The 48,103-nt window shown below is 40.1% G+C and carries 43 protein-coding genes and 2 pseudogenes; 38 read left to right on the forward strand and 7 right to left on the reverse strand.

Going from position 1 to position 48,103, the window contains the following annotated elements; translation table 11 throughout:
• The 11 genes from HWQ38_RS16295 to HWQ38_RS16345 all read left to right on the forward strand — a co-directional run.
• Positions 1 to 1,180: hypothetical protein (locus HWQ38_RS16295; RefSeq protein ID WP_292795203.1), on the forward strand; the 1,180-nt coding region annotated here is incomplete at its 5' end.
• A 40-nt stretch (positions 1,181 to 1,220) separates the two neighbouring features.
• Positions 1,221 to 2,081, forward strand: a complete 861-nt coding sequence (locus HWQ38_RS16300; protein WP_292795204.1) for a hypothetical protein — start codon at positions 1,221 to 1,223, stop codon at positions 2,079 to 2,081.
• Positions 2,082 to 2,353: 272 nt separating this feature from the next.
• The gene (locus tag HWQ38_RS16305; RefSeq protein ID WP_292795205.1) at positions 2,354 to 4,264 is read left to right on the forward strand and encodes a VgrG-related protein; all 1,911 of its coding nucleotides are present in this window, start codon (positions 2,354 to 2,356) and stop codon (positions 4,262 to 4,264) included.
• Positions 4,265 to 4,639: 375 nt separating this feature from the next.
• Positions 4,640 to 5,050: a GPW/gp25 family protein gene (locus HWQ38_RS16310; protein ID WP_292795206.1), complete on the forward strand. Its 411-nt coding sequence runs from the start codon at positions 4,640 to 4,642 to the stop codon at positions 5,048 to 5,050.
• A gap of 340 nt (positions 5,051 to 5,390) precedes the next feature.
• Entirely contained in the window at positions 5,391 to 7,592 is a 2,202-nt protein-coding gene (locus HWQ38_RS16315) for a putative baseplate assembly protein (protein ID WP_292795208.1), read from the forward strand.
• 66 nt (positions 7,593 to 7,658) lie between these two features.
• Complete coding sequence (locus tag HWQ38_RS16320; RefSeq protein WP_292795210.1) at positions 7,659 to 8,687, forward strand: phage tail protein; 1,029 nt, start codon at positions 7,659 to 7,661, stop codon at positions 8,685 to 8,687.
• A gap of 77 nt (positions 8,688 to 8,764) precedes the next feature.
• Entirely contained in the window at positions 8,765 to 9,964 is a 1,200-nt protein-coding gene (locus HWQ38_RS16325; RefSeq protein ID WP_292795212.1) for a DUF4159 domain-containing protein, read from the forward strand.
• 18 nt (positions 9,965 to 9,982) lie between these two features.
• Positions 9,983 to 10,147, forward strand: a complete 165-nt coding sequence (locus tag HWQ38_RS16330; RefSeq protein ID WP_292795214.1) for a hypothetical protein — start codon at positions 9,983 to 9,985, stop codon at positions 10,145 to 10,147.
• A 92-nt stretch (positions 10,148 to 10,239) separates the two neighbouring features.
• Entirely contained in the window at positions 10,240 to 11,865 is a 1,626-nt protein-coding gene (locus HWQ38_RS16335) for a protein kinase (RefSeq protein WP_292795215.1), read from the forward strand.
• Positions 11,866 to 12,205: 340 nt separating this feature from the next.
• Positions 12,206 to 13,573, forward strand: coding sequence for a hypothetical protein (locus HWQ38_RS40470; protein WP_366933303.1), 1,368 nt, complete (start codon positions 12,206 to 12,208; stop codon positions 13,571 to 13,573).
• Between the two features lie 603 nt (positions 13,574 to 14,176).
• On the forward strand, positions 14,177 to 16,105 hold the full coding sequence (locus tag HWQ38_RS16345) for an ATP-binding protein (RefSeq protein ID WP_292795217.1): 1,929 nt from the start codon (positions 14,177 to 14,179) through the stop codon (positions 16,103 to 16,105).
• A gap of 37 nt (positions 16,106 to 16,142) precedes the next feature.
• Here HWQ38_RS16345 and HWQ38_RS16350 read toward each other — a convergent pair whose 3' ends face one another.
• Together HWQ38_RS16350 and HWQ38_RS16355 are read right to left on the reverse strand one after the other, a co-directional pair.
• Positions 16,143 to 16,604, reverse strand: a complete 462-nt coding sequence (locus tag HWQ38_RS16350) for a type II toxin-antitoxin system VapC family toxin (protein ID WP_292795219.1) — start codon at positions 16,602 to 16,604, stop codon at positions 16,143 to 16,145.
• Positions 16,605 to 16,868, reverse strand: a complete 264-nt coding sequence (locus HWQ38_RS16355) for a hypothetical protein (RefSeq protein ID WP_292795220.1) — start codon at positions 16,866 to 16,868, stop codon at positions 16,605 to 16,607.
• 114 nt (positions 16,869 to 16,982) lie between these two features.
• Between HWQ38_RS16355 and HWQ38_RS16360 the strand changes: the two are divergent.
• The 8 genes and pseudogenes from HWQ38_RS16360 to HWQ38_RS16395 form a co-directional block, all read left to right on the forward strand.
• Positions 16,983 to 17,297, forward strand: a pseudogene (locus HWQ38_RS16360) (ATP-binding protein); the annotation flags it as partial.
• A 167-nt stretch (positions 17,298 to 17,464) separates the two neighbouring features.
• The gene (locus tag HWQ38_RS16365) at positions 17,465 to 17,764 is read left to right on the forward strand and encodes a hypothetical protein (protein WP_292795222.1); all 300 of its coding nucleotides are present in this window, start codon (positions 17,465 to 17,467) and stop codon (positions 17,762 to 17,764) included.
• A gap of 110 nt (positions 17,765 to 17,874) precedes the next feature.
• Positions 17,875 to 18,192, forward strand: a complete 318-nt coding sequence (locus HWQ38_RS16370; RefSeq protein WP_292795224.1) for a type II toxin-antitoxin system VapC family toxin — start codon at positions 17,875 to 17,877, stop codon at positions 18,190 to 18,192.
• Positions 18,189 to 18,365: a hypothetical protein gene (locus HWQ38_RS16375; protein ID WP_292795226.1), complete on the forward strand. Its 177-nt coding sequence runs from the start codon at positions 18,189 to 18,191 to the stop codon at positions 18,363 to 18,365. Before HWQ38_RS16370 ends, HWQ38_RS16375 begins: the two co-directional genes overlap by 4 nt.
• Positions 18,366 to 18,667: 302 nt before the next feature.
• On the forward strand, positions 18,668 to 19,135 hold the full coding sequence (locus tag HWQ38_RS16380) for a DUF29 domain-containing protein (protein ID WP_292795265.1): 468 nt from the start codon (positions 18,668 to 18,670) through the stop codon (positions 19,133 to 19,135).
• A complete protein-coding gene (locus HWQ38_RS16385) occupies positions 19,136 to 19,309 on the forward strand; it encodes a hypothetical protein (protein ID WP_292795228.1) in 174 nt (57 codons plus the stop codon).
• Between the two features lie 101 nt (positions 19,310 to 19,410).
• Positions 19,411 to 20,172, forward strand: a complete 762-nt coding sequence (locus tag HWQ38_RS16390) for a hypothetical protein (protein WP_292795230.1) — start codon at positions 19,411 to 19,413, stop codon at positions 20,170 to 20,172.
• 78 nt (positions 20,173 to 20,250) lie between these two features.
• Positions 20,251 to 20,499 carry a hypothetical protein gene (locus HWQ38_RS16395; protein WP_292795231.1) on the forward strand — a complete coding sequence of 83 codons (249 nt, stop codon included), beginning with the start codon at positions 20,251 to 20,253 and terminating at the stop codon, positions 20,497 to 20,499.
• A gap of 111 nt (positions 20,500 to 20,610) precedes the next feature.
• On the opposite strand, the gene HWQ38_RS16400 is transcribed toward HWQ38_RS16395, so the two are convergent.
• Positions 20,611 to 21,606, reverse strand: coding sequence for a hypothetical protein (locus HWQ38_RS16400; RefSeq protein WP_292795233.1), 996 nt, complete (start codon positions 21,604 to 21,606; stop codon positions 20,611 to 20,613).
• Positions 21,607 to 22,035: 429 nt separating this feature from the next.
• Here HWQ38_RS16400 and HWQ38_RS16405 point away from each other — a divergent pair, with 429 nt between their 5' ends.
• From HWQ38_RS16405 to HWQ38_RS16420, 4 genes are all read left to right on the forward strand, one after another.
• A complete protein-coding gene (locus HWQ38_RS16405; protein WP_292795234.1) occupies positions 22,036 to 23,640 on the forward strand; it encodes a hypothetical protein in 1,605 nt (534 codons plus the stop codon).
• Positions 23,641 to 23,777: 137 nt separating this feature from the next.
• The gene (locus HWQ38_RS16410; RefSeq protein WP_292795236.1) at positions 23,778 to 24,641 is read left to right on the forward strand and encodes a DUF4157 domain-containing protein; all 864 of its coding nucleotides are present in this window, start codon (positions 23,778 to 23,780) and stop codon (positions 24,639 to 24,641) included.
• A gap of 188 nt (positions 24,642 to 24,829) precedes the next feature.
• Positions 24,830 to 25,558: a hypothetical protein gene (locus tag HWQ38_RS16415; RefSeq protein ID WP_292795237.1), complete on the forward strand. Its 729-nt coding sequence runs from the start codon at positions 24,830 to 24,832 to the stop codon at positions 25,556 to 25,558.
• 112 nt (positions 25,559 to 25,670) lie between these two features.
• Complete coding sequence (locus HWQ38_RS16420) at positions 25,671 to 26,132, forward strand: YbjN domain-containing protein (RefSeq protein WP_292795238.1); 462 nt, start codon at positions 25,671 to 25,673, stop codon at positions 26,130 to 26,132.
• Between the two features lie 105 nt (positions 26,133 to 26,237).
• On the opposite strand, the gene HWQ38_RS16425 is transcribed toward HWQ38_RS16420, so the two are convergent.
• The gene (locus HWQ38_RS16425) at positions 26,238 to 27,506 is read right to left on the reverse strand and encodes a DUF4255 domain-containing protein (protein WP_292795239.1); all 1,269 of its coding nucleotides are present in this window, start codon (positions 27,504 to 27,506) and stop codon (positions 26,238 to 26,240) included.
• A gap of 374 nt (positions 27,507 to 27,880) precedes the next feature.
• Between HWQ38_RS16425 and HWQ38_RS16430 the strand changes: the two genes are divergently transcribed.
• Complete coding sequence (locus HWQ38_RS16430; protein WP_292795240.1) at positions 27,881 to 29,596, forward strand: serine/threonine protein kinase; 1,716 nt, start codon at positions 27,881 to 27,883, stop codon at positions 29,594 to 29,596.
• 93 nt (positions 29,597 to 29,689) lie between these two features.
• Here HWQ38_RS16430 and HWQ38_RS16435 read toward each other — a convergent pair whose 3' ends face one another.
• Positions 29,690 to 30,178: a TIGR00725 family protein gene (locus HWQ38_RS16435; protein ID WP_292795242.1), complete on the reverse strand. Its 489-nt coding sequence runs from the start codon at positions 30,176 to 30,178 to the stop codon at positions 29,690 to 29,692.
• 128 nt (positions 30,179 to 30,306) lie between these two features.
• Here HWQ38_RS16435 and HWQ38_RS16440 point away from each other — a divergent pair, with 128 nt between their 5' ends.
• On the forward strand, positions 30,307 to 30,543 hold the full coding sequence (locus HWQ38_RS16440) for a hypothetical protein (protein WP_292795244.1): 237 nt from the start codon (positions 30,307 to 30,309) through the stop codon (positions 30,541 to 30,543).
• Between the two features lie 17 nt (positions 30,544 to 30,560).
• A complete protein-coding gene (locus tag HWQ38_RS16445) occupies positions 30,561 to 30,872 on the forward strand; it encodes an urease subunit beta (protein ID WP_292795245.1) in 312 nt (103 codons plus the stop codon).
• A 44-nt stretch (positions 30,873 to 30,916) separates the two neighbouring features.
• On the opposite strand, the gene HWQ38_RS16450 is transcribed toward HWQ38_RS16445, so the two are convergent.
• Both HWQ38_RS16450 and HWQ38_RS16455 read right to left on the reverse strand, forming a co-directional pair.
• A complete protein-coding gene (locus HWQ38_RS16450) occupies positions 30,917 to 31,666 on the reverse strand; it encodes a hypothetical protein (protein WP_292795247.1) in 750 nt (249 codons plus the stop codon).
• Entirely contained in the window at positions 31,663 to 32,790 is a 1,128-nt protein-coding gene (locus HWQ38_RS16455; RefSeq protein ID WP_292795249.1) for an AAA family ATPase, read from the reverse strand. Before HWQ38_RS16455 ends, HWQ38_RS16450 begins: the two co-directional genes overlap by 4 nt.
• A gap of 200 nt (positions 32,791 to 32,990) precedes the next feature.
• Between HWQ38_RS16455 and ureC the strand changes: the two genes are divergently transcribed.
• The 12 genes and pseudogenes from ureC to HWQ38_RS16515 all read left to right on the forward strand — a co-directional run bounded on the left by ureC (position 32,991) and on the right by HWQ38_RS16515 (position 47,982).
• Complete coding sequence (gene ureC, locus HWQ38_RS16460) at positions 32,991 to 34,706, forward strand: urease subunit alpha (protein ID WP_292795251.1); 1,716 nt, start codon at positions 32,991 to 32,993, stop codon at positions 34,704 to 34,706.
• A gap of 421 nt (positions 34,707 to 35,127) precedes the next feature.
• Positions 35,128 to 35,859 (forward strand): ABC transporter ATP-binding protein, encoded by a 732-nt coding sequence (locus HWQ38_RS16465; protein ID WP_292795266.1) that lies wholly within the window; start codon positions 35,128 to 35,130, stop codon positions 35,857 to 35,859.
• Between the two features lie 33 nt (positions 35,860 to 35,892).
• Positions 35,893 to 36,456: pseudogene (locus tag HWQ38_RS16470) on the forward strand (Uma2 family endonuclease).
• 329 nt (positions 36,457 to 36,785) lie between these two features.
• Positions 36,786 to 37,433 (forward strand): histidine phosphatase family protein, encoded by a 648-nt coding sequence (locus HWQ38_RS16475; RefSeq protein WP_292795253.1) that lies wholly within the window; start codon positions 36,786 to 36,788, stop codon positions 37,431 to 37,433.
• Between the two features lie 84 nt (positions 37,434 to 37,517).
• Positions 37,518 to 38,543: a glucokinase gene (locus HWQ38_RS16480; RefSeq protein ID WP_292795254.1), complete on the forward strand. Its 1,026-nt coding sequence runs from the start codon at positions 37,518 to 37,520 to the stop codon at positions 38,541 to 38,543.
• A gap of 44 nt (positions 38,544 to 38,587) precedes the next feature.
• Positions 38,588 to 39,190 (forward strand): hypothetical protein, encoded by a 603-nt coding sequence (locus HWQ38_RS16485; protein WP_292795255.1) that lies wholly within the window; start codon positions 38,588 to 38,590, stop codon positions 39,188 to 39,190.
• A 939-nt stretch (positions 39,191 to 40,129) separates the two neighbouring features.
• Entirely contained in the window at positions 40,130 to 40,378 is a 249-nt protein-coding gene (locus HWQ38_RS16490; protein WP_292795256.1) for a DUF1816 domain-containing protein, read from the forward strand.
• A gap of 345 nt (positions 40,379 to 40,723) precedes the next feature.
• Positions 40,724 to 43,036: an NACHT domain-containing NTPase gene (locus HWQ38_RS16495; protein ID WP_292795257.1), complete on the forward strand. Its 2,313-nt coding sequence runs from the start codon at positions 40,724 to 40,726 to the stop codon at positions 43,034 to 43,036.
• A 301-nt stretch (positions 43,037 to 43,337) separates the two neighbouring features.
• Positions 43,338 to 43,793: a response regulator gene (locus HWQ38_RS16500; protein ID WP_292795259.1), complete on the forward strand. Its 456-nt coding sequence runs from the start codon at positions 43,338 to 43,340 to the stop codon at positions 43,791 to 43,793.
• A gap of 213 nt (positions 43,794 to 44,006) precedes the next feature.
• Positions 44,007 to 44,648, forward strand: coding sequence for a Uma2 family endonuclease (locus HWQ38_RS16505; RefSeq protein ID WP_292795261.1), 642 nt, complete (start codon positions 44,007 to 44,009; stop codon positions 44,646 to 44,648).
• A gap of 557 nt (positions 44,649 to 45,205) precedes the next feature.
• Positions 45,206 to 46,672, forward strand: coding sequence for an efflux RND transporter periplasmic adaptor subunit (locus HWQ38_RS16510; RefSeq protein ID WP_292795263.1), 1,467 nt, complete (start codon positions 45,206 to 45,208; stop codon positions 46,670 to 46,672).
• Between the two features lie 92 nt (positions 46,673 to 46,764).
• Entirely contained in the window at positions 46,765 to 47,982 is a 1,218-nt protein-coding gene (locus HWQ38_RS16515) for an ABC transporter permease (protein ID WP_292795264.1), read from the forward strand.
• Positions 47,983 to 48,103 lie beyond the last annotated feature (121 nt).

The raw sequence follows: 48,103 nt of genomic DNA on the forward strand, positions 1-48,103 counted from the left end.
AGCATTAACTCCAACTTCGGAAGTTGAACCATTACAGCAAGCTGCAAACCAAACAATACCAAATATTGAAACAACGGCAAATGTTTCTGAGCATACAGCGTTAACTCCAACTTCGGAACTTGAACCATTACAGCAAGCTACAAACCAGACAATACCAAATATCGAAACAACGGCAAATGTTTCTAAACAAACAGCATTAACTCCAACTTCGGAAGTTGAACCATTACAGCAAGCTGCAAACCAAACATTTAACCCGACAGTACCAAATATCGAAACAACGACACCTGTTTCTGAACAAACAGCGTTAAGTCCAACTTCGGAAGTTGAACCATTACAGCAAGCTACAAACCAAAACAGTAACACGACAACACCAAACATCGAAACAACAGCGCCAGTTCCAGTTCAACCAACATCACCAAAAACTATTGACGTTGAACCATTACAGCCCGCAAAGAGAGACTTTGATCGTATAGCCACGCCTTTCAATGTGTCCCAAGATGATGCCACCAAGGGACAAGTAACGCAGTTAAAAGTTGACAATAATCAGCCAAAAGCAGCTTCAGACACAGTACCTGCTATGCTCAGACCTGAGAAGTTTGCAATTAATAAAGCTGATACACAAAAAAATCTTAATTTACTAGAACATCTTAACAAAGGTGGTACAGAAGAAAATATTGTACAAAGAAAAACTACTACTCAAAATAATTATTCATCGCCACCCTTAATTTTTAAAAAATCAAATTCTACTAATAAATTGTCTGATAATAATTCAGATACTCCTTCACAATGGTCAAGTATTGAAAATTTACTAAATATAAGTAATGATGACTCTAGTTTTACTAACTTTAGCAGTGAAACTGAAAGTGTGTATAATTCTCAAAAAAGCAACAAATATTTCCCTATTCAACAAAAAACTGCATATTCCCATAAAGCAATTGATGATAATCAAGATAAAACTTTACCCAGCGATATATCTACTGATATAAAACTATTCACGGAAACTATAAAAAACTCGTTTGATGATTCAGCTAATTCAAATAATTCAAATTTAGCTAATTCAAAAGAAGATGATGAAATTGCTCTCGAAGCGCTTGCTCGTGAAGTTTATACTAGATTACGACAACAGCTAGAAATTGAGAAAGAACGTCAAGGTACTTTTACAGGCCGTTTACCCTGGTAATACGATTTTCGTATTTTAGATTTTAGGAGATAATATTCATATGCCAAGTCCTTCTGTAATCAGTCCTAAAAAACTCAAGCCTCAACTCGAGAAAGCTAAACTCGAAGCTTATAACGGAGAGGCAGAGGATATTGAGTTAATGTTTAACCCTAGTGAAATCAGCTTTTCTCGAACTGTTAACTGGCAAAAACATCCTGGCAATAGAGGAAAAAGTTTACTGCCTAAGATTAACTTCTCAGGTGTTGAGCCTTATCAATTTACACTTAAACAATTAATCTTCGATACCTATGAAACAAAAGAGTCAGTCATGAAATATATAGATATTATTAAAATGGGTGTTGAATCTATTGGAAAAGAAGCAGACAAACGTCCTCCAGTTTATACATTTAAATGGAAGGATGAATATTTTTACTGTGTAATGAATAGTCTAACCTATACCCTAAATATGTTTCTCACTGATGGGACACCAGTCAGAGCAATGGTAGATATTTCATTGCAAGAAGTAGATAAACATAACCTCCCAGGAGGACCTGAATCTGCTTCTCAGGGAGAGGCGCGACAAAATAGCCCTCAAGCTGCACCTCTTTTCAACGACACCCCGAATCAACCAGGTGGAAATCAGAATCAAGGAGGCGGAAATCAGAATCAACCAGGTGGAAATCAGAATCAAGGAGGCGGAAATCAGAATCAACCAGGTGGAAATCAGAATCAAGGAGGCGGAAATCAGAATCAACCAGGTGGAAATCAGAATCAAGGAGGCGGAAATCAGAATCAACCAGGTGGAAATCAGAATCAAGGAGGCGGAAATCAGAATCAAGGAGGCAAAGGGAACCAGAATCAAGGAGGTGGAAATCAGAATTCAGGAGGCAAAGGAGGCAAAGGAGGCAAAGGAGGCAAATAAGTACCTGCACACAATTAAATATAAAATGTCCCCCGCAAGGAGGAACGACGTACTATAAGCAGAACCCGTTCCCCGTTCCCCGAAGAGGTTGCCGCAGGCTAGGGGTGAAGGAAGGCTAGGGTAGTAACCGCCGGGACTTAAGATTGCTTCATTCCTCGCAATGACAAAATGTATATTTATTTATGCCTGTCTACTTAAAGTATAAATAACATCACGTTGGAGTTATCTAACCTTCGCTTTTTTCAACATTCTTTAGAATTTTAAAGTTAATTATGGCAGAACAAAGTCTTTATTTATCTCAACCTCTAGTCGAAATAGGAGGAGATCCAGCAGATCCTAAATTAATCAAGGATTTATTGCAAATTACCATTGAAGAAAGTTTGCACTTGCCAGCAATGTTTACATTGGTAGTTCACAATAGCTATCTGCCTACCAATAATAATCAATCGGAATACCAACCCTGGCGTCACGAAAAGGTGTTTGAAATCGGTAAAAAAGTCAAATTAGGGTTTAGTTCCAGTACTACTCAAGACGATCCTTTTAAAAATCCTAAAAAAGGCCATTTAATTGAAGGTGAAATTACAGCAATTGAAGTTCATTTTAATGATAAATCTGAGGCGCCTATAATTGTTCGTGGTTACGATATCTCGCATCGACTGCATAGAGGGCGTCAAAATCGCTCTTTTTTGAATAATACCGATAGCGATATAGTACGCAAAATTGCTCAAGAAGTAGGTATACAGTTTGGAAAAATAGACGAGAGTGGCGAAGCTCATGAGTATATTTTTCAAGAAAATCAAACTAATATGGAGTTTTTGCGAGAAAGAGCTGCTCGTATTGGTTTTGAACTTTTTATTGAAGAAGGTAAAATAAACTTTCGTAAACCAGAAGCTCAAGAAGCTGTAATACTGAAATGGCTAGACCAAATTAGTAGTTTCAGTACTCGCGTTACCAGTGCAGAACAAGTGAGTGCAGTTGAAGTGCGTAGTTGGGACTACACTCAGAAAAAGTTAATTGCCTTCAAGGCTCAATCAGAGAAAGTAATAACTGATACTGGAAATAAAAAAGGAAGTAATAGTAGTAACAAGTTCAACATTAGTAAACCTCCGCTAATGACTGTTGTAGATAAACCTGTTTTTAGTGCCAAAGAAGCTGAGGTAATGGCTCAAGCTTTATGTGATGAATTAGGGGGAGAATTTGTCTATGCAGATGCAAAAGCAGAAGGTAATCCTTATATTCGACCGGGTAGGTTTGTAAATCTAGAAAAAATGGGCGATCGCTTTAGTGGTAAGTATTATATTACGGAAACACGTCACTTTTATAGCCAGCGAGTTTATACTACAGAATTTAGCGTTCGAGGTTTGCGTTCTGGTAATTTATACAACTCAATATCGCCACAAACACGTTTACAACCAGGCCAAACATTTTTAGTCGGAATTGTTACCAATAATCAAGATCCCAAAGGATTGAGTCGAGTTAAAGTTAAGTTTCCTACCCTTACCGAAGAACATGAAAGTTACTGGGCAAGAGTCGTATCAACAGGTGCGGGTTCTGGTCGTGGAACTGACTGGTTACCAGAAATTAACGATGAAGTGCTAGTTGGTTTTGAACATGGTGATATTCATCGACCTTATATTATTGGTGCAGTTTGGAACGGGAAAGATGCACCACCAACTTCTATAAATGACAGTGTAGTTGGTGGTCGAGTTCGTTTACGAACCTTTAAAACCCGTGTTGGACATCAATTACAGTTTGTAGATGAAGATAAAGCCATTAGTAACACAGGTGTATATATTGAGACAAAAGGTAGGCATAAAATTAGTGTTAACGACACTAAAAAGTTTATAGAAATAGAAACATCAGGAGGACAGAAAATACTTATTAATGACCTGACTGGTACTATCAGTATCAAAGCAAACGCCACTATTAGTAATACTGCTACAGCTTCTATTTCCTCCACAGCCTCATCCATTAGTTCAACAGCAGGCGTCAGTATGAGCATGAATTCACTTGGCCCGATGAGTATGACAGCAGGTGCCGCTATAAATATGACCGCAGGTGGTGCTATCACAATTACTACACCCGGCCTTTTGGCGATTACTGCTGGAACTATGACACTAACTAGTACTTTGGGGCCAATTACAATGACTACACCAATAACAGGCCCTAAACCAATTCTATAAACAAGGGGAAAGGTATTTCCTTTAGGGACTTCCAAGAAATAAATTACCCAAATAAACGTAGATGCGGAGCGGCTTGCCGCAGGCTACCACTCCAGACACAGCGAAAAGTCGGAGCGGAAAATGCGGTCTTGGGGTCTCCCCAAGAGGAGCAATTTTCCAAGAGAGCGCCGGCTTCCGGCGATCTGAACTTTTCAAGACAGAGAACACAGAGGAATAAGGAGGAGAGAGTTTTTTCGCCAGTTTTTTGGGTATTTTTTTATTTGGAAGTCCCTTATCCTTTACCCTTTAGTTGAAACTCGACCTTTGGCGAATAGGTTTATATCTTCTGCCCCAATATTTTGGATATATATGGTATCTACTGCGGAGGGTGTCCAAATGCGAGACCCATATGGTCAGCAGCGAGAATATTTAGGGAGGGGTTGGGCTTTTCCACTGCAATTAAATTTGCAGGGCGGAGTCAAGTTTAGCAGTGAGGATGAGAAAGTCAAAGAGTCTATATGGATTATTCTTCGTACCAGCTTAGGTGAACGGGTGTATCGACCGAACTTTGGGTGTCGGTTGTCAGAATTGGCGTTTGCTCCCTTGAATAGTGATACCTTACTGCAAATTCGTATATATGTAACAGAGGCTTTGGAAGTTTGGGAACCACGTATCATTCTTAATGATGTTCGCGCTGACCCTGACCCAATACACGGCAGAGTAGATATTATTATCAAATACAAACTCAAAGATTATCCTGACGTTTACAGCTTTGTTTATCCTTTTTATTTGGTTTCGGGGGAGTAGGGGCGGGTTAACTAGATTTGAAATTCAGTTTTAAGATATCAGTGAAACCGCCCCTACGGTAATCCCAAATTATGTAGGGGCGGGCAAGGATGCCATGCGTGTCAACTTAAGCCTTGGCGAATAGAATTCGCGGCTACACAAACGAAGTCCACCTCCGTGGACTAATACAAAATCAAGGATTCTTAACCCACGTTCGCCCTTGGCGTTCCGCAGGAAAGGTGGGTAAAGCCTCGTTTAGACGCGGTTTCTAACCGCCCTTTTAACGTTAAGTTGACACCAATGGCAAGGATGCCCACGCCACAAGATTAATAATCCAAAATCCAAAATCTAAAATAAAACTGTGGAATTTGACTTTTTACCAAAATTACCTTCTTCAAATTTGGATGACCGCACCTTCGACGATTTGGTGGAAGAGTGCATTATGCGTATTCCTCGCTACTGTCCTGAATGGACAGATCATAATCTAAGTGACCCTGGAATTACGCTGGTTGAATTGTTTGCTTGGTTAACCGACCAAATGCTACTTAGGTTTAATCAAGTCCCGCGTAAAAATTATGTTGCTTTCTTAGAATTATTAGGTATCAGACTCCAACCACCTGCTCCAGCCCGCACGGAGTTAACTTTTTATTTAAGTTCTGATTTGCCGGAAACTTATACAATTCCAGAAGGAATTGAGGTTTCAACGGTACGAACTGAAACAACAGAAGCTATTACTTTTAGTACTGATTGTCCTTTAGTTATTGCAAAACCCCGTTTACAACATGTTTTAACAGCGTTGACTGTAGAAGAAATTCCCCAATCTTTAAGAGAAAGAGTAACTAATACCTGGAACCGTCAATCTGATGCTTTCTGGGAAGGTAGCGAACAACCGATATTTGAAGAGGAACCATCACCAGGGAACTGTTTTTACTTAGTTATTAATTCGGTTGACCCTCTCGATGGCAATGTTTTAGAAATTACTATTCAAGCAGCATCTGCAACACCTACTGGTATCAATCCTAACCAACCACCGCGTCGTTGGGAAGCTTGGGATGGGGATAAGTGGCAAAGTGTTCTTATGAAAGAAGTAGACGATAAAACACGGGGTTTTAGTTTTTACGAAATTGCCCAACAAGGTAGCAATCCAGAGCAAGGAACAGAAATACGGTTGCATTTACCGCAAAACTGGCCTGTAACTAACTTTATATCTTATCGAGGTCGCTGGATTCGCTGCGTGCTTACTCAATTGGGCACAAATGATTCTGGTTATAATCGTCCTCCACGAATTGCTGGTTTGGGAGTCCGTGCAGTTGGTGGTACAGTCCGTGCGAGTCAAAATAATTTAATTGAAGATGAACGTTTGGGCCTTAGTAATGGCAAACCAGGACAAATTTTTCAACTTCAGCAACCACCAATATTGGAACGCCGAGAGAATGAGTATATTATAGTTATCCCTCCAGGGAGTTTACCTCAAAAATGGCAAGAAGTTCGAGATTTTGCCGATTCCACTTCAGAAAGTTTTCACTACACAATAGATTCGATTAACGGTACAGTTCAGTTTGGCCCATTAATTCGGGAACCGAGTCAACTTAAAAGTCAAACAGAAGTTCGCTCGCGCATCCAGCAACCAAGACCTGAAGATGCATTTGTTGAAGTCAGCGATCTAGACAACAGTACTCTCGAACATCAGTACGGAGCAATCCCTGGACGTGGCGCCGAAATTAGAATGGTAAGTTACCGTACAGGAGGAGGTAGACAAGGCAATGTTCAAGTTAATTCGCTACAATTTTTAAAATCTGCTGTTCCTTATGTTGCTTCTGTGATCAACCATAAAGGTGCCATTAATGGAGCAGATGCAGAGTCACTCGAACAAGCAGTAATTAAGGCACCGCAAATTTTACGTTCCCGTGACCGTGCAGTTACAGTTGAAGATTTTGAAGTATTAGCCCAACAAGCGGGTCGAGGAGCAATTGCTCGCGTTCGCTGTTTACCAGCCGATGCAAATCGACAAGCCGGTACAGTCAGCTTATTGATAGTACCCAATTACAACACAGATGCGATCGCGCAAGGACAAGGTTTATCTCCCGATCAATTCGACCTTAGTCCAGCACTTCAAGAACAAGTTTTGCGCTATTTAGATGAAAGAAGATTATTAGGAGTGCAAGTTCAACTACAACAACCGGAATATATCGGTGTTTGTGTCCAAAGTGAAATCGGTTTAGAACCAGCTTATGATAACCCTCTAGCCCGTGAAGAAATTCTGCGTTCTATCCGAATATCGCTGTATAAATTTTTAAATCCCTTAACTGGAGGTACTGAAGGAAAAGGCTGGGTATTCGGGCGCCCACTTTACGAATCAGATATTGTGGCATTGCTGCAACAAGCTAGCGGTGTCCGTTATCTCGGACCGGTTCTACTATTTCCTATACGCAAACAAGGTGACACATGGAGGCGCCAGCCATCACCGGAGCGCGTAATTGACCCAGGAGTACAAGGTTTAATTTGTTCTTGGGCTGATAATAACTTGCGCTCCAATCACGTAGTTAATATTCTTAATCGTTAGTAAAGACGCGATATATCAAAAATATATCAAAACGCAATATATTGCGTCTCCACATTTAGTATTACTATGATTCAAAGTCGTTCTACTTCTAAAGTCAAAATAGACTTAATCCCAATGCAGATTCCCGAAGCACTACCGGGAGTAGCTTTGGCCTTTACAGGGGCAGAAAGTTTTGATTTCACTGCTGGGCACAGTTTGTTACTACATCCTGGACAACCCAGCGAAATGATTGTGCAAGTGCAAAACTTGACGGCAAATCCTTTACGGTTGGACTTGAAAGTAAAAGGTGACTTTCCTCAAGAGTGGTGTCAAATTGGTACAGAAGGTTCTGAAATTGCACCTAGAGATACTATGCAAGCTGTGCTTTATTTTCAAGTTCCTGCCACCTTTTTTGAAGATCGCTCTGCAATCATCCCAGGAAAAAAAGATAGATTAGACCTTAACTTTGGGTGTTCAGTTCATTTATATCTAGACCCTGGTACAGAACAACAAAAAATCGAGACAAGCGACGAATTTAATATATGTATACGACCTTGGTCTAAGTATATGGAATTTTTGCCGTTTTTATATCGTGAAGTAGACTTTATTGGTCGCTTCATAAATATATTTGAACAAGCTTATCAACCAGCTATTGATAGCTTTAATACGATGTGGGCGAACCTTGATCCTTTGACGGCACCGCAAGCATTGTTACCATTTTTGGCTCACTGGGTTGGTTGGAAATTTGATTCAGCATGGGATCTCCAACAGGAGCGTCGGTTAATTCGTAGAGCAGTTGAGTTATATCGATGGCGAGGAACTCGTAAAGGGTTGCGTCTTTATTTACATTTGTATACAGGGCTACCATTAGATGAAAATATACCAAACGAAAATGATAAACACATTAGTATTACAGAACCTTTTGGTAATAGTTTTACTCTCAATGAAGCAGTACTTGGAAATGCTGTGTTAGGAGGAGGAAGATCATATCATTTTGTAGTGTGTTTGCGACCAAAAGAATCAAATACTATACACGAAGCACTTGTAAGAAGAATTATCGAACAAGAAAAACCCGCTTTCTGTACATATGAATTATCTATAGAAGGGACAGGTTGACATTGTTAGCAGTATCTCTATTGTCATTCTGATCCTATTAAATACTCCTCTACGATAATCCCAGCTCTTAACTAATTATGTCTCACCCTTTTCCACCTCCACCAATTCAACCTTTTGAGCGTTTACAAGCTTCCGACGGTTTACTTATAAATGCTGAACGCTGGCGGAAAGCACATAATTACCACCGCACGCGACAAAATACTCATTATCAATGTTTAAACCAACCGGGAATTGTTTGCGGTTTAGGTGTGCGAGATATTGAGACACCGAGTAAAGTCGAAGCTAAATATCGAGATGGACGCTGGTTACAAATTCAACCTGGTATTGCTATAGATTTGGCTGGTAATTTAATTGTTGTGCCGACATCTTACGACTTTCCAATTGATTTGGAAGTGGCAAGTAGTGAGCCGCTTATGGTCTACTTAACAGTTAGTTATATTGACCCGGAAGAACTGCGATCGCGCGAATCGAGAGATACTGTCCGCGAAACTTATCGGTTTGACCAAAGAAATTCAACACTAGATATTTCCGAAATAGAAATTTGTCGTATTCTTTTGCAGCCAGGACAAAAAGATATTACTCAACCTGCTGATGTATTTTTTCCTGGTTATAATAATGTCAATTTACGTTACCGACGTCAGGCGCAAGCGCGACCTCAAGCAATTGTACGCCTGGCGCAAGTAACCCATAGTGACCCTGGATGCGATCGCAATTTTTTTAATTTATCTTACTTGTTACAATCTATTGAGCCTTTGTACTCTTATTTACAAGGAACTGAAGAAGCAGGACAGGTTACTTTATCAGAGAATATTCGAGAATACGACTTACTTTATCTCACTGGACAACAAGCTTTATCCTTCAATAATGTCGAGTTAGAATCTCTGAAAAAATATCTCAATTCAGGTGGAGTACTTTTAGTTGATGCACCTAGAGATGCAACTCCTTTAATAGAAAGTACTTATTCTCTAGCTGAACAGTTAAAAAATCCTTTAAAACCTTTAGCAGAATTACGAAGCGACCACCCCTTGAGAGCGCAACCTTTTTTGTTTGCGGCTTTACCAATAGTAAATCAACGACCAGTTGAAATATCAACTGCGGGAGGAATTATTTTAATCATTGGTGATTTAGCATCCGCTTGGGGATTAGATAAAAACCTTACCCTACCTAGACTTGCTATTCGCACCGCGCAAGAATTAGGTATTAATATTCTTGCTTTTGCTTGGAGGCGCCGCCAGTTAATCGGTTTGCAGCAAGAAGACGACACTGGAAAGTGGTAGCTGTTTACATCTTGTGGAATGGGCAGGAAAGCCCATCCCATAATATCAGGACTTACTCGCTGGGTACAAATTGCCAAAATCAGCAGACTGAAAACTTTTGCGATGCCTTCTCTACGAGAGGCTTCTCTTTCAGAGATGCTAACGCGAACGCCAACAACAGGCGTAGCCATCGTCAAAAAATAGTAGTGTATGATATAGTTTTTTCGGAAGCCTAAAAAGTTGATTTTTTTTGGCAAAATCAAAATATCATCTCTCTTTACTTATGGTTAAATCCAATGTTTCCCAGTCATATTCTCCGCAATCGCTATAAAATAATCAAGCTATTGGGAAGCGGTAGCTTCGGAATCACCTATTTAGCTGAAGATTTAGATTTACCTGACCATCCTCTGTGTGTTGTCAAAAATCTTCGGCAAAGGCAAAGCCCAGAAGAGTTACAAATCTTTATTAATTTTTTTAACAAGGAAGCGAAAGCTTTATACCGCTTAGGTCGTGAGTACAGTCAAATTCCACAACTTTTTGCCCACTTTGAAGAAGAGGGTGAATTTTATCTAGTACAAGAATATATTGATGGACATGATTTGAGCCAGGAAATTTTCTCTGGTAATAAGTTAAGTGAAGCTAAGGTAAAACAGCTTTTAAAAGAAATATTAGAAGTATTAACAATTATTCATAATCAAAATATCATTCATCGAGACATAAAAGCACAAAACTTAATGCGCCGTAATAGTGATGGCAAAATAGTATTAATAGACTTTGGATCTGTCAAGGAAATTAGCAAATTAACAGTTAATCCTCAAGAAGTAACCAACATCTCTATTGTTATTGGCACATCTGGCTATATGCCTAACGAACAGTTAAATGGGTATCCCAAGTTATCCAGTGATGTTTATGCAGTGGGAATGTTGGGAATTTACGCTTTAACTGGGATTAGACCCCAAGAACTACCGAAAAATCCAGACAGTTTTGAGGTAATTTGGCGAGATCGGGTTTCGGTTAGCCCCTTTCTAGCAAATGTGTTAGATAAAATGGTACGTTCTAACTTTAAGGAACGCTATCAAACAGCAGGTGAGGCGTTGCAAGCCCTAACGGCATTATCATCTGAACCCAGACAACTGACACTACCGCCTTTATCAATTTCACCACCATCACATTTTTTTGTAGGAAACCAGAGACTTTTGATTGGCGTCGGAGTCGTAGTGAGTCTACTTTTTGGGATAGGATTATTATTTATAAATTTTTTAAGACAACCCACACCTAATTCGGAACAAGCCACACTCGTTCCAAAACAATCATTACCTGATGCGGGACAACTTATACCCCAGCCAAGGTTGACAACGCCAAAAATACCAAATTCGGGACAACCTACACCTAATTCGGAACAACCCCCACTCGATCCAAAACAACCATTACCTGATGCGGGACAACTTACACCCCAACCAGGGTTGACAAAGCCAAAAATACCAGTTACAAAACAACCTAGAACTGATGCGGAAAAATGCCCAGAACCTGTACCTATAGTCCCAAATACTCGACCCAATTGGGTAGATCAGAAAAATCATATTAAATATTATGGAGAACTAGAAAATGGACAGCCCAACGGTTGTGGAACTTACATTTTTGCAAATGGTAATAAATATGAAGGAAAAATCAAAGAAGGTAAATATAATGGGATAGGAACCTTCATATTTCAAAATGGAAATCGCTATGTAGGTCAGTTCAATAATAATTCTTACGAAGGTGCAGGTAAATTGATTTACAAAAATGGTTGTCAGTATATAGGTGAATTCAAGCAAAGTAGATTTGATGGTCAAGGAACCTGCATATCTCAGAATGGCGTCCATGAAAGTGGAATTTGGCATCAGGGAAAATTGGAAGCAAAAAATCAGACTTGCTGCAACTAGTGTGTGGCTTCAGAAGTCGATTTTATAGCTAATTACCACTAATTATTTATCATAAAATCCGAGCCAAGTTGATGTTATTTTTAACTTTTTGTTCTGCCTAGTAGCGTGGGCAATGCCCAGCCTAATTAAAATTTCTCATGATTTAGGATTCCTATATTTTTGAAGAAGTTGTTATTAATAATATCAATTAAAGATTGTAAATTGACTTAATTATGAGCATATAGAACTACTGCCATTTGCGTTCTAGCTGTTTCTCGTGCTTTTCTTCTGCCTTCAATTAAGAACCGATAATCAGCATATTACATCTATGCTAGGTATTGATATTTTAGAGGAGTGGACAATGAATCAAAAATCATTTATCAAACTGATATTGCTAGTTTCTAAAGCTTATTTAGTTGCTATTAGCAGCTTCGTTATTGCTTTAGAACCATATTTACAGGTGTCTTTAGCCCAACCTCAGCCAGATGCACCACCAACATCAAAACCAACCCCAACTGTCCCACCAGATACAACACCAACACCAACACCAACACCAACACCAACACCCGATATAAGTCCAACTACCCCACTAGATACAACACCAACACCAACACCAACACCCGATATAAGTCCAACTACCCCACCAGATACAACACCAACACCCGATATAAGTCCAACTACCCCACCAGATATAAGTCCAACTGTCCCACCAGATACAACACCAACACCAACACCCGATATAAGTCCAACTACCCCACCAGATACAACACCAACACCAGATATAAGCCCAACTACCCCACAAGATATAAGCCCAACTACCCCACCAGATACAACACCAACACCAACACCAGTTATCCCGCGAGATATAACACCAACACCAACCCCAGTTATCCCACGAGATACAACACCAACACCAACCCCAGTTATCCCACGAGATACAACACCAACACCAACCCCAGTTATCCCACGAGATACAACACCAACACCAACCCCAGTTATCCCACGAGATACAACACCAACACCAACCCCAGTTATCCCACGAGATACAACACCAACACCAACCCCAGTTATCCCACGAGATACAACACCAACACCAACACCAACACCAGTTATCCCACGAGATATAACACCAACACCAACCCCAGTTATCCCGCGAGATACAACACCAACACTAACCCCAGTTATCCCGCGAGATACAACACCAACACTAACCCCAGTTATTCCGCGAGATACAACACCAACACTAACCCCAGTTATCCCACGAGATATAACACCAACACCAACCCCAGTTATCCCGCGAGATACAACACAGGATGAGACAATGCCTACTCGTAACTATATCGGGGTCGGTGGTAATTTTGGATTGAGTGGAGATACTGCTTTAGGTGAAAATGCTTTTACTATCTATAGTAAAATTGGTTTAACAAATAACTTCTCTTTTCGTCCTGCTGCTGCGATTAGTGACAAAGCTGTATTTCTTATACCTGTAACAATTGACTTTCCAGTGGAATCAATCACGGATTTGGGAGAATCCCAAATAATTGCAGTTCCTTATATAGGAGGGGGAGCAGCAATTTCCACAAGTGAAGGTAGTTCCGTAGGATTTCTTCTTACGGGTGGTGTGGATGTGCCTGTATCACCTAAATTTACCGCAACTGCTGGAGTAAATGTTGACTTTATTGATAAAACTGATGTTGGGCTACTGTTAGGAATTGGTTACAACTTTTAAAATTTAGAGTTGATTTATAAAGTAAACATTAAGCCTGTGCAGGTTGGCTTCCTCTGTATGGAACCCAATATGTGAATGTGTTGGGTTCCTAGAACACCAATTCAGTAAGGAAAGGAAGAACCTCTCCCCCAACCCCTCTCCGAAACGGCTACGGTGTATACACAAGTCTCTCTTGATGCAATTTACGGTTTATCGAATAGCCCAAAGAAACCTCAAAGATTGGTTCTGCTACGCAAAACCTGTCCCTCTCCGTGAGTTCGGAGAGGGATTCAAGTCAGGACTTTTTGAGGTTTTGTTTTGGCTAAAATCCGATCAAAATAATAATCATAGACTAAAGTCGAATAAGCCAGGAATGTATTTTCTCTTATGCTTATCTTAAGATCCTAGGATAATAATCCATCAAAACTAGTGATCTGTGCAATTAATTTCCCGTTTACGCAGAGACGTTATATGTGGCGTTCTCTACAACGGTTTCTAGGTTGCTATCAGTATATTTTTATACTTAAATGGTAGATAAGGATGAGCGCAACGACTACCACCAATCAGAACGTTGATAATCATGCGTATATGACGGTAGTCTTAAGCCAGCTTAGGGAGACTTTGGTGAAGCATGCTGATCCAAGTTTGCTGGAGGAAGATATCATACATGAGAAAAGTCCGATCGCTTCATATTTAATAGATTCGATTACATCCCCTGAACCTTCTGCGTTAAATAGACTCTGTGTCACTTTTGGTTTAAGTGATTTTGAACGGAATTTACTGTTGTTATGTGCTGGTGTAGAACTTGATGCCAGTTTTCCAATACTTTGCGCTGCTGCTTGTGGAAATGCACAGCGTACTTATCCCACTTTTGCTTTGGCGATGACTGTGTTAGAAGGTATGCACTGGGATGCTTTTACTCCCGCAGGTGCGCTACGCAGGTGGAAATTAATCGAAGTGGGTTCTGGAAGTGAGCTGATGAGTAGTCCTTTGCGGATTGATGAGCGGATACTGCATTATTTAATGGGTGTACAGCATTTAGATGACCGTTTGTTGGGGATAGTCGAACCTGTAACAGTGATTCCAGATTTAGTACCCTCTCATACGCAAATCTCAGAAAAAATGGTAGCTGCTTGGTGGGTAGAGATTCATGATTTTCTCAAGCTGCCAATATTACAGTTATGTGGAAATGAGGTAGCTAGTAAACGTCCAATTGCGGCTCTAGCTTGTCACTATTTGGAATTAAACTTATACGCAATTGCTGCTCATGCTTTGCCAACAACTCCTAGTGATCTCAAGCAATTTAAATTACTTTGGGAGCGGGAAGTGTCACTAGCTAATTGCGCGTTGTTAATTGACTGCGATGATTTAGAAGGTGGAGATACAGGAAAAGAAGGAACAATTACGTATTTATGCGAATGGATGCGTTCTCCGGTAATTATTACTACTACCGAACGCAAGCGATCGCGATTAAGGCCGTTACTAGTTTTCGACATCGAACGTCCGACAACAAAGGAACAGTACACTATTTGGGAGCAAGCATTGGATCATACATCTGAATTGATTAATGTTCAAGTAGATAATTTAGTGTCTCAATTCAATCTCAGTGTTCCGGTAATTCAAGCAGCTTGTTCTCAAGCTAGCGTTCAGTGGCGTCAAATAGAGGAGTCAGAAGTTACAGAATTAACAGAAGATTTTAATCATCTTCTTTGGAATACTTGCCGCGCGCAAGCTCGTCCGAAATTAGATGATTTAGCACAGCGAATTGATTGTGCAGCGAACTGGGAGGATTTGGTATTGCCAGAATCTCAGTTACAAGTTCTTAGAGATGTTGCCATGCAAGTTAAGCAACGAGCAAAAGTCTACGATCGCTGGGGTTTTGGAGGCAAAAGCAAGCGAGGATTGGGAATAAGCGCTTTGTTTGCTGGTGTCAGTGGTACAGGTAAAACAATGGCAGCAGAAGTACTCGCGCGGGAATTGCAATTAGATTTATACCGGATTGATTTAAGTGCAGTAATTAGTAAGTATATTGGGGAGACAGAGAAAAATCTTGGTAGAGTATTTGATGCGGCAGAGTTGGGAGGTGTAGTATTACTATTTGATGAAGCCGATGCTTTATTTGGTAAACGCAGTGAAGTTAAAGATTCCCACGATCGCCACGCCAATGTCGAGGTAAGCTATTTACTACAGCGTATGGAAAGTTACCGAGGACTTTCTGTATTAACAACTAACTTAAAAAGTTCATTAGACCAAGCATTTCTTCGTCGTATTCGCTTTATTACTCAGTTTCCTTTCCCAGATTCAACTCAAAGGGCAGAGATTTGGCGGCGGATTTTCCCAAAGTCTACACCTACAGAAGGTTTAGATTATCAAAAGTTAGGACAGTTGAATGTTGCAGGAGGTAATATTCGCAGCATTGCATTGAATGCAGCATTCTTAGCAGCAGATGCTAACGACGCAGTAACAATGTATTATATGTTGCAGGCAGCTAAAAGCGAGTATATCAAATTAGAGCGATCGCTTACAGATACTGAGGTTAAAGGATGGGTTTAATCATTGATTAATTCTGAATATTAAGGTAATTACTATTTTACTGGTAATTATTTGGATTCTCAACTAGAAAGTTTTCTTCTAATGCCGCTATATTCAACTCTTTATCAGCTGACACAAACGTTAAAGATATATTATTAGTTAAACATAGTGCATTGATTGCACAAGCTGCCGCAAGTTGAACTGCATCATAGCCTCGTAAACTATAAGTTTCAGCCAGTATCATTCCTGACGCAATAATATTGTTTGTGATTTCAACAATTTGATAATCAACCTGATAATCATTACGGAATTGGTTGCACAATATTGTTGTATTTGCGGGACTTATACTTCCACCTCTTGACCTTCGTGCAATTGCTGCAATTATTTCAACACCTGTAATGGCTGCAATAAATATTTTGTTGTTTGACTTAGAATTAAATAGTCCCAAAACCCAAGCAGAGCCAACTTCATTCACATAACGTTTGACAATGACACTGCTATCGATGAAATAAACCGTCATCTAACGTCGTTCCTCGATAATTGTTTCAGAGAGCGGCTTTCCCTGCACCTCTATTAACTCCTCCCTGTTAACATGGCGGTAAGTAGGTTGCTTTATTTGTTTGACCAGTCCAGATTCTAACAATGCCTGCTCGAATGCAGTTTGTTCAGCAGTTTGCGTTTTCACAACAAGGCGGTGCTTAACTGCTCGATCGAGTTGATGTAATTCTTCTGTTTCAAGCTCTTGAAGTTGGCTGATAATTTTCTGAAGGATTGCTTGAGTCATAAACTTTTATTTTTACAATTGTGAATTTTTTAATTCTAATCATTTCTAATCATTATAATATAGCATTTCGCTCCAGAGCGATGGTATTCTCTTTGGTGGGAAGGCAAGTTTTCAAGTTCATTAGACCAAGCATTTCTTCGTCGTATTCGCTTTATTACCCAGTTTCCTTTCCCAGATTCGACTCAAAGGGCAGAAATTTGGCGGCGGATTTTCCCAAAGTCTACACCTACAGAAGGTTTACATTATCAAAAGTTAGGACAGTTGAATGTCGCAGGAGGTAATATTCGCAGCATTGCATTGAATGCAGCATTCTTAGCAGCAGATGCTAACGACGCAGTAACAATGTATTATATGTTGCAGGCAGCTAAAAGCGAGTATATCAAATTAGAGCGATCGCTCACGGATACTGAGGTCAAAGGTTGGGTTTGAGCTTCTAGTTTGGGTATTGTTTTATTTGCAAGTCCCTTATGCAGGAGTACTATCCCGAATCCACAGGTAAAATCCCTTAGCATCTGCCCAACCTAGTTTTTATGAAAATCCAAATATAATTAAAATAAACTGAAAATGCAAATAAAACATTAGTAAAGGTAAATACTGTGGATAATTGGAACATTTTATTAGAAAGTACAGCCGATGGCTCTACTGTAGCTACTGTCCTAGAAATTCCTGATTGCCAAACTACAGATGAAACTAAACAAGGCGCAGTTGAGAAAGTTCAGCAGCTATTACAGAAACGTCTAGCCAAAGCGGAAATTATTAAAATTCTGATGCCAGTTCAAGCATCTACCTCAGATCACCCTTTGATGAAATTTGCTGGAATTTTTAAAGATGATCCAGATTTTATGGAAATCATCAAAGAAATAAGAGCAGAACGCGAACAAGACAGCGATATATGAGCTTCTGGATTCTCGATACTGACCACACCTGATTGTTTCTAGCTGGAAATAAGCCAATAATTTCCTCTGTTGCAAAACATCCTAATGATGTAGCAATCACCGTAATTACCGTGCAAGAGCTATTTAATGGTTGGGTTGGGAGATTAAATGACCCTGCACAAACGTCGAAGCTTATTTACCTTTACACCAAGCTGTGGGAAACCACAGAGTTTTTCAAAGTGATAACCGTTTTCAACTTTGGTAAAAATGCCGAAAACTGCTACCAAATCTTACGGCAAAACTCCAAGGCTCTAGCAAAAAAGAAAATTGAAAAAGACTTACGTATTGCGTCTATAGCTCTGGCTCTTGACGCAATACGTAAGTCACACGCAATGTACAAAGACTTTTCCCAAATTCCAAACCTCAAGATAAAAAATTGGGAAGAGTGAAAGTTAGTTTGTTGAATGTCGCAGGAGGTAATATTCGCAGTATTGCCATGAATGCTGCATTTTTAGCAGCAGATGCTAACAATGCAGTAACAATGTATTATATGTTGCAGGCAGCTAAGAGCGAGTATATCAAATTAGAGCGATCGCTCACTGATACTGAGGTTAAGGGATAGGTTTGACCTCCGTATCGGTGAGTGGAGGCTCAAATTTTTCCGACTCGCTGCTTTGGCAATCTTTTCTATACTGATAATTATCGACTGAAGGGAGCGATCGCACTGCATTAAGCCAATCGACGATGCTCTTAGCTTCAGCGCTATTTGGCAGAACGCACTGTACACCAAAACCTTAGACTGGCCGTAATGGTCACTCCTGTTTTCCCCTAGCCCAATCAATAAGCGATCGCTCTACAAATAAGAATACACTAATATAAGCTATGCTTAGCCTAATCAAGTCAGATTTAAGTCAAGGAGGTTTTATGCAAAGAGTTAACTCTAATTTGAGTTTAAAAAATCTTTATGAAATTGATGAGCATCTCTGGTTAGAGGAAACAATCAAGCTATTGAAAACTAACCATTTAGAAGAATTAGATTTAGAAAATTTAATTGAGGAACTAGAAAATTTGGGTCGTCGAGACAAAGCTAAGGTGGCGAGTTTACTAGAACAAGTTATTAGACATCTTTTGCTTCTGCAATATTGGCAAGAAGAATATCAATTGAATTCGGGACATTGGAAAGCAGAAGTTAGAAGTTTTAGAAATCAATTAAAACGAAATTTGACAACGAATTTATATCAATATTTAGAAAAGGAATTAGCATCTATTTATGATGATGCCTTAGGATATGTCATAGAAAAAACAGAGGGCAAACTAGATAACTTACCTCAAAATTGCATATATACATTAGACCAGTTACTTGATATTAATTATCTACCTAAAAACCTGTAGGTGGGTGGGAAAATTTATAAATATGTCATTGCGAGTGAAACGGAGTGTAACGAAGCAATCACAACAGATGCTAACGACGCAGTAACAATGTATTATATGTTGCAGGCAGCTAAAAGCGAGTATATCAAATTAGAGCGATCGCTCACAGATACCGAGGTTAAGGGATGGGTTTGATCTTGATTGTGGATTTTTAATTAATATTTTCTAATTTATTTATCTATTCAATTAAATGTAGAGATAAATAATTAACTTTTGACTTCAATTTGGGTACTGCTATGACTATTCAATTCAGCATTTCTAACAATAAAACTAGCAAGAAAACATTAGCTTTCTCAGACACTCCAGCACAGAGAATGTTTGAGTCGCATCCGTTTGTAGTGCAGTCTAAAAACGACAATTCAGAAAAACCTGATTTGAAGGCATCTTTAATACAAGCAGAAAAATACGGACATCACCTGAGTAAGAAAAATTTAGCCAATCAATCAGTCTCAACAGCAGTACAACCAAAGCTAGATAACCAGCCCGTTCAGTTTACGGATAAACGAAAAGATCCACCAACCTCATCAGATGGGGGGAATCCGTCTAAAAAATCCAAGTCTGATAGTCAACTAGTGGATCTTCTAGCAAGCTCATCAGCAGTTACAAGTCAACCACCGAATCTTCTAGCAAGCTCATCAGCAGTTACAAGTCAACCACCGAATCTTCCAGCAAGCTCATCAGCAGTCGGAAATACTACTAGGGTACTACCGTTTACGGAGCTAAAGGTATATAATACGAAAAAAGGGAAACTAGACAGACCGGCGAAACCCTCAGCTATGAGCGGCTTGAAAGATGTGGATGATAAGCCTTTATCAGCACACCACAAGTTCCCTTTCAATAAAATTAGAGAGGCTGTTAGGAAAGCATCAAGTTCACCCCAACTGAGTCAGATTATCTATGATTGGGTAGATCCCGAAGGGATAATAGATAGAGATAATATCCAAAAATCTGACGTTGCCTGGCCTGCGCATAATATACATATGGGTCCGGCACCTTAGAAGAGGTCAGACGATCCAGCAGGAGATGATGTTGATCCGCACTTTACAGCTAGTGGTACTGTAACCCCAAAGAGTCACGTGGCACTCGAAATTGATCAAGCAGGAGGACTAACTGAGATTAACCACGAAGATTTAGTAAAGAGCCTCCAGAAATTAGAAAATCCCTCTAAGCATACCCCATATGACCAAAAGGAGTGGAAGAAATCGGAATTGAAGCCAGGTAAGTACGAACAAGTGGGAAGACCAGAAGGGTGGGAAACATGGGATATTGATAAGCGCGTTAATTATTCAAATGAGAAAAGGAAAGCCAAAGAAAACCAAACTTAACAATAAACACGAATCTGACAAATCCGGCTGGCAAGCCACATAGTAGACGAAATGCAGCAGGGTACAAAAACCCGTCTCATCAGCGTAAAAATATGATTGCTTCTAAATTTTTCATTGCATCTTTTGCAAAATCAATTGTTCACCACCCTCTTTAGCAACAATTGCTGGGTCTAAATTTAGCGTTCCTCGAAGGTGTTCCTTTACTTGTCTATCTTCGTTTACTACTTGGTCTCGAACTAGTTCTGCGGCATCTTTTAATCTTACTTGCTGCTGACTATCTTCAGCTTTACTAGTTTCAGATTTATGATTATTGGTTAAAGGAATATTAACCGCACGCTGTATACTAGCAAATCCTTTGTTATTACCCAACATATCCATCGCTTCTCTTTTAGCTAAATAATGAGTGCGTGACCCTACTTTTTTTGAGCCAGTGTTTTTATCCTCGTTGTATGTAGAAGGAGGCGGCATAAATTTTTCTTGATTGTTATGTTGGGCGTCACCAGAACCTGCTAAATTAGTCTGAGTTGGTTTATTTAGCAATCTCGTAACTTCCGGGTCATCATGAGGCGAGCTTTCTTCTGTTGCTTCCTTCTCAGAAATCTTATTTGTTGTGGGTGATGTTAAATGCTCATCCGAATTTTGCTTTTTGTCTTTATCTTTTGATTTGGAAGTTTCCGTTGCGCTTTCAGTTCTTTCAGCAAAGTATTTTTTTTGTTCAATATTATCTTTTTGATTATTAAGAGTTTTTAACCCACTAGCAACACTCAGCACATTCTCTAGTACTTTTTTATTGTTAGTCAACTTATTTGTCTCTAAATCCATACCCGATGTTAGCTTTTTTTCCTCCTCTTCATCTGTCGATAGCATTTGTATTGGTGCCGTAGTAGAAAGCGCACATTGAATTTTATCAAGGTGATGACCGTAACGTTCTGCCTGACTTAGAGATTTTTTTAAGTCTGGTTCCTGCGATCGCGTCTTTAATTGCATAATAAACGGGCGACCTTGAAGCATTCCTGAATCTATATTACTTAAGGAATGCGGTGTTTTTTTCTTCTTTTCTTCCTGACGCTGGTATAGTCGGCTACCCATACGTATGTTCTCACTCAACTATAAATATAAAAATGAATACCTTACTTTCAGGTTAAAACCATTATCATTATATTATTATGTAAGTCAACAGAAAATATTAGACTAAAGTCTAATATTTGACTCGGTTTTTACTAAATAAATTAAGCTACAATCTTAAACAAATAATATGATTTCAGAGATAGCAGTGCTATTTAATTTATAAATATTCTAAATATAGAGACGCAATATATATATGTAGTAATTATATGTAAGTTTATCAAAATTGTAAAAAGTAATTCATTCCTGGTACAAATAGATAATTTTAAATCCGATTGGTGTAGTAATTTAATTATTGACATGGACGAAAAAATAAAGTTTGCTGTTAGTCTCTCATCCCAATTCTATTAAAAGTTGAAAAATATTCCAACAAATATTTTTCAACTTTTAAATATTTAAATAAGGTTCCCTATGTTAAGCCTATTCAATACTATTCAGAAAAAAAATAATCAACAAATATCTATTTTCTCAGATGCAAAATCACAGAGCATATTTCAGTCTGAGATACCTGGCAAATTACACCAGTCTGACCTGAATAAATCTTTGAAGCAGGCTGATAAGTATGGGCATAAACTCAGTAAAAAACATCTTCCCAATGTTGCGGATACAACAGTAGCGCAGTCAAAGATGGGGCTAAATAATTCGGCGCAATCAGATAATAGTTCTTCTTCACAGGCGATTCAAGCAACCTTGAAATTGCCTTGGAAAAAAAACAAAAACATAGAGCAACCCACTTCAAACTTAAGCACCCCAACTCCTACCACAGAAAGACCTCCAATTCTACAAGCTCCAATACCTCTAATGGATTTAAGCGGTGAAATAGCGAGCGAAAGGCCAGACTTATTACACTTATTACCGCCAACTCCACAGACCACAGCAGCACCAACGACACCACCACCAACGCCAACTCCACAGACTACAGCAGGATCAACGACACCACCACCAACGCCAACGACACCACCTCAACAAGTCTCACCCACTCCAAACTTAAACAAGCCATTACCAACTATACCACCTCAACAAGTTACACCTAGTAAAGGTTTTCTCAAGAAAAATGCAGGCAAGGCTTCCGAAACAGGCGACTTCGGGGCTAATATTTCTAGCACGCTTTCTGATAGCGTGGAACATATCAGTCAAGTTGCATCAGGCGGAATGGGGGGAGTATTAAAGTTAGGGACACTAGCATCCGATGCACGTGGTATTTACACTTCAATTCAAGAAGGGAATAAGGTTAATGCTGGTGCAAGTGGTACAAAATTTCTAGCTGGAGGCGTTGAAACCGGTGCTAACATTGCAAAGTTTGGAGGTCATTCAGTAAATAGCTTAGGTGTTGGTTTAGCAGGAGGTATAGGGAGTACAGTAACGGGTTTAGTAGAGACATCAGAAGGCGCACACAATATCCACCAATCGAGAAAGGGTTATCACAATATTAAGAATGTTGCACGAGATGCTGCTGAGAGAATACAACCATCCGAACCTAATAGCAAACCACGTACTACAAAAGAACTGGCTCAGGTGCAGAAAACAGTAGCCAATGAGTTACAAAAACAGCGAGATATTTTGCAGGTTGCCCAATATGCTGCAAATATACAAAGTAAAACAACAAAACGTGAGGGGATAAATATGGCTTCAGGTGTGGGACAAACCATTGGTGGAAGTCTTGCAATTGCTGGGACGGCTGGTGCAGGTATTGGTGCTGTTCCTGGTGCTGTAACTGCGATGACTGCGGCAAGTATCAAGCCTGGTGCATGGGGGGTTCGCGCGGGTAAGCAGTGGGGACGAGATAAAGGGCTTCCAGGGTTTAATCCAGAAAAGACATCTGAAAAAAAGAACCATGAACGTGCAGGAATTGCAGGTAAGTTAGCTGAACAAAGAGAAGACCCACAAATGCAAACAATATTTGAAAATTTGCCCAGTGTGAGTCAGGATCAGATAGCTAGTTTCAAAGATACAAATAAGGATAATCAGATGTCACAAAGTCAAATCAGTGAAATTCTTAAACGACGCCATTACTAAATCTCACAATGTAAAGTAAAGTTTGGTGCAATACTCTTAATTAAGACTATTTATCGCAGTTCTATGTGATTTGTTTAAAATCATACTTCCCAACCATACTTCTTAAAAAAATCAAGTTTCTACTGAGGTATTGAACAATGAACACTCAACAACGCATTCAAAAAAAATCTAACTCAGCGACATCTACCTTAGACTCACACAGTCAATTTGAAAATCGTGACTTCACAGTACAAACTAAGTCTGAATCCCCACAACCTGACCTAAATACTCAACTCAAACAGGCAAAACGTTTTGGCCACAGTATTAGCCAAATGAAGTCAGAATCTGCTCAACCTTCAAAACAAAATCAAACTAGTCAAAATTCGTCCTCTGGTTCTCGTGGTTCCATGCCTGCACCAGTAAGATCAAAAATGGAAAATTCTTTTGGAGCAAATTTTGGCGATGTCAGTATCCATACAGATAGCCCTCAAGCTAAATCGATGGGCGCCTTAGCTTTCACTCAGGGCAGTAATGTTCACTTTGCCCCTGGACAATATAACCCGCAAAGCTCTTCAGGACAAGCACTGTTAGGGCATGAACTTACCCATGTTGTACAACAAAGAGCCGGAAGAGTAGCTGTACCACACCAAAGTAAAGGTGCCCCGATTAATGCAGACCCCAGCTTAGAAACAGAAGCTGACCAAATTGGAGCAAAAGCTGCCAAGGGCGAGCAGGTGCAAGTTCCTGGTGCAACTAGTAGCTTCAAGACTATTCCACCAATCCAGAACAGCACCAAACCCGTTCAGTGTGGCGGGTTACTCGGGTTAGCGGAAGGAGCCTTGGGAGGAATTATGGGCGGCGGCGGCGGTCAACAACACGGTGGTGGAGGAATGATGTCTGGTCTGGGTGGAATGCTTGGCGGAATGCTTGGTCCGCTTGGAGGAATCGCAGGCAGTATGTTAGGTGGTGTTGCTGATAGTTTCATGGGCGGTGGTGGCGGTGGCCAACAACAAGAGCAATAGATGTAATTACAAATTTGTTTTTGGTGCGTGACGCTGTAAATCGTCAAGTTGAACGCAATGTTTAGGCCGATGGTGAGAACTTTACAGATGAAAATGGCAATCCTGTAACTTTTAAGGACACAAGCAACTTATTAGATCGGCGCCGGAGCGATCGCGATGGACAGAAAGACCCAATTTCTCTCTATGATGTGACTACATATGAAGACGCTAAAAAGCGTGAAATAACAGACGATAAAATGGAACACGATCATATTCCTGCTGGTGAATCCATGAGATATCGAGTAGAGAAAGAACAGGATAATGATAATTTTAAGATCCCAGACTCAGAACGCAAAGCTTCTTTTCGAGGAGATGGAAAGATAAAGGGTGATGAATGGGCTTATCAGAATGCCCCAACCATTGAGATTAGAGGTGCAGGTAAAAAGAAAACTTCGACAACTCCGGGAACTCCTGATCATTCTGAAGGTAATGATCACAACAAGTACAGTGCAACTTGGGGCAGCAGACAGAAAAATAAAGATACTGCGATTTTTCATGGAAAGCAAGAACAACTGTCGCGTCCCGAGATGGATGCAGAGCTTCCCGGAGTAGCTTTTCATCGTGATACAGACACAATGCTTAACGAAACTGATAATCTAAACAGAGGGACGGATGACTCCTTAAAACAGTTGGGAGCCTATAGATACCTTTATAAACAACAAATCAAACAGCATAATATAAGTCCTGCTTCTCCAGGTTATAAAATGACAGGAGATCCACTAAACAAAAACAAGAAGCGCAAGGGTGGTGCTGTGACGTATGAACATGAGCCTAATAAGACACAAGGACAGCTTTTGGATTCAATGTTTTTCCAACATTCATTAAAGAGATTCAATACCCCAGAAGGAGTGGAAGATATGATGGATCTTAGTGATTAACAAGTTATTACTATTTGGTCTTCAGTAGTTTTTATACCGGAATATTCAATCAAACATCAAAACTTGATTTTAAAATCAACGTTAGAAGCCCAAATCACTTATATAAGCGTAAATGTCTAAAAAAAATTTTGATATTCTCGTAACTTTCTTCAAACAAGAAAATTGGCAGCATTCGCAGCAAGATAACGAACCTATTTTGCACATGGGTTATGAAGGCAACAACGGACGATGGTCTTGCTATGCAAAAGTCCGAGAATTAGAGCAACAATGTGCTTTTTACTCAATTTGCCCAGTTACTGTTCCTAATAATAGGTATCTTGCTATGGCTGAATTTCTAACCAGAGCTAACTACGGTCTAATTGTTGGTAACTTTGAAATGAATATGGATGATGGAAAAATTTATTATAAAACAAGCCTGGATTTTGAAGGAGATAACTTAAGCTTAATGCTGATTAAACAACTGGTTTACAGCAATGTGGAAATTATGGATACCTATTTGCGAGGAATTGAAGTTGTAGCATCTTCTGAGATATTACCTCGTGAAGCAATCGCAAAGCTAGAAGCGGTTGCCTGAATTACCGGACAGCACCTTAGTTAGAAACACGGTTTCTTGAGAACGGTATGCTAGAAAACCTTGATTTATCGTAAATAAACCCGATTTATTAAGAACTGATGAATATTATTTAATTGTAATTCGTGGCGAGTCGTACTCCCCGCTTTGATTTTTATATAATGGACTCTCTGCCCCATCTACTTTTACCCGCACTAAGTAGTCTCCTAGCTTAATGTTTTTGAGAGAAATTATAATAGTGTCAGTATCTTCTGTTTGTGTTGATGCCAAACAAGAGTACGCGACTGCCTCGTTTTTTGATATTTGATTTAGTAGTAAAATAACTCTTTGGTCTTTACCAACTTTTGGGCTAAATTTAACGCTGATGTCTATTGAGCGTAAATCCCCATCATTACCCTGTAGAGATGTTACATGTAATGTCTCTACGGTAATTTTTGGATGTAGCACAAATGCCATAACGTTTGATTCGACGAGACTATGTTCCTCTTTACGGACTAAGCTTTCATGTATAATTTGTACCGATTGCACCCCTACGCGTAATGGAGGTACTTGTAGACTTACTTGTGTATTTTGAACATCAAAAGGTGTGAATAATTTATCTATATTACTTAGTCTGACTTTGGTGATATCACCGCGTAATTGTTTACCCTGAATCAATAGCGTACTGCCTACAGTAATATAAGCTTCGGCTTGTGCGGGCATCGTTACTTTTTCGATAACTGGTTCAGACAACATCAAGTCAAGAACCTCTGATTTATCGGCACTATCACTCTCTATCAAAACCATTGACACTTGATAAGTAGCCGAAGGTCGATAATTTGTTTGTAGCGCAGACCAGATTCTGGAAATTTCTTCCATGCTTAAAAATGCTGCGCTAACTTTAATTCGCCCAACTCTAAGAGCTAAATTAGATACAGATAAACCTGAAATCGCCTGTGAAAATACGCTCGATGTACTTGTTTGGGCAGCATTTTTTAAAGCATTTTCGATAGTCTCATGCGTAATAATAGGTAATTTATGCAACATCTGCATTGCATAACCTAGTAAAATCTCCGCTTGAAAATCTTTGGTCCCGTAAGCCGTTAATACATAGTGTAGGTCAAGAGCTAACGGGGGATTGGTCGAATTTGTGTTATTGGTGGTGTAACGAGTGCGGTATTCTTGAGATATCCAATCAACGTTACGATTTTGCGTGACGTGATATAAAAAAAGGTTGATTTGCGCGCGCTCGTCACTTCCCACTTGAATTTTATCTGGTGGCAACGCTGTTACAACTACATCACCAACACTCGCTACTATGGCATCACTTACTAAACCATTTTCCAGCAAGTTTTTGATTACTGCCGTGACGGTGGCTATAGAGAGGACATTACTCATCCTGCTTCCTCATCGCAATCCCTGAAATAATAATACCTGACAATAATACTTATGTAGCTTGAGTTCCGTTTAGCGAAGCCAACTTACGCATTTTTGACATATTTTGTGATGTAGACGAAAGTATAATGTAAAACATATATATAATATACTAATATCGCATTAAGCAGGAAGGCACAATTAAATATAAGATAAAAGCTCACCCTCAATCCCTCTCCTTGGTAAGGAGAGGGAAGCCGGAGGCAGAGTGAGGTTTTATATTTAATTTGACCCACTTACTTAACCGAAAAATAAATCATTATTAGTATAGTTATCAATTAATTAGTACATCAGGTTTCTCAAAAAAGTTTATTAAAGAATAGGATGGGTTTGCCCAGATGAACTCCCCACCATCAAATAATTCTTGGATAGGTCGCTTGATTGGTGATAGCCAGCGTTATCGGTTGGAGAAACGTCTAGGTGGAGGTGGTATGGGAGAAGTTTTCCTAGCCACAGATATGCGCGTTGGGAAAGATGTAGCACTCAAACTGCTCAAGGACAAATTGATCGCATCTGGTGAGATGAGAAAACGCTTTGAGCGGGAAATTGCAATTTGCGCTGCTTTGCAAAGCGACCATATTATCGAAATTAGTGACTGTGGTGTTACTAAAGAAGGTTATCCATTTTATGTTATGGAGTACCTGCGCGGGCAAACGCTGCGTCAATTATTAATGCGCGAAAGACAGCTACCACCGGAACGTGTGGTAAAAATTATGACGCAAGTGTGCAACGGTTTGCAGGTTGCCCACCGAGGGGTAGTCATGCAACGCGATGGGAAAAACACAGAGCGCATTAAGGTTATTCATCGCGATTTGAAACCAGATAATATTTTTTTAGTTCCTACAGACTTTGGTGAGTGGGTAAAGATTTTAGATTTTGGGATTGCCAAAATTTACAATGAGTCTTCCGAGCAAACAAATCTTACTAAAACATTTATTGGCACGCTTCGCTACTCGTCACCCGAACAAATTCAAAACGATAAAAATATAGGTGTATCTGCTGATATCTACAGTTTGGGAATCATTATTTATGAAATGCTTAGTGCCGCAGACCCTTTTGGTTTAAGGATTCAAGGTAATAATATCAGTGAAGCTTCATGGTTACTTGCTCATAGTTATGAACCACCTAGACCGTTACGCGAGCAACCTGGGTGCGAGCAATTGTCGCCAGAGTTAGAAATTGTAGTAATAAAATGTCTCCAAAAGAACCCAAGCAACCGCTTTGCATCGGTGGAACAATTGAGTCAAGCGTTGCAAGTTGCCATTACCACAACCGAAGCTACTAGTTTTAAGCCAAGTCAAACTATCGTTCAAGTAAGACCACTGCAACAGCAAACGCAAAAGACACCTCAACCAAATTCCAACGACGAAACCGTTATTAGACCCTTACAACCGTCACCCCAAAACACACTTCAACCAGATTCTAACGATGTAACAATTAATAAGCCATTGCGACCGTTATCACAAACACCTCAGCCCGGTTCCAATGACGAAACAATTAACAAACCATTGCAACCGCCAGCGCAGCAACCTGCATCTAATCTACCTCGACAACAGGCACCCGAAGGTACTATTATGCAGAAGCGACCTTCTAATACTCCACAGCAGACACCCGAAAGTATTATTTTGCAACCGGGCGCTGGTAGTGGTGACAAACAACCACCAGATAAAACGCTATTTCAACCGCGACCCACTAGCAATCGTGGTGGACAAGAGGTTGTCGATAACACGATTATGCAACAGCAGCCAGGTGGTGCGAATAGTCAACATCCAGGAAATCCACCCCTAAATAGACCTGATAACACAATATTCCAACAACGATCTGCTTCTAATCAAAGGCAACAGCAGATACTAGAACAAACAATCTTTCAGCCAAGGAAAGATATAGCAACACCTCAAAAAAAATCTCTTAACACCTTAGTGATTGCAGGTATTATTTTAGCGATCGCACTGGCACTAGGTATTGTTTTTTACCTTCTTTTTATGAGAATTAGTAATAATAATGATAGAAGGATGCCAACATCTCATTATTATATTGAAGGTAAACCCGTTTAACTGTAATTTAAAGGAAAAAGAGGCCGCTTTAGCTTGTCCTATATTAAAGTAAAGTGCTGATGCATTCTGTCGGAAAATAAGAGAGAATACGCATTAGTATAAAATTGTTTTGGCGGTAGCGATCGCCTGATCCACACTCTCTACAATATAAACATTTTCTGGTGACAGCTTTTTGAAGAGAAGTTTACTTTCTCCATGATTATTTAACAAAATTACTTGCTTATTTGCTTTCAAAGCTAGGGCAATTTCTGAAACAGTTCCTGCACCGATCCCGCAGGCAATTACCACATCACTCGTGAGAACATTAATATTGTTTCTGGCATTACCCATGTCTGTGAAAATAGCAATATCCACCCAAGAGGAAATACCAGCCTGATTATCACCCGGAAGAATACCAATAGTTAAACCGTCAGCAGATTTTGCACCTTTACTTGCTGCATCCATTACCCCTATATTTCTACCACCAGTGAGTAAAGCCCATCCTTGTTTGGCAATAAGTTCACCTAGTGCATAAGCATTTTGTAAATCATTTGCTGTCGCATTTTCTCCCCTGCCCATAACCCCAATAATAATTTTTCTCATAGAATTTCAGATGATAGCGGTTTTCACGGGCAAAGGAGCAGAATGTTCTAAAGCACTTATCAATAATAAAAAAATGCTCACATCTAGTCTATAATTTAGAAGCATTAATTTTAGCTGCTGAATCGCAATTGATCAGCGTACTTGGTGTTAATTGTCTGACTGTAACATGGACAAGACCAGTTGAAGAACAAAATCATAATGTTCCACCTAAAAACATTGTAGAGGAAATTTTTATAAAATGTGCCAAGAAATATAAAGGTACTGTAGATGCACCAAGAATATTAGGAAGTGCTAGATATCAAGACATTGCAGAACAATGTCCTCAAGCTTTCGGGCTTTTTGTCGATTTATTAGAAAATATTTAAATTGGGAAAAATAAATTATGATTCCTGGAGAAATCATTACACCAGAAGGTGAAATTGAACTGAATGTTGGTCGTCCAACTATAAAATTACAAGTGTCAAATACAGGCGATCGCCCCATACAAGTCGGTTCCCACTATCACTTTTATGAAGTTAACACCGCCTTAAACTTTGACAGAGAACAAGCGCGAGGAATGCGCCTCGATATCCCCGCAGGAACCGCAGTTCGCTTTGAACCAGGCGACGAAAAAGAAGTGACTTTAGTCCCCTTAGTTGGTAGTCGTCAAGTCTATGGCTTCAACAGCAAAATTAACGGACATTTAGATACTTAGAATCATTAGATGCTATTCTAATTAAACTAGGTAGGGAATAAATGCTACGTATTTGCGATTGAGTTAGCAACTACCGTTGTAGCCGCAATTAAATGTTGTGAAAAAGTAGCATATCCATTCGAACAACGATTTTTGATAATTGCTAAATCAATCTCAAAAGCAAGTTTCCATCGAAGTTGTAGAGGGCGTTGATTGCTACTATTTTCAGAGAGATATGTTGATTGTGTGATCGCATTTTCTAAAATACCTTTTCCACCATCTAATTCTTCTAAATTTTCCAGAGGTTCAAGCTCTACACCTAAAATACTTGATACAGTTTGAGTATCTGCCAACAACCATATTTCAAAATTTTTAATCGCTAAACCTCCTGCACTACGATCGCTAATTTTTTGCTCATTAAGATCCAGGTGATTATCACGGATTTTATTTAAAGCCCGTTCCAAGTCAATTTGCCTTTGCTGAAGCTTATCATCTGCATCAACCACAATTAGGATCATATCAACTTCTTCAGGTTTCCACGCGATAATCACCTGTGCTAAATATTTTGGATCTAAAATTGAGTGTCCTACACGCCGTTTAAAGACTCGATTCTCGCTGATGGATGGATGTCTTTGTACAAAATCACAATCAGGCAATCCCAAATTATTAATTTCTCGTCTGATTATGGTATGAAGTGCCCCTTCTCTATCTCTTTCAATAACTTTTCCACCATCTTCTGGTTTAATATAGGGAATACTTGCTCCGAGTTCTGCTTCTCCCTCAGCAATTAGCCCAATACGAATCGCCCGATTCATACCGGATTACCTCCAAACACATTCGTAAACCAAAGTTCACCTAATGCTCCATCATAAGCTTCTAGGGCTTTTTGGAAGCGTTCTGAATCAATGGGTAAAGCATGAATTTGAGTTTTACCTTCGGTGTCTAACTCAACAGCACGCACTTGGTGAGGTTCGACATAATTTAGCAACACGGGAGAATGAGTTGTGATTAATACTTGAACAGGTTTACCTGTAATTCCCTCTGTAGAAATTATTTGCAATAATTCCATCATTTTGTGTAACAACCAAGGATGAACTCCGTTTTCTATCTCTTCAAAACAAATAATACTGGGGGTATTTTCTTGATACAGTGCGGTTAGAAATGCCAAAATTCTAAGTGTACCATCTGATATATCCGAAGCAGGGATATGATGTTCAGAATATCTGTCGATTAATTCTAGTAAAAAAGTTCTATCTTCTCTACGCAATAAAGAAATTCTCTGTATATTAGGAACAAGCCGTGTCAAACGTTCCTCCAACTCATCAAAACTTTTACGATTAGTGAGCAAAATATCAGCTAGAGCATCAACAATTCCCTGTCCTGTTTTATCCATTCCACCAATTGATGGAATATTATTAGAGAGACTAATTGGGGCAAAATCATAAATACTAACTTTTCTGATTGCCTTGGCTAGAGGAGAATCCAAATAATTATTAGAAACTAAAAAATTTCTTAGTTCCGGTGTATACTGATTTTTTCCAGTACGAGTATTGCCAGAAGATTCTTGATTATTAATAGTCACTATTCGCTGAGGATATTCAATATGAATTGATATAGATGAAATGGATTCCTGACTTTCTATATTTGGAAGACAACCAACCTCAAAGAAAAGATAATCTTGCTTACCCTGCCATAATTTTGATTCAATTTTATGCTGATTTGTATTTACAGCTATTAAAGATTGAGCAAAAAAAGGTATTATTTCCTGGCCAGTCATATTAATTATTAATCTTTCCAAAAAATTAGATAATACAAATAAAGCTTCACAAATATTCGACTTTCCAGAACCATTCGGTCCAATAAATACAGTTAATGGTTCTAAATCAACTTCGATATCAAAGAGGCTCTTGTAGTGCTGAACTCTCAGTTTAGATAACATTCTACCTCAGTTTTATATCTGCCTATGTTCCCAATATCATTCTAGATTTTCGCGGTTATAAATTCGCTTTAACTACCATTAAAATTTATTTCACTACATCTACGGTTACAACAAAATTATAAATTTATACAAAATTTCCTCTGAATATCTCTAAACTTGCTCAAAAATAATCAAAGTAACACCACCTCAGGAGTCCCATTATGCCTTACAGAATGGATCGCCGCGCTTACGCGGAAACATACGGCCCAACAGTAGGCGATCGCATCCGACTTGCAGACACAGAATTATTTATTGAAGTTGAACAAGATTTCACCATCTACGGCGATGAAGTGAAATTCGGCGGCGGTAAAGTCATCCGAGATGGGATGGGACAATCCCCCATTTCTAACGCCGATGGTGCTGTTGATTTAGTAATTACCAATGCCTTAATTCTCGATTGGTGGGGTATTGTCAAAGCGGATATCGGCATTAAAGATGGCAAGATTTTCAAAATTGGTAAAGCCGGAAATCCTTATATTCAAAATAATGTAGATATTATTATCGGCCCCGGAACCGAAGCCTTAGCCGGTGAAGGAATGATTCTCACTGCTGGCGGTATCGATGCCCATATTCATTTTATTTGTCCCCAACAAATTGAAGTGGCGATCGCTTCTGGGATTACCACCATGATCGGCGGCGGTACTGGGCCCGCCACAGGTACAAATGCCACTACCTGCACCCCTGGCCCTTGGAACATTTACCGAATGCTGCAAGCTGCTGATGCTTTTCCCGTGAACTTAGGATTTTTGGGCAAAGGTAATGCCAGTCAACCCCAAGGACTTGTAGAACAAGTAGCCGCCGGTGCAATGGGGTTAAAACTACATGAAGACTGGGGAACTACACCCGCAGCAATTGATACTTGCCTTAGTGTTGCCGAGGAATATGATGTGCAAGTAGCGATTCATACTGATACCCTGAACGAAGCTGGATTTGTCGAAGATACGATCGCTGCTTTTAAGAATCGTACCATCCACACCTACCACACTGAAGGCGCAGGCGGCGGACACGCGCCAGATATTATCAAAGTTTGCAGCCAAGCCAATGTTCTGCCATCTTCCACTAATCCAACACGCCCTTACACCGTCAACACCTTAGATGAACACCTGGATATGTTGATGGTATGCCATCACCTCGACCCAGCGATCGCTGAAGATGTTGCTTTTGCCGAATCTCGCATCCGCCGAGAAACCATTGCCGCCGAAGACATTTTGCACGACTTAGGCGCATTTAGCATGATTTCTTCCGACTCCCAGGCAATGGGAAGGGTAGGCGAAGTGATAATTCGCACTTGGCAGACATCACACAAAATGAAGGTGCAACGGGGAAGTCTTAATCCACAAGGAACGGAGCAAAAAGCAGATAATTTTCGGGCAAAAAGATATGTTGCGAAGTATACGATTAATCCAGCGATCGCTCACGGCATTGCTCAATATGTGGGTTCAGTGGAAGAGGGAAAATTAGCAGATTTATGTTTGTGGCGATCGGCGTTTTTTGGTGTGAAACCACAGATAGTGATTAAAGGCGGAATGATTGCATGGTCGCAAATGGGCGATGCTAACGCTAGTATTCCCACACCGCAACCAGTGTATATGCGACCGATGTTTGGTAGTTTTGCAGGTGCCCGTCATGCCACATCATTAACTTTTGTTTCGCAAGCAGCTTTAGAGAAAGAAATTCCCAGCCAGCTAGGTTTACAAAAGGCAGCAGTTGCAGTTTCTGGGACACGCCAATTGAGTAAGCGGGATATGAAGTTGAATGATGCACTACCCCACATTGAAGTAGATCCAGAAACCTATGAAGTCAGGGCAGATGGTGAGTTGCTGATTTGTGAACCGGCGACAGTTTTACCAATGGCACAGAGGTACTTTTTGTTTTAATTCATGACCGAGCAACTTACTGATTACGATAAGCTATCAACTGGGCGGATGTCGCGTCAGCTTAGAGTTTCCGGTGGCGAAACTGTTGGACTATGAGCAAAGGTGGGAAACCCTATCTCTAAATGCAACATTGTTCACAAATGATGTAAGATTGGCTAACTTAACATAAATTAACACTCAGTCAGTGCAAATTGTGTAATGGGAGCGATCGCACTAATTCCTCAACTCTCTTTGCTTCCATACCAACAGGGATGAGTTGACAAAGTTTTTGGGTAATAATAAATAAGTGGCGCTTGTTTTGATCAGGTGTAGGGGTAGCCCAATCTAGGCATCGCTAGCCCCAAAATTGTGAGCGCGTTGTGTATATTGATGTATGTTAGTTTTTATATCAGCCTTGAATATTTCTGGATATAAACCGCCGATGAACGCCGATAGAAAACCAAACTATACAATTTTAGAAGTTCAAGAACTTAATGTTAATTATGGCGGTATCCAAGCTCTGAAAAAGATTAATTTAATTATTCAAAAAGGCGAGGTAGTTACTCTAATTGGTGCTAATGGTGCTGGTAAAACTACCACACTCCGCGCCATATCTAAAATAGTTAATCCTCAGAGTGGCATAATTATTTATAATGGACATAATATTACCCGCCGCCAAGCTCACGAGGTTGTAAAACTTGGTATCGCCCATTGTCCAGAAGGACGCAGAGTATTAGCGCGGCAAACAGTATTTGATAACTTACTTTTGGGTGCTTATATTCGCTCCAATCAAGCCGAGATAAAAGCAGATATTCAGCGCCAATTTGAGCTATTTCCGCGTTTGTCACAAAGACACAATCAACTAGCAGGAACCCTGAGCGGTGGTGAGCAACAAATGTTAGCGATCGCTCGGGCTGTAATGAGTAAACCACAACTGTTACTTTTAGATGAGCCTAGCTTAGGTTTAGCACCTGCGATCGTCCGCGAAATCTTCTCGATTATTGAAAATCTCCGTGCTACAGGCGTGACTATTCTGTTAGTTGAACAAAACGCCAATCTAGCGCTACAAATTGCCGATCGCGGTTATGTTTTAGAAGCTGGTTCTATCACGTTAACAGGTCCAGCATCAGAATTAATTAGTGATGAGCGAGTTAAAAAGGCTTATTTAGGGTGATTAATTAAATTAAACCTTGGGAGGTACAAACACATGGTAAAATCATCAACTAAACCCCTAACTTTAGAAGAGTTTTTGAAATTACCAGAAACAAAGCCTAGTTCAGAATATATCAACAGTCAAATTCTTCAAAAACCAATGCCTCAAGGAAAACATAGCAGATTGCGGGGTGAGCTACTTAGTGCTATCAACAAAGTAGTTGAAAGTCAAAAAATTGCCCTTGCGTTCCCAGAATTACGCTGTACATTTGGCGGACGTTCAATTGTCCCTGATGTAGCTGTATTTGCTTGGGAGCGAATTCCCCTAGATGAACGTGGAGATGTGGCAAATGTCTTTAATACTTATCCAGACTGGACGATTGAGATTCTTTCGCCAGATCAAAGCCAGACTAAAGTAACCGGAAATATTTTGCATTGTCTAAAACATGGTAGTCGTTTCGGTTGGTTAATTGATCCAGGCGATCGCTCTGTTTTAGTTTATCCACCAAAGCAGCAACCAGAACTTTTACAAGAATCATAAGAAATATTACCAGTTCCCAATTTAGTTAGTAATCTTCAATTAACTGTAGGACAACTATTTGGATGGTTGAAGTTATAGTTTTTCCTAACATCATAGCCCCCTCCTCGCTTGCTCTTAGGGGGTTGGGGGTGGGGTTCAGTACCTACTTAACTGAGAACCGCTATATAAGCAAAGTATCGCTATCACAATCCTAAACATTTCAGCAGATTACTATAGTCGATATTGCTTTAGAAACTTGGCTAAAAAGGCTTTAAGTAAAACTACACTGACGCCACTGATAAGTTTTCCAAATAACTTATATTATTACAAATTATTACGATTTTGTCATATATTAATATTTGCAGCCCTCCTTGCAGATGCCTATATTTGTTTAGCGGCGAATTCTATTCACCAGAATAATTAAACCCATGAGTCAAATAGTCTGGATAGCAAGACACGCTAACCGCCTCGACTTCGTAAACCCTGATTGGTTTCTCACCGCCGAACGACGCTACGATCCACCCTTGTCTGACGATGGTAGGGTGCAGGCACAACAGTTAGCGAAACGATTGAAAAGAGAGAATATTGCCCATATTTTCGCTTCTCCCTTCCTGCGAACCGTACAAACAGCAAACGCAGTTGCAGAAGTTCTCAACTTACCGATTAAATTGGAAATCGGCTTGAGTGAATGGCTAAACCCAGCTTGGATGACAGAAGAACCCGAAAGACTCTCAACTCCAGCATTAGCGCAGTTATTCCCCAGAATTGACACCAGCTATACTTCACGTATCGCCGCCAAATATCCTGAAACTCACGAAAAAGTCCGAGAACGTTCTGGGCAAACTGCTAGATGTCTAGCTACTGAGTTCATCCCAGAAGATATCCTGCTAGTAGCGCATGGTGCATCTGTGTTGGGGGCAGCAATGGGGCTAGTGGGGGAAATTGCCAAAACAGAAGTTAAAGCTTCTTTATGTTCCCTGGTAAAAGTGGTACGCGAGGAACCAGAATGGTTATTAGAACTAAAGGGAGATACTTCCCATTTAACCCACATTGAAGAAGTTATTCGATTTGCTTAAATCTCTAATCGAGATTTTACATCATGGATTTCGCTATGTTGGGTATATTCTACAAAAAAAGTAATTAATTCACGAATAAGTTCTATGACATTGTTACTAGCAGGAGACATCGGCGGTACGAAAACTATTCTGCAATTGGTTGAAACATCAGATTCAACCAGTTTACATACTATTTATCAGGAAAGTTTCCAGAGTGGCGATTTTCCCGATTTAGTACCGATAGTGCAGCAGTTTTTGGTTAAAGCTAATACACCAATACCACAAAAGGCTTGTTTTGCGATCGCAGGGCCAGTTGTCCAAAATACTGCCAAGCTAACCAATTTGGCTTGGTTTTTGGATAGCGAACGTCTAGAACAAGAATTGGGTATTTCGCACGTTTCTTTGATTAACGACTTCGCCGCCGTTGGTTATGGCATTTTAGGGTTAGAAAAAGAAGACTTGTTGACGTTGCAAGTTGGCAAATCTCAACCCGAAGCCCCGATTGGAATTATTGGCGCTGGTACTGGCTTAGGACAAGGATTTTTAATTAAGCAAGGACAGCAGTATCAAGTTTTTCCCTCAGAAGGTGGACACGCTGATTTTGCTCCCCGGACTGAGTTAGAATTTCAGTTGTTGAAACACCTGCTGGATAAACATGATATTCAGCGCGTTTCTGTAGAACGGGTAGTTTCTGGACTGGGAATTGTGGCAATTTATCAATTTTTGCGCGATCGCAAATTTGCCACCGAATCACCAGATATTGCCCAAATCGTTAGAACTTGGGAACAAGAAGCGGGACAGGAAGAGAAAAGTGTCGATCCTGGTGCTGCCATTGGTACAGCCGCACTCCAAAAACGCGATCGCCTCTGTGAACAAACTTTGCAATTATTTATAGACGCTTATGGTGCAGAAGCCGGCAATCTCGCCCTTAAACTGCTACCTTACGGTGGCTTATACATTGCTGGTGGAATTGCGCCCAAAATCCTGCCCTTAATCCAAAACAGTGGTTTCTTATTAAATTTCACCCAAAAAGGTAGGATGCGCCCCCTCCTCGAAGAGATCCCCGTGTATATTATCCTCAACTCGCAAGTGGGGCTAATTGGTGCTGCTTTATGTGCTGCTAGGTTATAACAGCTAGCATCATCAGTGAGATCAGCATCTCAAAAGTCAAAAATATGACAATTAAAAGTCTGTTGCCATTAATCGCCGCTACTTTCGTCTGTGGTGGATCTATTCTGGTGAAAGCGCGTCAACCTAAACCTCCAACGGCTGTTGTCAAACCAACCGTTTCTCAACCCGCGCAGCCAAAATGGAAATTATTCACCGCCCCAGATGGACGCTTTAGTATTTTGATGCCGGGAAACCCCAACAGAAATACCCAATACCAAAAAACTTACATGGGGGAAATTACCTTAAAAATATTTGTCGCTCAACCACCAAAACAGCAAGTAGCATATATAGTTGCTTACAATGATTTTCCTTATAGTTACGGTGAAATGGCTGACCCCCAAACTTTACTTAATAATGCACGGGATATGGCTTTAAAGACTACGAAAAGTCATTTAATTAGTCAAGGAAATATTCGTAGTTCCAATAATCATCCTGGCAAAGAAATTGAGTACATCAATTCTGGAGGGAAAATCACTAGAAGTAGAATGTATGTTGCTGAAGGACGATTGTATCAAGTAATGGCAATAACTACAACAAAACAGCAGAAGACATTAGCTAAAACCATTACTGGGTATTTAAATTCCTTCCATGTAGTTTTGAAAAAGTAAAATAATTAAAACCTTTACTATATTAGCCTTCCAATCAATTGCAAGGCTAATAAGTAAGTAGGCACAAATATAACTCCCCACTCCTAACTCCTAACTCCCCACTCCTAACTTCTGCTGTATTATAATTATTTAATTTTTTTTAGCTCATATTATACAACTTATACGCTACTTAACCGCTTGCTCAAACATGATTTCTAACACGGGGATGTCATACTAAAGCAAATGCTGATAATAACCGTGTCATCCACATGATTGTTGGTTCCTCGGTAAAATATAGCGAATAACGTCTGTGGGCTAGAAACTATTTATAGTCACTACCTCACGACTGTCTAGATATATTTTAAGTCCCATTAAGCAAATTAAACCTCTCCTCTTAGCAGAGAGGCTTTGACTTACCCTTGCTGTTGCGGTAAGAGGCTGGAAGGTTAGAAGATGTTTTATGTTTTTTAAGTTTGTTTAACTTAGTAAATACTTTAGACGGCTACATCCTTTATCTTCAAATTTGCTTGATAAATAAAAAGAACATCAGCTAAATTCCTTTAACAATTTAGGGTTTGAAAATGAAACATTTATTAACCAGTAAAAACAACTTAATTATTGGTTGCAGCCAAGATCATATATCTGTAGAAATCAGTCAATCTATGAATGAAAAATCTACTTGTCTTTGCTGCTCAAATGCTTTACTCCGTCACGTCTCTTCGGCAGGACTTTACTGGCGTTGTAGCTACTGCTATCAGGAAATGCCAGTTTGGAAAATGACACGAGGAAAATCAAGAATGTCTCAATATCAGACTGTACTTTAACCTTTGAATTCCAAATTCGTCATCTTGTCTTAAATGCTGGATTTGTCTTAATTATCTAACATTCAACAAAAAAACTAGACTAATCTACCAACAAAGACTATCTTTAATCAAGTTTAATTAATCATTGGTATCCCTCATGAATTTATTTGAATCTAATCAGTCAGAGTTTGCCTGGTGGGTAGAAATTAACACCATTGTTCCGCGCTGTACTTATTACTTTGGGCCTTTTGATAGTGAAAAAGAGGCACAACTTTCTAGAAGTGGCTACGTCGAAGACTTATATGAGGAAGGAGCCAGAGATATCATTGCACTAGTCAAAGAATGTCAGCCTGATGTCCTAACGATTTTTCAGGAGGAAGCACAAGTCCAAATATTTAGTTTTTGAAGCCCGTCTCGCAGATATTTTGCTAAAAGGGGTTTTTCAATAATATAACTTGTTGCATAATGTAGAGATATAAGCTTTAAATTATGCAACAAGAATTTTTGAGCAAGTAAGTATTCATAACTAGGCTCTCAATCTCTACTTAACCATTACAGAGCAACGCTTGAGATGTATAAGATCAACGTATAACGTTTGAGTTGGTTACAAAAATTTAAAAGAAGGGCAGTACACTTTCGGATTTTGTATAAGATTAATCGTGTATAATGGTGATATCACATAAAAAGTGATAAATTTCAGATACTTAATAAAAGTTAAAGTTCATGATTTGAGGAGCAGGGTTTTTGTCCTATGGTCAAGCGATCGCTCCAGATATCACTCACTGGCATTCAAGAGGCAAAAAGAGCATTTGCTCGTAAGGGCTGGACACAAGACAATCTGGCAACAGAAGTTAACCTCAAGACTAGACAACCAATTTGGCGGTTTTTCAGTGGCCGTCCGGTTGAGCGTCATACGTTTATTGAAATTTGTTCGGTGTTGTCCCTGAATTGGCGGGAGATTGCTACCAATCCTCCGGCAGAATTTGGTGAAGGAGAGCAATTCATCCAACCGTCTGTCCTAGATATTGATAAATTAGTGCAAAAAGTGCGATCGCAGCGCTTCGACAAAATTCAAGATCAGTGTGGTATTTTGCAGTTATTGGATATCAACCGTCCAGTTGCGATCGATAACATATATATAGATCTGAATATTTTGGAGTCAATTGCCAGTCAACAGTACTTAGAAATTACTGAGCTGCAAAACATTGATCCCAAAGAATTTGACCGTTTTGGCTTAGGTGAGGCTGACCAGAACCACGTACCTGGTACACAGGCAGTTGAAAAATACTCAAAGCTTAGGGTGCTAGGCAAACCAGGAATAGGTAAAACAACTTTTTTGCAATATCTCGCCATTCAGTGTAACCAAAACGCATTTGCGGCGAATCAAGTTCCGATCTTCATCACACTCAGAAACTTTGCCCAAGAGTCTAAATTCACCAACGAGTTCAGCCTATTAAACTACATTCGCCAGGAGTTTCACACATCTAGAATTTCCGATCCCTCAGTCATCGAAACCTTGCTGAATGAAGGTAGGGTATTACTGTTGCTTGATGGCATGGATGAAGTTGTTAACCAACAAAGCAATGCTGTCTTAAGCGAAATTCGTAGATTTTCAGAGAAGTATCACAAAAATCAGTTTGTGGCCACCTGTCGAACAGCAGTTCAAAAGTTCAGACTCCGAGGTTTTACCGATGTTGAAATTGCCCCATTTACCTTAGAACAAATCCGAGCCTTCGCTCAAAAATGGTTTGTGGCCTTTCCCAAGACCAACACTCAAGATGGTCTGGCGCAGTCGATTCAGTTTATTCAGAAATTGGAGTTAGATGAAAACTGGGAATTTCGCCAACTCGTCGTCACACCCCTATTTCTGCATCTTGCCTGCTGGGTGTTTCACGGTCAAGAAAAATTCCCGACTAAGCGGACTGACTTTTATAAACAAGGTCTAGACCTGGTGTTGAGTAAATGGGACGAAGCCAGAGGCATTGAACGGGATGACGTTTACCGAGGGTTTTTATTACCACAAAAGCTCAAATTATTGAGTCAGATTGCAGCAGCGACATTTGAGCAAGGGCAGTACTTTTTTGAGCAACGCATCGTTGAGCAATATATAGGTGAGTATATTCAGAATCTAACCAACACACCAATGGATGCAGAGGAACTGCAAATAGAAAGCGAAGCGGCGCTGAAGGCAATCGAGGCTCAACATGGCCTACTGGCAGAACGGGCGCGGGGAATTTTCTCCTTCTCCTATCTGGCGTTTCAAGAATATTTAACTGCGAGAAAAATCGTTGCCAGCCATAACCTACAGGCATTTGAGCAAGCCCTGGAAGGATTGGTCAGTCATATCACCGACCCGCACTGGCGCGAAATCTTCTTGTTAACGGCTACCATGCTTCGGAGTGCAGACGGGCTGGTACTGTTGATGAAGCAACAGATTGATACACTGGTTGCTCAAGACCCTTATTTACAAGAATTTTTGACGTGGGCTAGCCAAAAATCTCGCACGATTCCCACCCAAACAAAAGATGCCACAGTTCGAGCATTTTACCTTGCCTTGAGTCGGACTCCTCATATAGCTTCTCACTTTGCCCTAGCCAGCAGCCTTGACCAGGGGATGTTTTTAGATATAGCATTAGATGACCTGCTGCTGGAGTGTGCAATTGATGGGAACCAGGACTTTGCCCACATCCACATCTGTGGAGAAGCTCTCTCGAACATTCTGGGCATTGTTCTGGATGTCGGACTCCATAAATCTCTGCAAAAACTCTCTGACGAATTGCCAAATTCTCGTCAAAGTCAAGAACGGTTTGGGCTATGGGGGCAGACGAATTATTCAGCTTGGGCTGAACAGTTAAAGATGACGGTGATTAATTATCGCAATATTAACCACGAGTGGCAGTTTAGCCAACAGCAACAGCAAGTGCTGCAACGCTACTATGATGCCAATCAGTTACTACTCGATTGCCTGCATAGCAATTCTGAAGTGACGGCTGCTATCAGACAGGAAATTGAAGCCACCTTATTGCTGCCTCAGAAGGAACTTGAGGACAGAGAATGGCAATAGTTATGTTAGGTGAACTACTCAGACTTGCCTAAGGCTTCCGCAACTCGTTAACACTTTACAGCTATCTGAACCATAGATTTTCGTAACTTGAAAAGTTTTGTGACGTTTTGTGTCGTAATTAATCAACTCATTTAGGAAATCAAACAACACCCGTTCATAGTAGAAGAACAGAACCTGGTAATTTTAACCATTAAGTGGTTCTCTGCTACTTTTTATTTGACCTATCCGGTCGTCTCGTCCCCTTAAGACTACAGATTTTTCACCTCACTTTGCACTTAAAGCCCTAATTGCAGGTCTTATTATGAATTTAATCAATGACTTTTGCTTGACAGTTGGGATACTCAAAGGTGTACAAGTCCTCGTTGTAGACAACGATCGCGATAGTAGAGATTTGTACGCATTTTTACTCAAAGACTTGGGCGCAAATGTGATTACGGCTGGTTCGGTAAAAGAAGCTTTAGAAATCCTGAGTTCTTTCACGCCGAACATCCTAGTCTGTGAAATTAGGTTCTTAGGTGAAAGTATTTATACATTGTTAAATACATTGAGTGCTATAGAAGCAGACAATGGAAATCATATCCCAATCATTGTGACTTCAACATCTACCACAGGTACTCATGACCAAATTCCAGACGTAGAGTTTGAAGAATATTTACTTAAACCATTAGACCTGGACAAATTTGTTTCGATAATTAGGAATCAAGTACAGTCAGATGTGATGGAAAAATTTTTTCCCGAACTACTAGTTTTACACTAGTTGATAACGAAATATTTATTCTTGAAAAATTATCATTCAGCAGGATTCTCAATGTCTCCCAGGTTTGATCAGTTAGTTTCGCTCTGAATATATTGATAATAATTCTTATTTGAGAATTGCTGTAGCAAGGATGCGGTTAAAGCTTTACTGTCAGGTTAGTGCTGGAAAAGAAAACTTGTATGATCGTTGTTAAAGTTATCCTTCAGCTATATTATGAGCGAATTACAGATCCAACTAGTAACTGATACCTGGATAGCAGTAACTTGGGATGAATATATCCAAATAATTGAAAATCCTGCTTACGAAAAAGCCAAGGTTTACTACCACAATGGACAGATGAGGATTGAAATGCCACCAATAGGGAATGATCATGCCAGCGACCATACAATTATTCTCTTTGCTGTTAACTTGTTTGCCAGCATCAAAGGCATTGCTCTGAATGGTAAGGATAATTGTACTTACCGGAAAACAGGCTTTAATGAAGCTCAACCGGATGTGTCTTACTATATTGGCGAGAATGCTGATGTAATTCCTTATGGAACTTCAATCATTAATCTAGATATATATCCACCACCAGATTTAGTTATTGAAGTTGCTAATACTTCACTTGCTGATGATCAAGGCAAAAAACGACTTTTGTACGAAGATTTAGGAGTGAAAGAATACTGGATTTTAAATGTCCAGAATGTGCAACTTATGGCTTTTGCTATTGAAAACCAAGGTAGTAGGCGGATTACAGAATCTCAGGTATTACCAGGATTAACAATTTTTTTATTAAACGATGCATTACGGCGAACTCGTAAAATAAATCAAAGTCAAGTTGGTGCTTGGTTATTAACCCAATTTCAGCAATGATTACTTGAAGCATTCTCAAGAAGCCTAGGGGAGCTATCGGAATCGTAATTTGTTTTTGAAAAAATCTAAGTAGTCTTGTCGGGTATGCGGGGAGCATCTCACTTTCGTAAAAAGCCTTATAAAACCTCACATCAACCCTCTCCTTACTAAAGAGAGGGAGCAAGAATCTTGTTTTTCATCTGGTATATTTGCTTTCACTGAGATGCTCCCGCGTATGCGTTTCATGGTTACTGAGCAGTTCGGCAAAGCTCACTGTAAGACTTGCCGAAATATTGATTGGGAATCAGTGGTTTATTTTCGCCATGTTCTACTAGTTGTTATAGGTAGGTAAACTTCCGCCACGTTATAGTAGTGGCTAAAGTCACCCATTTAGGTGAAGACATACAGCTATGTAATGCATATTATTAAGGAAGATTAAGCAACTATGAAGCTAATTATGCGTCTAGTTGTGAGTTTACTTATAAATATTTAATCCAAAAGTTTGAAAAAACCCTATTCCTGCAATGCCCTCTAACTGAGGACTACTCGCATAAAACAAGATTCATAGGCTTCTAGATATGGCTACGCACATAGAATTTCCAGTTATAGGCAAAGTTAAGTATCCATTACGCTGGCTGATGGGGCTAATAGCAGGGAGTGTCTTGGTTGTTGGTACAGTCACAGCCTATACCCTGGTAAATCAAGGGAGAAAAGAAGATATTACTCAATTAACTGTGCCAGTGGCAGCCCAAAATGTTACTTTGCGGATTACAGCTAGTGGCAAAGTCGTGCCAGTTAAGAGCGTAAATATTAGTCCGAAGAACCCCGGAGTGCTATCGCAATTATATGTGGAACAAGGCGATCGCATTCAACAAGGGCAAATTCTCGCCCGCATGGATAGTGCCAGCATTGAAGCCCAAAGGAGCCAGTATCGTGCTAACTTAGCTCAAAGTCAAGCCCAACTAGCCGAAGCCGTTGCTGGTAGTCGTCCTCAAGAAATAGCTCAAGCTAAGGCGCGGTTAGCACAATCTCAAGCCCAGTTAGCCGCAGCCCGTGCTGGTAATCGTCCCCAAGAGGTTGCTCAATCTCAATCCCAAGTTGATGCGGCTCAAGCAAGGGTGAATTATACCAGTGAACAAGTAAAGCGTTATCAATACTTATACGAACAGGGAGCAGAGAAAAAACAATTATTCGATCAAGCTATCAGCGACGACAAAAGTGCTAAAGCCAATTTAGAAGAGGCTAAAAAACGCTTTTCGTTAGTCCAAAGTGGCACTCGGACTGAGGAAATCGACCAACGCCAAGCAGCTGTGAATGAAGCACGGGCAGCATTGGTTCTGTTGGAAGATGGCACCCGTTCGGAAGAAATTGTTCAGCGTCAAGCAGCTGTTGCTGCTGCTGAGGCTCAATTGAAGGGTGTGCAAGTGCAGTTGGAAGATACAATTATTCGCGCTCCTCTTTCGGGAATTGTAACGCAAAAGTATGCCGAACCAGGGGCGTTTGTCACACCCACAACTTCTGCTTCTAGTAGTGCGTCGGCAACTTCCAGTTCAATTGTCGCTGTCGCACGCGGGTTAGAAATATTAGCTCAAGTTCCTGAAGCCGATCTTGCCAGAATCAAACAGGGACAGCAGGTGGAAATTGTCGCCGATGCCTATCCCGATCAAGTTTTTAAAGGTCATGTGCGCCTGATTGCTCCAGAAGCTGTGGTGGAACAAGGTGTGACATCCTTCCAGGTGCGGGTTGCTCTTGATACTGGCACAGATAAACTGCGTTCTGGTTTAAATGTGGATCTGACTTTTTTAGGCGATCGCGTCAATAATGCCTTAGTATTACCAACGGTGTCAATCGTCACCGAAAAGGGTAAAACTGGCGTACTTGTACCAGATGCAAACAATAAACCCCAATTCCGCGAAATTACTGTTGGGGCGCAAATCCAAGACCAAACTCAGATTTTAGAAGGAGTTAAAGCAGGCGATCGCATTTTTGTTAATCCACCCAAAGACTACAAAATTGAGAAGGCAAAAGAGCAACAGAAAAAATGAACCCAAATTGCATAGGTAGTATTGTTTGAGATTTCCCCGGAACAGCCTTTTAATAAAGACTTTTAATCTAAAATCTAAAATCCAAAATTGGCATGAACTTTTTAGAAAGTGTCCAAATGGCGGGTAAAACCCTGCTGTCAAATAAGCTGCGTAGTGCCCTCACGATGCTGGGTATAGTTATTGGTAACGCCTCAGTAATTGCCATGATTGGTATTGGCGAAAGTGGGCAAAAATATGTGAATAAACAGCTGGAGTCATTAGGGCCAAATGTGCTATTTGTGATTCCAGGTAATCGAGAAACTCAGCGTATCTCCTTTGAAGTACCAAAAACTCTGGTGTTGCAAGATGCGGATGCGATCGCCTCTCAGGTACCAACAGTAGTAGGAGTTGCGCCAGAATTAAACAGAAGACAGGTAATTACATACCGCAACAGAAACACTGATGTCAACATCATTGGCACAGCTCCCAGTTTTCTATCGGTGCGGGATTTTGAAACTGCTAAAGGCCGGTTTTTCTCTGAGGTAGACATCAAGCGAAGTAACCAAGTTGTTGTGCTAGGTGCAAACTTGGCAGAAAAACTATTCGCTAATAATAACGCTGTCGGTCAGCAATTGCGAATCGGAAATACCAGTTTTCAAGTGATTGGGACGTTAACAGCCAAAGGTTCCAGCGTCGGTGCAGATTATGATGAAGCTGCTTTAATACCGATTACAACTTCCGCAAACCGACTTGTGGGAAAGAATTCTCCCTATGGTATCGCCTTAGATTATCTCGTCGCTGCCGCTCGTGATTCAGATAGTGTGGATGCAGCAGAATTTCAAATTACTAATTTGTTGCGTCTACGGCACAAAATTAATGGTGAAGATGACTTTACTCTTCGCTCTCAAAAGGATGCTTTGCAAACTGTCGGTCAAATTACAGGCGCATTGACAACTATGCTAGCAGCGATCGCCGGCATATCGTTGTTTGTCGGTGGCATTGGCATCATGAATATTATGCTAGTCTCCGTCACCGAACGCACCCAAGAAATCGGATTGAGAAAAGCGATCGGGGCAACTGAGCAAGATATTTTGCTACAGTTCATCATTGAGGCAGTAATAGTTTCCGCAGCTGGGGGCTTAGTTGGGACTGCGGTTGGTATCAGTGGCATTCTATTAGTGGGAGTCTTGACTCCTTTAGAAGCGAGTCTTTCTCCAACAGCGATTATTATGGCAGTTGGTGTCTCTGCTGGTATTGGTTTATTCTTTGGTGTTGTTCCTGCACGTCGTGCTGCTAAACTTGACCCAATTGTGGCTCTTAGAAGTGCTTAGTCATGGGAAGGGCGAAACTTAATCTTCCTGATTAGGTTGAGGTGAAGAGATACAGCAGTTTTCATGTATTTGAACCACATCTGTCGTAGGGGCACAGCAATGCTCATACGTGTCAACTTAA

It is taken from the genome of Nostoc sp. NMS7, from assembly GCF_017115085.1.
Classification (GTDB): domain Bacteria; phylum Cyanobacteriota; class Cyanobacteriia; order Cyanobacteriales; family Nostocaceae; genus Nostoc.

Bases quoted from the DNA above. Each gene is read 5' to 3' on its own strand.
- HWQ38_RS16515 (WP_292795264.1), top strand. From the start codon at position 46,765: ATGAACTTTTTAGAAAGTGTCCAAATGGCGGGTAAAACCCTGCTGTCA.
- HWQ38_RS16405 (WP_292795234.1), top strand. From the start codon at position 22,036: ATGTTAAGCCTATTCAATACTATTCAGAAAAAAAATAATCAACAAATA.
- HWQ38_RS16305 (WP_292795205.1), top strand. From the start codon at position 2,354: ATGGCAGAACAAAGTCTTTATTTATCTCAACCTCTAGTCGAAATAGGA.
- HWQ38_RS16435 (WP_292795242.1), bottom strand. From the start codon at position 30,178: ATGAGAAAAATTATTATTGGGGTTATGGGCAGGGGAGAAAATGCGACA.
- HWQ38_RS16300 (WP_292795204.1), top strand. From the start codon at position 1,221: ATGCCAAGTCCTTCTGTAATCAGTCCTAAAAAACTCAAGCCTCAACTC.
- HWQ38_RS16445 (WP_292795245.1), top strand. From the start codon at position 30,561: ATGATTCCTGGAGAAATCATTACACCAGAAGGTGAAATTGAACTGAAT.
- HWQ38_RS16480 (WP_292795254.1), top strand. From the start codon at position 37,518: ATGACATTGTTACTAGCAGGAGACATCGGCGGTACGAAAACTATTCTG.
- HWQ38_RS16335 (WP_292795215.1), top strand. From the start codon at position 10,240: ATGTTTCCCAGTCATATTCTCCGCAATCGCTATAAAATAATCAAGCTA.
- HWQ38_RS16490 (WP_292795256.1), top strand. From the start codon at position 40,130: ATGAATTTATTTGAATCTAATCAGTCAGAGTTTGCCTGGTGGGTAGAA.
- HWQ38_RS16390 (WP_292795230.1), top strand. From the start codon at position 19,411: ATGACTATTCAATTCAGCATTTCTAACAATAAAACTAGCAAGAAAACA.
- HWQ38_RS16430 (WP_292795240.1), top strand. From the start codon at position 27,881: ATGAACTCCCCACCATCAAATAATTCTTGGATAGGTCGCTTGATTGGT.
- HWQ38_RS16465 (WP_292795266.1), top strand. From the start codon at position 35,128: ATGAACGCCGATAGAAAACCAAACTATACAATTTTAGAAGTTCAAGAA.
- HWQ38_RS16380 (WP_292795265.1), top strand. From the start codon at position 18,668: ATGCAAAGAGTTAACTCTAATTTGAGTTTAAAAAATCTTTATGAAATT.
- HWQ38_RS16325 (WP_292795212.1), top strand. From the start codon at position 8,765: ATGTCTCACCCTTTTCCACCTCCACCAATTCAACCTTTTGAGCGTTTA.
- HWQ38_RS16310 (WP_292795206.1), top strand. From the start codon at position 4,640: ATGCGAGACCCATATGGTCAGCAGCGAGAATATTTAGGGAGGGGTTGG.
- HWQ38_RS16475 (WP_292795253.1), top strand. From the start codon at position 36,786: ATGAGTCAAATAGTCTGGATAGCAAGACACGCTAACCGCCTCGACTTC.
- HWQ38_RS16425 (WP_292795239.1), bottom strand. From the start codon at position 27,506: ATGAGTAATGTCCTCTCTATAGCCACCGTCACGGCAGTAATCAAAAAC.
- ureC (WP_292795251.1), top strand. From the start codon at position 32,991: ATGCCTTACAGAATGGATCGCCGCGCTTACGCGGAAACATACGGCCCA.
- HWQ38_RS16450 (WP_292795247.1), bottom strand. From the start codon at position 31,666: ATGAATCGGGCGATTCGTATTGGGCTAATTGCTGAGGGAGAAGCAGAA.
- HWQ38_RS16330 (WP_292795214.1), top strand. From the start codon at position 9,983: ATGGGCAGGAAAGCCCATCCCATAATATCAGGACTTACTCGCTGGGTA.
- HWQ38_RS16320 (WP_292795210.1), top strand. From the start codon at position 7,659: ATGATTCAAAGTCGTTCTACTTCTAAAGTCAAAATAGACTTAATCCCA.
- HWQ38_RS16485 (WP_292795255.1), top strand. From the start codon at position 38,588: ATGACAATTAAAAGTCTGTTGCCATTAATCGCCGCTACTTTCGTCTGT.
- HWQ38_RS16510 (WP_292795263.1), top strand. From the start codon at position 45,206: ATGGCTACGCACATAGAATTTCCAGTTATAGGCAAAGTTAAGTATCCA.
- HWQ38_RS16505 (WP_292795261.1), top strand. From the start codon at position 44,007: ATGAGCGAATTACAGATCCAACTAGTAACTGATACCTGGATAGCAGTA.
- HWQ38_RS16355 (WP_292795220.1), bottom strand. From the start codon at position 16,868: ATGACTCAAGCAATCCTTCAGAAAATTATCAGCCAACTTCAAGAGCTT.
- HWQ38_RS40470 (WP_366933303.1), top strand. From the start codon at position 12,206: ATGAATCAAAAATCATTTATCAAACTGATATTGCTAGTTTCTAAAGCT.
- HWQ38_RS16500 (WP_292795259.1), top strand. From the start codon at position 43,338: ATGAATTTAATCAATGACTTTTGCTTGACAGTTGGGATACTCAAAGGT.
- HWQ38_RS16495 (WP_292795257.1), top strand. From the start codon at position 40,724: ATGGTCAAGCGATCGCTCCAGATATCACTCACTGGCATTCAAGAGGCA.
- HWQ38_RS16455 (WP_292795249.1), bottom strand. From the start codon at position 32,790: ATGTTATCTAAACTGAGAGTTCAGCACTACAAGAGCCTCTTTGATATC.
- HWQ38_RS16350 (WP_292795219.1), bottom strand. From the start codon at position 16,604: ATGACGGTTTATTTCATCGATAGCAGTGTCATTGTCAAACGTTATGTG.
- HWQ38_RS16410 (WP_292795236.1), top strand. From the start codon at position 23,778: ATGAACACTCAACAACGCATTCAAAAAAAATCTAACTCAGCGACATCT.
- HWQ38_RS16420 (WP_292795238.1), top strand. From the start codon at position 25,671: ATGTCTAAAAAAAATTTTGATATTCTCGTAACTTTCTTCAAACAAGAA.